A 57,671-nucleotide genomic window follows, 5' to 3' on the forward strand; every position below is an offset into this window, starting at 1 on the left:
GCGTTGTCGATCTGGTCGAATGCACGAGCCTGGCCACCGTAGGTTTTTGCCAGAACGGTAGTGATGGCAGCGGTCAGAGTAGTTTTACCATGGTCAACGTGGCCGATAGTACCGACGTTGACGTGCGGTTTTGTACGTTCAAATTTTTCTTTAGACACGGCTATATTCCTTACTCAAATGCTCTCCCCTTATGGAGAGAGCACGGGATCAATGTGTTGTTAAACCTGAATTACTTACCACGGGCTTCGATAACGGCCTGGGCAACGTTGTTCGGCGCATCATCGTACTTCAGGAACTCCATGGAGTAAGAAGCACGACCTTTGGTCAGAGAGCGCAGCTGAGTTGCATATCCGAACATTTCAGACAACGGAACTTCAGCGTGAATCACAACGCCAGTCACGTTGGATTCTTGACCACGCAGCATACCACGACGACGGCTCAGGTCACCGATGACATCACCAGTGTTCTCTTCCGGCGTTTCTACTTCAACCTTCATGATCGGCTCAAGCAGAACAGGTTTCGCTTTACTGAACGCAGCTTTAAAGGCGATAGAAGCGGCCAGTTTAAACGCCAGCTCGGAGGAGTCAACGTCATGGTAAGAACCGAAGTGCAAACGCACGCCGAGATCAACTACCGGGAAGCCTGCCAGCGGACCCGCTTTCAGCTGTTCCTGGATGCCTTTATCAACGGCCGGGATGTATTCGCCAGGAATCACACCACCTTTAATGTCGTTGATGAACTCGTAACCTTTCGGATTTGAGCCCGGCTCCAGCGGATACATGTCGATAACAACATGACCATACTGACCACGACCACCAGACTGCTTAGCGTGTTTACCTTCAACATCAGTAACTTTAGCGCGAATCGCTTCACGGTAAGCAACCTGCGGTTTACCCACGTTTGCTTCCACGTTGAATTCACGCTTCATACGGTCAACGATGATATCCAGGTGCAACTCACCCATACCTGCGATGATAGTCTGGTTAGATTCTTCGTCAGTCCATACACGGAAAGACGGGTCTTCTTTCGCCAGACGGCCCAGAGCCAGACCCATTTTTTCCTGGTCAGCTTTGGTTTTCGGTTCTACAGCGATGGAGATAACCGGCTCCGGGAATTCCATACGCTCCAGAATGATCGGGTTTTCCGGGTCACACAGAGTGTCACCAGTGATAACGTCTTTCAGACCGATCGCAGCGGCGATATCGCCTGCACGAACTTCTTTAATCTCTTCACGTTTGTTGGCGTGCATCTGAACGATACGGCCAAAACGTTCACGTTCGGACTTCACTGAGTTCAGTACGGTGTCACCGGAGTTAACCACACCGGAGTACACGCGGAAGAACGTCAGGTTACCCACGAACGGGTCGGTTGCGATTTTGAACGCCAGTGCAGAGAACGGCTCATCATCGCTAGCGTGACGCTCAGCCGGCGTATCTTTACCGTCATCCAGAATACCGTTGATCGCAGGAACGTCAGTCGGTGCCGGCAGATAGTCGACAACGGCGTCCAGCATTGCCTGCACACCCTTGTTCTTGAACGCAGAACCACAGGTAACCAGAATGATTTCGTTGTTCAGTACGCGCTGACGCAGTGCTGTTTTGATTTCTTCCTCGGTCAGCTCTTCGCCGCCCAGGTATTTTTCCATCAGCTCTTCAGAGGCTTCTGCCGCAGACTCGATCAGGTTCTGGTGCCATTCATCGGCCAGATCCTGCATGTCAGCCGGGATATCTTCATAAGTGAAGGTAACGCCCTGGTCTGCTTCATTCCAGTTGATGGCTTTCATTTTCACCAGGTCAACAACACCGGTGAAGTTTTCTTCTGCGCCGATGGCCAGCTGCAACGGAACCGGGTTCGCACCCAGACGCACTTTAATCTGGTCAACAACTTTCAGGAAGTTCGCGCCCATACGGTCCATTTTGTTAACGAACGCGATACGCGGAACTTTATATTTGTTCGCCTGGCGCCATACGGTTTCAGACTGCGGCTGAACACCACCTACCGCACAGTAAACCATGACTGCGCCATCCAGCACACGCATGGAGCGTTCTACTTCGATAGTGAAGTCAACGTGCCCCGGGGTGTCGATGATGTTGATACGGTGCGGTTCATACTGCTTAGCCATACCAGACCAGAAGGCAGTGGTCGCAGCGGAGGTAATGGTGATACCACGCTCTTGTTCCTGCTCCATCCAGTCCATAGTGGCGGCGCCATCATGAACTTCACCGATTTTGTGGTTCACACCGGTGTAGAACAGAATACGTTCAGTAGTGGTGGTCTTACCGGCGTCGATGTGTGCGCTGATACCGATATTACGATAGCGCGCAATGGGTGTTGTACGAGCCATTTGTTTCCTCTATTCCTAGGGCGTTCAAAGTAGTAAACCCGGGCGGGTCAGCCGTTGAGCGCCCGCCAGGGTATTAACGTCTACGCAGGGATTACCAGCGGTAGTGAGCGAACGCCTTGTTGGCTTCAGCCATACGGTGAACGTCTTCACGTTTCTTCACAGCAGTACCTTTGTTGTCTGCTGCATCAGAAAGTTCGTTCGCCAGGCGCAAAGCCATGGATTTATCACCGCGTTTACGAGCAGCTTCAACGATCCAACGCATAGCCAGAGCATTGCGACGAACCGGACGGACTTCAACCGGAACCTGATAAGTTGAACCACCTACACGGCGGGACTTAACTTCGACAGTCGGACGAACGTTGTCCAGAGCGACTTCGAAAGCTTCCAGTTCGCTTTTACCAGAACGCTGAGCCAGGGTCTCCAGCGCGGTATAGACGATTGCTTCTGCAGTAGATTTTTTACCATCTACCATCAGGATATTGACAAATTTAGCCAGCAGTTCTGATCCGAACTTCGGATCCGGCAGAATTTTACGCTGACCAATGACGCGACGACGTGGCATGGAAATACTCCGTTGTTAATTCAGGATTGTCCAAAACTCTACGAGTTTAGTTTGACATTAAAGTTAAAACGTTTGGCCTTACTTAACGGAGAACCATTAAGCCTTGGGCTTCTTCACGCCGTATTTGGAGCGGGATTGCTTACGGTCTTTAACACCAGAGCAGTCCAGCGCGCCACGAACGGTGTGGTAACGCACACCTGGCAGGTCTTTAACACGACCGCCACGGATCAGGATCACGGAGTGTTCCTGCAGGTTATGACCTTCACCACCGATATAGGAGGTAACTTCAAAACCGTTGGTTAAGCGAACACGGCAAACTTTACGCAGTGCTGAGTTCGGTTTTTTCGGGGTGGTGGTATATACACGGGTACATACGCCACGTTTCTGCGGGCAGGCTTCCAGCGCCGGAACGTTGCTCTTAGCAACCTTCAGGGAGCGCGGTTTGCGTACCAGCTGGTTAATTGTTGCCATTCAAAAAGCTCCTGGTTTTTGCTTCGTAAACACGTAATAAATCACCCCATACAGAGACAGAGGCAAAGTATGAGGACGCAGAATTTTAGGGCTGGCCGGGTAAGGAGTCAAGAAATATACAAAAAGGCGAAACTACCAAGCCAGTTGCCGGGAGTGCAGGACTGTTAATTGCACGAATTGAGTATAGTCAATCAGTACAATTGTGGTGGAAATTTGCTCAGAAAGCCCACGCGCTGCCACATCGTCTTGCAAGGCATACACCGTGGCGCCAGAAGACTGCAGACGTTCGCTAAAGGGCACGCCGCTTAACGCCGCAATCACACCATCTTGCAACAGCAAAATAGCGTCATCCGCGCCAACGTTACGCAGCAACGCATCCAGATCGGTATGGTAGGGAGAATGCGCCAAAGTATGCAGCATGGGTTCACCGCTCAAAAGGTCAGTACAGTATCGTAAGTATTGAGCATGTTACGTAGCGTATCTGCCGCCAGCGGCTCGACATCTAACACCCAGCGGGTGTCCACAGACAAGCCTCGCTGGCGAAGCGATGCCTCGCAGACGTAACAACGCTCTATGTCATACAACGGCAGCACACCGAAAGTCGCAATATAATTGCGCATCAGAATCCGCTCTGGTTGCTGGTTGGGGAGAAGCTGGAATACGCCGTCAGCGATAAAGAAAACCCCGATATCCTCGGTCAATGCCGACATTGCCAGCAATGCATCCAGCCCTTCCCGGCCAGAGGCCGAACCATGAGGCGGCTGGGTAAATACAAAGGCAACGCGCTTCATCTTCTTTTCCCACGGACTAAAACTGGACGACACGATCGCAACACAGAACCGACTGCGACAGATCGCCTAAACCGCTCAGGGTAAACCCTGGCTGAAGATTAGCGCCTGACAGTTGCAACTGCGCCGACTGCGTTGCATCGGTCACACCGCGCCGCAGCGCCGCCGCGACACAAACGTTCAGTTCCACCTCATAAGACGACGCCAGTTGCTGCCAGGCACGAACCAAATCAAACTCATCATTCGCGGGTGCCGTGAACTGGTTGGCGTTCAGTACCCCTTCGCGGTAGAAGAAAACGCTTTGTAACCGGTGCCCTTGCGCCAGTAAAGCCTGTGCGAACTGAAACGCGCTACTGGCTTGCTGCGTGCCATAAGCAGGCCCGGTCACCAGCAGGCAATAACTCAACATTACCGATCGTGCCCGCTGAAATCGCCGCTTTTGAACTGGCGGATGTACAGATAGACGGTGTGCTTGGAAATGTTCAGCCGATCAGCGACCTGATTGATAGCATCCTTGATATCAAAAATACCTTTCTCATAAAGGTTCAACACAATCTGGCGGTTCTTGGCATTGTTGGAAACGTTACGATCGGCATTCACTTCTTCAATCGTGAACTCCAACGTCTGCGCCACCAGTTCATCCACCGAAGAAGCGAAGTTGACGGAAGACGCCACTTCCTTGATCTCCGGTGGCAGGAAGGTTTGCATGATCTGCGAGAAAGGAACGTCGAGGTTCATATTGATGCACAACAGCCCGATGACACGCTGTTCGCGATTGCGGATGGCGATGGTGACCGACTTCATCAATACGCCACTTTTGGCGCGGGTAAAATACGCTCTGGAAACACTGCTGTCTTCGCCCGCCATGTCATGTAACATACGCAGCGCCAGATCAGTAATGGGCGAGCCGATTTTACGTCCGGTGTGCTCGCCATTCGCGATACGAACCGCCGAGCACTTCAGGTCGTCCAGCGAGTGCAAGACTATCTCGCAATGATCGCCGATCAGCATCGCCAGGCCGTCAACCACAGCCTCATACGATTTCAGGATTTCATAATCCGTCTGCGTGAACGGACGCTGGTCAAGCAAATCAAGGTCGCTGGATTCGCCAGTAACAAGCGAAGTAGACATGACAGGCACCACCCTCAACGTCATTTATCATCGTATTGACAGAATAGCGAGTTTACCAAATAACCCTTGCGTCGTCCTTTGTATTTCGAGAGCGGTCGGGCGTTTTCCTTCTTAAGGTTGAGTTAATTTATGCGCTTTAGAGTGCGACGTATCATATTTTCCCGCATGGATAGCCTATCTGCAATGCTCAGAATTTCACGCATTTCCCGCCCGGTATGGAGCAGCTTTACCTATAATTTTGTCTTCGCGGCTTTTATTGCCTTGATACAAAATATCGCCTACTACCGTCAGGTCTCACACCTGGTTGCAGTCGACTCCTGGCTGGATGGCGTGTTTATCGCCACCATGCCTATCGTTATCTTTGCGGGACTCAATATCCTGTTCATGCTACTGGTTATCCCCTGGCTGCGTCAGGGTATCGTCGCGTTGCTCTTAATCGGCGGCGCGGCGGTACAGTATTTCATGATTAATTACGGCATCATCATTGACCGGACCATGATGCAGAACGTGTTCGAAACCAACATGGCTGAATCGATGGCGCTGGTGACGCCCCAATATGTACTGTGGCTGACCTTATCCGGTATTGTTCCGGCGCTCGGCGCATTGTGGGTTAAGATTCGGCCCACACCATTAAGCTGGATAGCCATTGGTTCGCGTATTTTTAGCATCATGGTGTCGATTGTCGCCATTCTGTTGGTGGCCACGTTTTTCTATAAAGATTACGCCTCTCTGATGCGTAATAATAAAGAGCTGGTGAAATCATTAACCCCCAGCAATATTATTCTCGCGACTATTTCCTATTACCGTCATCACGCACAAGCCAATTTACCGTTGGTGCAAATCGGACTGGATGCACACAAAAACCCACTGCCTGCGGGGGATGTCAAAAAGAATCTGGTGATTCTGGTGGTGGGAGAAACCTCACGTGCCGAGAACTTTTCACTTGGCGGCTACGGAAAACTCACCAATCCCCGGCTGGCCAACGATAATGTGGTTTATTTTGGACAGACCGCATCCTGCGGAACCTCTACCGGGGTGTCCGTTCCCTGCATGTTTTCCGGCATGCCGCGTACTGGCTACGACGAGCAGTTAGCCTCCCATCAGGAAGGATTACTCGATATTCTGCAGCACGCGGGCGTCAGTGTTCTCTGGCAAGAAAACGACGGTGGCTGCAAAGGTGCCTGCGATCGCGTGCCGACGCGTGACATCACCGAGTTGAATCTTCCCGGACAGTGTATTGACGGCGAATGTCACGATGAAGCCCTGTTCCATGGCGTGGACGACTACATTAATCAGTTGAATAATGACGGTATTATCGTGCTGCATACCATGGGTAGCCACGGGCCAGCCTATTATCAGCGTTACCCTGAAGCATTTAGACAATTCACGCCAACCTGTGATACCAATCAAATTCAGACGTGCTCGCGAGAATCATTAATCAATACTTACGATAATACGATTCTCTACGTAGACTATATTGTTGATAAGGCAATTAATGTCTTGAAAGGGCATCAGGATAAATTTAATACCGCTTTGGTTTATCTTTCTGACCACGGCGAATCATTGGGTGAAGACGGAATGTACCTGCACAGCATACCGTATGCCGTTGCGCCCACACAGCAAACCCATATCCCGATGTTGATGTGGTTTTCCGGCGGCTACCAGCAGCAGTTTGCCATCAACGACAGTTGTATGCGTAAGCAAGCCGACCAACAGCGTTTTTCTCAGGACAATCTTTTCCACACCGTTCTGGGCATGTTTAACATTGCGACAAAAGAATATCAGGTACCGCTTGATATTCTTCAACCGTGTCGGGGCACTTCATGAAACTATTGATTGTTGAAGATGATACGTTGTTACAAGAAGGGCTAATGCTGGCGATGCGTAATGAAGGGTATGTCTGCGATTGTGCTTCCACAGCCAAAGAAGCGGATGCCCTCATCAACAGCGCCCAATACAGTCTGGTAGTACTGGATCTGGGTTTACCGGACGAAGACGGCCTCACCCTGCTAGGCCGCTGGCGCCGCAACCACTACCAGCAACCGGTGCTCATTCTCACAGCCCGGGATACCGTGGATGATCGCGTCACCGGGCTGGATGTTGGTGCCGACGACTACATGATAAAGCCCTTTGCATTGAGTGAGTTTCAGGCACGGGTTCGCGCGCTTATTCGCCGCCACCAGGGATCCAGCGACAGCTGGATTCGGGTAGACAACATCACGCTCGATCTCAACAATCAACAGGTTATGCTGGATGACAAGCCTATTGTGCTGACACCAAAAGAATTCGCCATTCTCTCCCGACTTATCCTCAAGGCAGGCACACAGGTACACCGCGAAGTGCTGCATCAGGACTTGTACAGTTGGGACGACGACCCCTCATCGAATTCACTGGAAGTCCACATCCATAATCTGCGGCAAAAGATCGGCAAAAATCGCATCAAGACGCTACGCGGTTTCGGCTATCTGCTGACCAAGGATGATCAGCCATGAAACTGCTCCCTCACCCCTCACCGCTGGAGAAAACTGCCAGCATCAGAACCCGGTTGATTCTGACGCTGGGGTGTATTTTGCTGGCATGCCAGTTGCTGAGCGTGGTCTGGCTCTGGCATGAAAGTGAAGAGCAAATCCAGTTACTGGTAGAACAAACGCTGACCGCGAAAAAGCTCAGTCAGGATATCGAATTAGAAGTTCATGAAGCGATTGCCTCACTCAGTATTCCCAGCCTGGTGATGATCATCGCCTCTCTCATTTTGTGTGCCCATGCGGTGACCTGGATCACCCGACCACTCTTAAAACTGCAGGAAGAACTACACAACCGCACAGCGGAAAATCTCGATCCACTACAACAGCACAGTGATGTCACCGAGATTGCGGCCGTCATCACTAGCATGAATCAATTGCTGGCACGTTTTAGTGAATCGCTATACCGCGACAGGCTTTTCGCCTCAAATGTCGCGCATGAGTTACGCACCCCACTGGCCGGTATCCGGTTAAGCCTGGAATTGCATGAACAACTCCACCATATCGATTGCCAGCCATTAATTAAGCGCATCGACCACCTGACAAAAACCATCGAACAGTTGCTGTTACTCGCACGCACCAGTAATGAGCTGGCAACCGGCCACTATGAATCGGTGTCGCTAGCAGATGATATCATCACGCCGAACCAGCAGGAGCTGGAAGAAATGGCGGCGGCACGGCATCAGCAGCTCGACTGGCAGTTAGAAACGCAAAACGCCATCGTGCCGGGCAACGCGACACTGTTGCAGTTGTTGCTGCGTAATCTGGTGGAAAACGCCTACCGGTATAGCCCTGAACACAGCACGATTCGCATCAGATTGGCCGATCATCCCGACGGTGGCTACGAGCTGAGCGTGTCTGACGAGGGGCCGGGGATTAATGAATCTCAGGTGGGAGAGCTCACCAAAGCGTTTGTGCGTATGGATACCCGCTATGGCGGCATCGGCCTTGGCCTGAGTATCGTCACCCGCATCGTGCAATTACATCACGGCGAATTCTTTCTGGAAAACCGGCGCGATCGCACGGGTACCCAGGCGCGAGTGGTGTTCAATCATCCCCATAGTGAAGACGCTATCAGTTACGAACACGATATTGGCTAATTGTGTGTTTATACTTATTGCCACAGCACACTGACCCGATGATGTCATAAGTCGTTCTTCTGCGACAAAAATGACCAAACCGCACCGAACTGGTGCGGTTTTTCGCTTTATTCTCCCCCATCTTTTCATTTACTCACGCCTGGCCTACGTTGCATCAGCCCTTCACACACTGGCCCACTTCTTGCTTTAACCAGTTTGTATCTTTGGATCCAAAGTGAAGGGTTTACGACATGCGACTTTTTACCAACGGTGAAAACGTGGTGTATGCCGCCAGCGGTGATGGCAGCGACCATAACGGTACTGCGGAAGATCAGGCTTACCAGTACCTGCTGGACGGTATTTGCCGTGGACGCCACCCACAGGGCACCCATCTGGTAGCAGAAGAGGTTGCAGCCGAACTGCAAATGAGCCGGATGCCGGTACGCGGCGCGTTCAAACGACTGGCAGCAGAAAGCCTGCTGACGTTGCGGCCGAACCGTGGTGCGGTAGTCAGCGGCCTGAATCGCGAGCAGATGTGCGAAGTGTTTGAAATGCGAAGCGTACTGGAAGGGCTTGCTATCCGCATCGCGGTACCGAAGTTGACAGAGAAACACCTCACCCATCTGACGCGGCTGCTGGATAGCATGGATGACACCCACAATGAGCCCTATGAATGGGTGCTCCATCACCGTGTCTTTCATGAGTACCTGTGCAGCCTGAGCGAACGGCCGCGCCTGCTGCGCCAGATAAGCCTGTTGAATTCGTCGATCTCCCCGTACATGCACCTGTGGCGTCAGCGGGTCAATCAACCGCAAAACGACCGGGAAGATCACCGGCAGATAATCGATGCGCTACGCACCGGTGATCCCACACTGGCGGAACAGATGATTCGCCACCATGTGGAAGGCACCATTCCGTTGCTGACCAACATGTTGCCGTAATACCCGATAAGGCCAATTAACCGATAGAACAGACAACAAATAGTGCCATCCCGGCACATCGCTCCACTGACAATCGCTCCCCCACTTAACGAGGTGAACAATGTTAAAACCTGGTGCTCTTCTCTGTGCTTCGGCGCTTGCTCTCTCCGTCGGCCTGGCTCATGCCGCTACGGAGATCCCCGCTCGCCTGAAGTCCGTGGATAAAATCACCCTGTGCGGCGGCATGGATTCCCCCCCCATCGGCTTTTATGACAGTAACCAAAAGCTACAAGGCGTAGTCGTGGATTTTGGTAATGAAATCGCCAAACGTTTGGGCGGCAAGAAAGTGGAGTGGAAAGTCATCCCGTTTTCCGGGCTGATTCCGGCACTGGTTGCCAGTCAGTGCGATATGCTGGCCGACCAGCTCTTTGATAAACCGGCTCGTCGGGAAGTGATCGACATGGTCGACTACATGTATTCCAGCCAGTCGGTGGTGGTAGCGAAGGGCAACCCGAAAGGGATTCATACACTGGACGATCTTTCAGGTAAGAAAGTCGCGGTGTTAAACGGCTCAACCATCCGCTCCCTGCTGGAAGACCAGAATAAAACCCTGGTGGCCGCCGGAAAAGCGCCGATGACTATCGTGGTATTCAACACCGATACCGATGCGTTTCAGTCGTTGCGCATCCAGCAAAGCGATGCCTACGGTACTACGGTGGAAACTGCCGGTTATTACCAATCTCTCGCCCCCAATCTGTTTGAAACCGGCGTACCTGCGTTTGCCCGCATCCTCACCGGGTTCGGTTTTCGTAAAGACGACAACGCCTTCAGCGGCACGGTGGAACAGATTATCAAGGATATGCAGGTGGATGGCAGTTACCTCAAGCTGCTGGAAAAATGGCACATCACGGGTGACCGGCTGGATGCCGGCCAATCATCATGAATTTCAGTTGGGAGGTGTTCTGGCAGTATCTGCTCAAGCCTAGCGATGTCTATCTCTATGGGCTATGGCTGACCTGCATTATTGCCGTTTCCGCCATGCTACTTGGCAGCGTGTTGGGGTTGATGGCCGCGTTACTGCGGCTGTCCGCCAGCCCACTATTGCGCTACCCGGTGGGGTTCTATATCTGGCTGATGCGCGGCACGCCATTACTGGTGCAGATCGTGTTTTTGTATACCGCACTGGCGGCAGGCGGCCTGTTCCACTTTCAGGATATCACCCTCGGTTCGCTGGTGATCCCGGGTAATATTCAGGCGGCGATTGTGGCGCTCGGGCTGAACGAAGGCGCATACATGGCCGAAATCATCCGCTCAGGGTTGGGGGCGGTGGATAAAGGCCAGTATGAGGCGGCCAAATCCCTCGGTATGACATTTCCCAGGCTGATGCGCCGCATTATTCTGCCGCAGGCGTTCCGGGTCATCATCCCGTCCATCGGCAATGAGTTTAATGTGATGCTGAAAAACACCACGCTGGTGAGCGTTATCGGTGTACAGGAATTGCTGTTAAGCACCCAGATGATTACCTCCGCTACGTTCCGGGTATTTGAACTGTACACCGTAGTAGCCATCTATTTTCTGGTGCTTACGTCACTGTGGGGACTGTTTCAGTACTGGCTGGAAAAACGCTTCAACCAGCCACACGTGCGTGTCAGCGCATCAAGCCGACTGTTTGGCCGTCAAACGATGAGCCTGTTTGGTCGCCAGGCGATGAAAACGTTAAGGGGGCGCTGATATGTCCTATCACGAAAAAGATATCGTTATTTCCGCCCGGGACATCCACAAGTCTTTTGGCGACCAACCTATCCTCAAAGGCGTGTCGCTGGATGTCCACCGGGGGGAAGTGGTGGTGCTGATTGGCTCTTCAGGCTCCGGCAAAACCACCTTCATTCGCTGCATCAACTGCCTTGAAGATATTCAGTCAGGCACCATTCGCATCAATGGTGAGCTGATAGGCTTTCGACAGCGCCCGGACGGTAGCCTGACGCGCGATACGGAAACCAATATTGCCCGCCGCCGTCGCGATGTCGGCATGGTGTTTCAGCGCTTCAACCTCTTCCCACACATGACCGTGTTGGAAAACATCATTGAAGCGCCGACGCAGGTACTGGGTGTGTCGCGCGAAACTGCGGTAGCCGACGCCTACAACCTGCTGGCTCGCGTCGGTTTGCAGGAAAAAGTGGACTTCTACCCCTCGCAGTTATCGGGCGGACAACAGCAACGTGTCGCTATCGCACGCTCGCTGGCGATGAAACCACAGGCGATGTTGTTTGACGAACCCACCAGCGCACTCGACCCGGAAATGGTGGGCGAAGTACTGGCCGTCATGAAAGAGCTGGCTCAGGACGGCATGACCATGGTTATCGTCACCCATGAAATGGGATTTGCCCGTGAAGTGGCGGACCAGGTGGTCGTGCTCCATCAGGGTGAGCTTATCGAACAGGGTTCACCGGAGCAGGTGTTCAGTCATCCCGTACATCCGCGTACCGGTGAATTTCTCAGCCGGGTACGCTGACGTTCTTGTTAAGAAAATCTCATTAAGGAAATCTCGTTAAGGAAATCCTATGCTGAACTTTTCCACCCACCACTACCCTTATGCGTCACAGCGCCAGTGCGTCTTTGCGAAACGGGGAATGGTCGCCACCTCGCAACCACTGGCTGCTGAGGCCGGTATCGAGATGATTCGTCGGGGCGGCAATGCTATCGATGCCGCCATCGCCACCGCCGCAGCGCTGACCGTGGTGGAACCCACCGGCTGCGCCATCGGCGGCGATGCTTTCGCGCTGGTGTGGGTGAAAGACACCCTACACGGGCTGGACGCCAGCGGCTACGCCCCTGCCGCACTCAGTATTGACGCTGTCACCTCACGTGGTCACACCGCCATGCCGTTGTACGGCTGGGAGCCGGTGACGGTTCCCGGTTGTCCGGCTGCCTGGGCGGAACTGTCACGCCGGTTTGGCACACTGCCGTTTGCCGATTTGCTGCAACCGGCCATTCAGCTCGCCCGGGATGGCTTTCCGGTGTCGCCGATGGTGGCCTATCAATGGCAGGAAGCACACCGGCTTTATCAACGCCACCGCCTGCCGATTTTTGATGCCTGGTTCGACACCTACCTTCATCACGGTCAGGCCCCGGTTGCCGGCGAACTGTTTCGTAATCCCGCACAGGCGAAGACGTTACAGGAACTGGCCGAAACCCAGTGCGAGAGTTTCTACCGGGGCGCTCTGGCGCAACGACTGGCAGACTTCGCCCAGTCCACCGGCGGTTACCTGACGCTGGCGGATTTGAACCGCTATCAACCTGGCTGGGTAGACCCGATTCGCCTCAACTACCGTGGCTATGACATTTGGGAAATTCCACCCAGCGGCCAGGGGCTGATTGCGCTGATGACGCTCAATATTCTACAAGGCTTCAGCTTCGATCAGCGCGACAGCCACCAGACCTGGCACCGCCAGTTAGAAGCATTAAAAATGGCGTATGCCGATGGCCTGCACTACATCACCGACCCGGAACAGATGCGAACCAGCACCGCCGCGTTATTGTCGCCACGTTACGCGGCACAGCGTCGGGTGGAAATCTCCGAGCAGGCGCAACCACCACGCCACGGTGACCCACACGCCAGCGGCACCGTCTACCTTGCGACCGCCGATGCCGACGGCAACATGGTGTCGTTCATCCAGAGCGCCTACCACGGTTTCGGCTCTGGCGTGGTGCTACCCGATAGCGGCATTGGACTGCAAAATCGCGGCTCCGAATTCAGCCTCGATCCTCATCATGTCAATTGCCTCCAGCCCGGTAAGAAGACCTTCCACACCATCATTCCCGGCTTTATCAGTAAGGATGGTCAGGCGGTGGGGCCATTCGGCGTGATGGGGGGGTACATGCAACCACAAGGGCATGTACAAATGGCGATGAACCTGATTGATTTCAATCTGAATCCACAGGCAGCGCTGGATGCGCCACGCTGGCAATGGCTGGGTGGCATGAAAGTCGGCATTGAGCAAAGCGCCCCGCACGCTCTGGCGTTGAGTCTGCTGCAAGCCGGTCATCAGGTACAAATCGACTGTGATTCTGTCGACTACGGCCGTGGGCAGATTATCGTGCGTCATCCCACCAGCGGCGTGCTGTGCGGCGGGACAGAGCCGCGTGCCGACTCCAGTATCGCGGTGTACTGATTACAGCTGTGCAAGGGGCCGCAGATACTCGATAACGGATACTCGATAACGCAGAGGCGGTGATACCACAGGTGTGGTCTGGCGCAAAAAAATACCGCCTGTGCAAACGCACGGGCGGTATCGAGACCGGTTTACACGCCCCGAACTGGCGGCGTACAAGGCATTACTGAGCGGCTTTCTTCGCTTTGTCGTCAGCCGGTTTTTCTGCTTTCGGTGCAGCAGCGCCTTTCGCGTCGGCATCCGACTTGATATCCAGCAGTTCGACGTCGAACACCAGCGTAGAGTTAGCCGGGATCCCCGGAACACCCGCTTCGCCGTAAGCCAATGCCGGTGGGATAACCAGCTTGATCTTACCGCCTTTCTTCACGTGCTTGAGGCCTTCAGTCCAGCCCGGGATAACGCCATCCAGACGGAAAGACAGCGGCTCACCGCGTTTGTAGGAGTTATCGAACTCGGTGCCATCAACCAGCGTACCCTTGTAGTTCACCACGACGGTATCGCTGTCTTTAGGTGCCGCGCCGGTCCCTTCCTTCTCTACCTGATAAAGCAGGCCGGATTCCGTTTTCTTCACGCCTTTTTCTTTGGCGAAGGCATCACGGAATTTGGTGCCTTTATCCGCATTGTCTTTAGCGTCCTGCTGCATTTTTGCCTGAGCCGCTTCTTTCACGCGGCCTTCAAACGACTGCAGGGTTTTCTCGATTTCTTCGTCAGACAATTTGCTCTTGTCAGCAAACGCATCCTGAACCCCCTGGATCAACTGTTGTTTATCCAGTTTGATACCCAGTTTTTCCTGCTCTTTCAGGGAGTTGTCCATGTAGCGACCCAAAGAGGCGCCCAGCGCATACGCGGCGGCTTCTTCATCGCTCTTAAATTGACCTGCCGCTGCTTTCGCGGCGTCCGCTGCCGCAGGAGCGGTAGCTGCTGCATCAGTGGTCTTGGCCGCATCCGCTGCCATAACACCCGTACTCAGCGCCAGTCCCATGGCCGCCGTCAGCAGTGTGACTTTAAACAGTGATTTCATCCATCTCTCCAACATTCGGAGCACCATGCCCCGGCAACATTAACATTTCGCCAGCTACTATAACGTTGCGTGCAAAGACAATACAACGACACGCCGCACCAGATAGCGAAAAATTCTGAATACCAGGATTTACGCCCGATGGCGTAGGGTTTTACTACCAGAACTTTCCGCTTTCTGACACACTTTGCACTCACTGCACGGGAGGAAAAATGATGTCACTGTCACCACTGGAACAACGGCTCGAATTGCTGGAAAGCCGACTGGCTTTTCAGGAGATAACGATTGAGGAATTGAACCAGACCGTCGTGCACCATGAACTGGAAATGGCCCGGTTGCGCGAACAATTACGGCTGCTCACCGACAAACTGCGGGCGACGTCCCCTTCCATGATTGCCTCGCAGTCGGAAGAAACACCGCCGCCGCATTATTAAATACCGGCAAGCCCGATAACCACCAGCGTGTTATGCCTTGCGCCACTGCCGTGGGCTGATGCCAAACCAGCGGCGGAAGGCGCGGGAAAACGCGCTCACCTCGGAGTACCCCAGCAGGAATGCCATCTCGGAAATCGACAGCTGGCGTTGCTGTAAATAGTGGGTGGCCATCTCGCAGCGCACCTTTTCCACCAGTTGGGTGAAGGTGATACCTTCGTCTTTCAGCCGACGTTGTAGTGACCAGCTCGATAACCCGATGCTCTCCGCCACCTCGTCCAGCGACGGTTCCCCCTGCGACAACACCTGACGTAGCCGGGCGCGCGCCAGCTCCACTACGCTCTGCTGGGGGGCATCGTTGTTAAGCCGACGCAACGCGTCCTGTACCACCAGCAGCAACAGCGGGTCATTGTCCGGCATAGACCGCGTTACATCACGTTTGGGGATCAACAACGAGTTGAACGGCTGATCGAAATACACTGGCGCGTCAAACACTTTACAATGCTCATGCCACTGCTCGGGACGAGGATGTTCAAAATGGACCTCCCGCGGTGCCCAGTTTTTGCCTGCCGCATGACGAATCAGGTTTAATATCATCCCCAATGTCAGCTCGGCATCCTGCCGACAATGCAGGATAGCGCCGTGACGCACCTGATAGTCAAAGCGCCAGCAGTCGCCTTTATCGACCAGACGAATCAAGGTGTCGTGTTGATGGAACGGGAAGGCATTGACTACGTTATGCAATGCCTGCTCCAGAGTGGCACTGCATAACCCAACATAGCCTATCAACCCCAACGCCTGCGGCTTGAACTGTCGGCCGTAATGCAGCCCGAAATTATCACAGTCCGAATAGCGGGCCGCCTCCTCCAGTACCCGGCAATAATTGACCAGTCCGACGCTAAGCGTCGGGCAGGCCAGCATTTCCGGGTTGATACCACTGATACCGAGAATGCGATCCGCATCGCCGCCTTTTTCACCGATAAAATCGGTCAGACCTGATGCCGCCGCCGCCAGAACCCCCCGATGCCCGGATAGCTCGGCCACCGGCGGTAACCGAAAAGACGTGGTTTCCATGATTCCTGCCTCACACAACCGATTCAATATCATAAACCTGCAAATTCCATACCATTCACAAGTCACTGATTTCTATCGCGTCGAAAGGCAAAGTGGCACCACGACGATCCCGTGGTGCGCTATCATGGTGCACAGTTCGCTACGGCAGAGTCAGGCACCCACCGGCAGTGCGGCGTTCTCCAGATAACGTCGACATAACCGCACGGTGTGATCGCTCCAGTCGGTTCCCAGGCTGATGGCCTGCTCAGTCTGGCTATGGGATCCCGCCCAGGCCATTAACTGAATGCGCCGCTGGATCAGCAATGAGGGGATCACCGCCCGGTCTGCCTCGCCCAGTGGGCAAATTTTCTGGTAACCATTGATCCAGCCCTCCACCCATGACGGTGCGCTGGGGTGATGCTCCACAAAGCTGATGGCTGCCGCCAGATCGTGCAGATACCAGCTAAAGCCGCAATCATCAAAGTCGATCACCCGGGTTTCGCCGTTTTGCAGCAACAGGTTGGTCAGCCGTAAATCCGCGTGGATCAACCCATAACGCTGGCGATCCTTGCCGTAATGGGTCAGCGCCTGATGCACCTGTGTCAGCGTTTCTTCGATGACGCCGTGATCCGTTGCCTTCAGGTTGGGTGCATCCTGCCAACGCCCCCAATGCCCTTGCGGCCCGACCATGGTGTCATGATCCCAGACCAGCCGACGAAAACCGTTGGGGCGCTCCCAACGACGGCTGTGTTGATGCAAACGGGCAGTAATCATCCCCAGTTGTTCAAAAGCAGCGGCGTCGACCTCGGTGGTCGGCATTTCACCGTCAATCCAGTGGAACAGCACCACATTGCGCACCGTGCCATCACGCATCGTCACGGTTTGCACGGCTTCGCCATCCAACCCGTTCAGGGCCTGCGGCACGGTAATACCTTCTTCGCGCAACGCGTCCAGCCAGGCCAGTTCACCGGCGATGTCCTCACGCTGATGATAGCCGGGACGGTGAATACGCATCGCGTAGCGTTTACCACCGGCGATCAGCCGATAGGTGGCATTTTCCGAACGACACAACAGGCTGAGCTGCCCCTGCTGCGCCGATGGGTAACGTTGCATAGCCAGTGCGGCCAACTGGTCCAGCGTGGTGTTATCAAGGGTATCGTACTGTTCTGCCATATCCTGCTCTGCCATAGGTGTTATCTCATCCAAAGAGGGCCAAACCGGGTGGTGTCCAGCGGACAGGGCACCGCCTGACTATCAGAATGAGATCACTCCGGCGATGATGCTTGACGTCACAGTGCCGCAAATTGACCTTGCACGACACCGCCCCAGCGAATCCTCCCGGTTTGACCGTAGAGCGCAAAAATCTACGGGCAGAGGTCAAGTCGCCGACGAACCCCAGGCGGCATTATCGAAAGCGTACCACCCTGTCGGACAGACCTGGCACAGCACGCAACCGTACCGTTTTCTGACGCGGTCATTTTTATAAACACATGATTTTTATACACAGAGGTGATGAAAAGCCGCTATTTTCATCCCACGACTTGTAGGGGAGACCGTCATGACAATGCAGCTAAAACCCACGCAGTTAAAACCCACCCTGGGTACGCTTCATCTGTGGGGGATTGCCGTCGGCCTGGTGATTTCCGGCGAGTACTTTGGCTGGAGTTACGGCTGGGGTGTGGCGGGAACGCTAGGCTTTCTCGTCACCACCCTGATTATCGCCGCCATGTACACCTGCTTTATTTTTAGCTTCACCGAACTGACCACCGCCATTCCTCATGCTGGTGGCCCCTTCGCCTATAGCCGCCGCGCCTTTGGCGAAACCGGCGGCCTGATTGCCGGTATGGCGACCCTGATCGAATTTGTGTTCGCGCCACCGTCGATCGCGATGGCTATCGGCGCTTATCTCAATGTGCAGTACCCGTCGTTGGATCCGCGCTACGCCGCCACCGGCGCTTACCTTATCTTTATGACACTGAATATTTTGGGCGTGAAACTGGCGGCGATGTTTGAACTGTTCGTCACCGTGTTGGCGGTCATCGAATTGCTGGTGTTCATGGGGGTAGTCGCGCCCGGTTTCAGCATCAGCCACTTCGTCGCCAACGGCTGGGCCGGTAGTAGTGATTTCGGTAGCCCGGCCATTTCCGGCATCTTCGCCGCCATTCCTTTTGCTATCTGGTTCTTTCTGGCAATTGAAGGTGCCGCAATGGCTGCCGAAGAAGCCAAAGACCCACAACGCACCATTCCTAAAGCCTACATCAGCGGCATTATCACGCTGGTGGTGCTGGCGCTCGGCGTCATGGTGATGGCAGGCGGTGTGGGTGACTGGCGTACGCTGTCTAACATCAACGACCCGCTGCCGCAGGCGATGAAAGCCGTGGTGGGATCAAACTCGGGCTGGATGCACATGCTGGTGTGGATCGGTCTGTTCGGGTTAATCGCCAGCTTCCACGGCATTATCCTCGGCTATTCACGTCAATTCTTCGCGCTGGCCCGGGCCGGTTATTTACCTGCCGGACTGGCGAAGCTATCCCGGTTCCAGACACCGCATCGCGCTATTCTGACTGGCGGCGTGATTGGCATCGCCACCATCTTTAGCGATAGCTGGATCAACCTGCAGGGAATGACGTTGACCGCCGCAATGATCACGATGGCGGTGTTCGGGGCCAACGTGATGTACATGATGAGTATGCTGAGCCTGTTTCGTTTACGCCGCAGCGAACCGGAGCTGCATCGTACGTTCCTGGCACCGGGTTATCCGATAATCCCGGCTATCGCACTGGTACTGTCGGTGGTGTGCCTGATTGCGATGCTGTGGTTCAACCCGGTTATTGGCGGCCTGTTTATTGTGCTGATGCTGATGGGTTACAGCTATTTCCTGATGACCCGCGCCCAGCGAGACAATGCCCCTCAAGACGCCATGCTGGTAGGGAAGGAGTAATCTGTCTTTCTCACCGGAATGATTCAACACCATATTATTCAACGCTATATTATTCAACGCCTCCCTCGGGAGGCGTTGAACGGTGAGGTGACAATAACTCAACCTGTAAACAAGCATTACAGCACATCCGCCGTCCGGCACAGCCATACCGCTTCCCTGCCCTCGCTATTTTTTTGCCAAAACACGCATTGAGAGAAACAAAAACGAAACATTGGCGAAACAAATAGCAAACACGGCCATTTCCTCACCCTTTCTCACTGGTAATACATAAATATTATTTATATTTATTACCAATAACTCCTTACAAGTCACCCGCAGAGAAAGTGAGCTGCTGTTATAAAAATACAGGATGTCTGACTGCGACGAGATAGCACAGCATCAGCCTACATCACGAGCAGGCCCGATGCGAATGGTATCCGCCGTCATGATGACATCACATTTAACTTAGCAAGGAGTCGCTCATGAATGCATTAACACGTCGAAACTTTATGGCGTTTACTGTTGGCGGAACCGTGGCGCTGGCAGCCGGGAAACTGCACGCACAAGATAACGCCATTCCATGGACTGGGAACGGCCTGGGAGGGAACGACCCCGGCCCGCAAAACCGACAGCGGCAAATGCAGAACCCCGATCTGGTCAACCCACCATTAACCGATAACGGGACCTTACCCAATCTGCGTTTTTCTTTTAGCGACGCCCATATACGCAAAGGCAGTGGCGGCTGGACACGTCAGGTGACGCAACGCGAGCTGGGAATATCCACCACCATCGCTGGCGTGGATATGCGCCTCAACGCAGGTAGTATCCGTGAGCTACACTGGCATAAAGAAGGTGAATGGGCCTACATGCTGTACGGTAACGCCCGAATTACCGCCATCGATGCTGAAGGCCGTTGGTTTGTTGATGATCTGGGTGTCGGTGACCTGTGGTATTTTCCACCCGGTGTGCCGCACTCGATTCAGGGCCTGGGGCCTGATGGCTGTGAGTTCCTGTTAGCTTTTGACAGCGGTAACTTCGATGAAGACAGTACCTTTTTGCTGAGTGACTGGTTTAAACATATACCGCCGGAGGTACTGGCGAAGAATTTCGGCGTACCGGTGGAGACCTTCAGCCACCTACCCAGCCCATCCGACGAGTACATTTTTGCCGCGCCGGTACCGGGAAACATCGACAAGGGCGCGTTTGGCGGCGCAGGTCAGGTAGTCAACCCATTCAGCCACCGTATGCTGGCGCAGACCCCCATCAAGACCAAGGGCGGTACCGTGCGTATTACCGACTCGTCGGTGTTCAAGGTATCCAAAACTATCGCGGCAGCACTGGTAGAACTGGAGCCCGGTGCCATGCGAGAACTGCACTGGCATCCGAATAATGACGAGTGGCAATACTATCTTGAAGGAGAGGGGCGGATGGGGGTGTTTGCCTCATCCGGGCAGGCGCGCACCTTCGATTTTCGTGCGGGTGATGTCGGTTACGTCCCCTTCGCGATGGGGCATTACGTGGAAAATACCGGCACGACGCCACTGCGTTTTCTGGAGTTGTTTAAGAGCGACCACTATGCGGATATCTCGCTCAATCAATGGCTGGCACTGACACCACCAGCCCTGGTGGAGCAGCATCTGCACCTGAACAACGCCTTCATGCAGTCATTACAAAAAAGCAAAACACCGATTGTTCCGGACTACCCGGCAACAAAGACGGGTACCAAACGCTAACGCATTCGACAGCGCCACCACAACCGCCAGACGGGGGCAGGGAAAAATCACCCTCCTCCCACAAGGGGAAATAGCAAAAAAAAAGCCGCGTTCACACGCGGCTTTCTCTGAAACAGGGAAATATCAGTGTTGGCAACCGCAACCGCCGTGGCCGCCGCAACCGCCTTTACCCTTTTCATGGTCATGATCGTGATCATGGCCGTGGCCACCGCAGCAACCGTCGTGATCATGGTCGTGACCACCGCAGCAGCCTTCATGATCATGGTCGTGCGCGCCATGCACATGGCCGTGGGCCAGCTCTTCTTCCGTAGCTTCACGGATAGCAACCACTTCCACGTTGAATTTCAGGTTCTGGCCTGCCAGCATGTGGTTACCGTCAACCACAACGTGGTCATCCTGCACCTCGGTGATTTCTACCGGTACCGGACCCTGATCGGTATCAGCCAGGAAACGCATACCAACCTGCAGCTCATCCACACCGACAAATACGTCTTTCGGTACGCGCTGAACCAGATTGTCGTCGTATTCGCCGTAGGCATCGTTAGCACCGACGCTAACGTCAAAACGCTCGCCCACATCGCGGCCTTCCAGCGCTTTTTCCAAACCGGAAATCAGCGAACCGTGACCATGCAGATAGTCCAGCGGTGCGCTCACCGGAGACTCATCAACTAATACACCATCTTCTGTACGAACCTGATAAGCCAGGCTGACCACCAGGTCTTTTGCTACTTTCATGATATCTCCTAGCGTTGGAAATCAATTTGCGCAAATTGTAGCGGAAAAACATCCCCATGTATTGCCCGGGATAAAAAACTGTCTGGAAGACCTGTTCCACCGGCGTACCGTGCATCATCCACCGCCATTACAGCGGCTTTCAGCCTGGCTATTCCGGTCGAAACAGGCCGATGATTTCACCGGCAGGCGGCGTGGCCGCCTTGGGTGGCGCTTCCGACTGGCTTTGCTGATACCCGCAGTGCACACACACCACGACCTCGTCATCGCCTTCGCGTCCTACCGCCAGCGTATCCTGTGAATGACACTTTGGACACACCGCTCCGGCAATAAAGCGTTTACGCATAGTTGTTCTCCGGCTCCTGGTTAATCAGGTCTGCATTCACTTACGACAGACAACTTGTACACCTTGTCCCTGCTTAATGGTCGTCGTGCTCATCCCAGTCATCCGGGCGACGCCGTTCACGCTGCATTTCTCGCTCAAAGATCTCCTCAAGCTCGCGGCGGGCCTCTTTGACGCGGGAAATCTGCGCCACATCGCTTTTATGCTGCGGCATCAGTTCACGCAGCATACGCATATCCAGCCGACGAAAATGCTGCTGAGCCCGGTACGCCTGATGGGGATGCATGCCGAGTGTAATCAGCGTCTTGCGTCCCAATTCCAGCGCACTCGAAAACGTTTCACGTGTAAACAGGGTGACACCTGCCTGCAGCAGTTCATGCGCTTCCACACGCCCGCGGGCACGCGCCAGAATCTCCAGATGGGGGAAATGCTGCTGACACAAGTGCACAATCGTCATAGAGTGCTCTGGGTTCACACAGGTAATCACGATAGATTGCGCCTGATCTGCCCCGGCAGCACGCAGTAATTCGAGCTGAGTCGCGTCACCGTAATACACTTTATAGCCATAGGAGCGCATCAGTCGCACCGCGCTGATATCACGATCCAATACCGTGATGCGCATTTTGTTGGCCATTAATAAACGCGCGACAACCTGCCCAAAACGCCCGAACCCCACTACGATCACCTGAGGCCGGTCATTCTCCACATAATGCTTTTCATCCACCTCTTCCTGATGGTTAAAGCGGCGCGATAACAGTTTGTCGATCAGCGTCATCAGCAGCGGCGTCAGCATCATCGACAGAGTGACCGTCACCAGTAACAACGGCAGTTGTGACCCTTTCAGTACCCGATACGTCGCCGCAGAAGAAAACAGCACGAAAGCAAATTCACCGCCCTGACTGAGCACACAGGCAAACTGCAATCGTTCAGAGGAACGCAGCCCGTACATCCATGCCAGCAGGTACAAAATAATCCCTTTCACCACCACCAGAATCGCCACACCCGTCAACACCATCAGGATATTGGCGTACAGTATCCCGAGGTTGAGCGACATGCCGACCGAAATGAAAAACAGCCCCAACAGCAACCCTTTAAATGGCTCGATGGCGATTTCCAGTTCATGGCGGTATTCGCTCTCCGCCAGCAGCACACCGGCGATAAACGTGCCGAGCGCCATCGACAGGCCGAGCGCATCCATAAACAGCGCCGAACCTAACACCAGCAACAGCGCAGCGGCGGTGAACACTTCACGCACACCGGAGGCGGCGATAAACCGGAACAGCGGGCGCACCAGATAGCGACCGCCAATCAGCATGCCGCCAAATGCCACCACCTTCAGCACCACCTGCCGCCAGTCATCCAGTTCGCCTTGTACCCCCGCCAGTACCGGGATCAGCGCTAACGCTGGGATAACCGCCAGATCCTGAAACAGCAGCACAGAAAAGCCGAGCTGACCGGCCTCGTTACGGTGCATGCCTTTTTCCCGCATCAGCTGTAACGCGATAGCCGTAGAAGACATCGCCAGCCCAATGCCGCCGATCATCGCCGACTGCCAGGAAAAATGACTCAGATACAACGCGCCACCCAATAGCGTCGCGCTCAGCAAAACCTGCGCCGCACCGGTACCGAAGATAGACCGCCGCAGCCGCCACAATTTGGCCGGGTCCAGTTCCAGGCCAATGATAAACATCAGGAAGACCACACCCAGCTCGGAAAAATGCAGGATGGCTTCCACATCACGGATGAATCCCAGCCCCCACGGGCCAATGGCGATACCGGCCAGCAAGTAGCCCAGCACCGCACCAATCCCCAGCCGTGCGGCAATCGGCACCATCAACACGGCGACAAACAGGAACAACACCCCGGCGTTCAATAACGAAGACGTTTCCATGTTTAGTAATCCCCATGGGGAAACGGTGACGCCAGCCAATCGCTGTAGGCTTTAGCGTGTTCCCGTAATACATCAGGCGGCAAACGCCGGGCCCAGTAAATCACCAGCGGCGATAGCCAATTCATGTGGCACATGGCCGCCGTCATCTCAAACGGTCGCAGGACGTCATCCATCGAGTAGCGGTTCACGCCCGACGCACGGTAGGCGTCTTGCGGCTCACCGGTCGTGACCACCGAGCGCCAATATTTTCCGGCCAGCGCATTACCGCCGACCCCGTTGGCAAAGCCACGCGTCAGTACCCTGTCCAGCCACTCTTTCAGCAATGCCGGACAACTGTAGGTATAAAGCGGGTGCTGGAACACAATCAGTTGGTGATCACGCAGCAACTGCTGCTCATGATGAATGTCGATAAAAAAATCAGGATAGTGTGCATACAGGTCGTGCACCGTGACATGCCCAAGTTGCCGGGCATAGTGCAGTAGCAGCTTATTCGCGACCGAATCCTGAGATTCCGGATGGGCAAACAGCAGCAAAATCTTTGGTGGCTGCGACATCATTCCCCTCCAGGGCGTCGTCATTGCAGGTATTTTCGGCTACCATGCGTAGTGCAATACAACAGGACACGGCAGTCCTGATACCCGATCGGTAATTTAACATATTTGAACATTTGGCGCGTTATGATTGTTTTCTCCTCTTTGCAAATTCGACGCGGTACACGGGTACTGCTGGACAACGCCACTGCCACCATCAACCCAGGTCAGAAAGTCGGTCTGGTAGGTAAAAACGGCTGTGGCAAATCAACCCTGTTGTCATTACTGAAAGGGGAAATCAGCGCCGACGGCGGCAGCGTCACCTTTCCGCAAAACTGGGCACTGGCATGGGTGAATCAGGAAACCCCGGCGCTGGCGCGCTCGGCGCTTGATTATGTGATAGACGGCGACCGTGAGTATCGCCAGTTGGAAGCCGACCTCGACGCCGCCAACGCCCGCAACGACGGCAACGCTATCGCCACTCTGCACGGCAAACTGGACGCGATTCAGGCCTGGTCGATCCAAGCCCGCGCCGCCAGCCTGCTCAACGGGCTGGGTTTTCAGCAAGACCAGTTACAACGATCCGTCAGTGATTTCTCCGGTGGCTGGCGTATGCGTCTGAATCTGGCGCAAGCGCTGATTTGCCGCTCCGACTTACTGCTGCTTGATGAACCGACTAACCACCTGGATCTGGATGCGGTGATCTGGCTGGAGAAATGGCTGAAAAATTATCCGGGTACGCTGGTGCTGATATCCCATGACCGGGACTTTCTTGACCCGATCGCCAACCGCATCCTGCACATCGAGCAGGAAACCCTGTTCGAGTACACCGGCAACTACACCTCGTTCGAGCAACAGCGCGCCACCCGTCTGGCCCAGCAACAGGCGATGTACCAGCACCAGCAGGAGCGGGTCGCGCATCTGCAGCACTATATCGACCGTTTTCGCGCCAAAGCCAGTAAAGCCAAACAGGCCCAAAGCCGTATCAAGATGCTCGAACGCATGGAGCTTATCGCCCCGGCGCATGTCGACAACCCGTTCCGCTTCAGCTTTCGTGAACCGCAAGCGCTGCCCAACCCACTGTTGCGGATGGAAAAGGTCAGCGCGGGCTACGGCGACCGGTTGATTCTTGATTCTATCAAACTCAATCTGGTGCCCGGCTCACGCATCGGGTTACTGGGCCACAATGGCGCTGGTAAATCGACGCTCATCAAACTGCTGGCGGGCGAACTGCAGCCGTTTAGCGGCGACATCGGCCTGGCCAAAGGCATACGGCTGGGGTATTTCGCTCAGCACCAGTTGGAGTTTCTGCGCCCCGACGAGTCACCGTTACAGCACCTGACCCGACTGGCAGAGCGCGAGACCGAGCAGCAACTGCGTGATTATCTCGGCGGTTTCGGCTTTCGGGGCGACAAGGTCACCGAGTGCACCGAGCGTTTTTCCGGCGGCGAAAAAGCACGGCTGGTGCTGGCGCTGATTGTCTGGCAGCGCCCTAACCTGTTGCTGCTCGATGAACCGACCAACCATTTGGATCTCGACATGCGTCAGGCGCTAACCGAAGCGTTGATCGACTTCGACGGCGCGCTGGTGGTGGTATCGCACGATCGTCACCTGATCCGATCTACCACCGACGATCTCTATCTGGTGCACGACGGTAAAGTCGAGCCGTTTGACGGCGATCTGGAAGATTACCAGCAGTGGCTATTGGATGCCCAGAAGCAGGATAACGCGGCAGAATCCGCCCCCAAAGACAACGCCGCCAACAGTGCGCAGTCGAGGAAGGATCAAAAACGGCGTGACGCCGAACTGCGCGCTCTGACCCAACCGCTGCGTAAGCAGATAACCCAACTGGAACAACAGATGGAGAAGTTGCAGGCAACGCTGAGTGCGGTAGAAGAGCGCCTTGCCGACAGCGGGTTATATGACGTCAGCCGCAAAAGCGAATTGACCGACTGCTTGCAAAAACAAAGCGCGACGAAGGCCGAACTGGAGAACACCGAAATGGCCTGGCTGGATGCGCAGGAACAACTCGAACAGTTGCTGCGCGACGCAGAGACGCAGGGTTAAGCTAATACCGTTAAGCACCATCCTGAGTGAACGGCGGGCGCCATACGGTGGCCCGCCGTTCAGGTTCTCTTGACGATGATTAATGCCAAATCATCAGCACGCAGGTCGCCGTCAGTAACCCCATCGCAAGATTAAACACCTTCCAGGCACGCGGACTTTGCAGCAGGCGGCCGATCATCGCACCAAATCCCAGCCAGATAACCCCGGCCACGAAATTAACGCACACCATCGCCACGCTGATAGCCACCACCGACCCAACATAGCCATCACCAGACAGGCTAAACCCAGCCACCGCACCCAACGACATCAGCCAGGCTTTGGGGTTGAGGAACTGCAACAATCCACCCTGATACAACGGAATCGGCCGCGGTGGTGCCGTTTCGGTATCCAGCTTTTCGTAAGCCGCGGTGGCAATCTTCCACGATAACCACAGCAGATAGGCACTACCCAGCACCTTCAGCGCCAGATGCAGCGAGGGATAAAGCAGGATAAGACTACCCAACCCCAGTGCCACCAACAGCAGTATGCTTTGCATACCGATCATAATGCCCAGCATCAACGACATGGAACGTAATACGCCAAAGTTGGCTGCGGAGGCAGTAAGTAGCATATTATTGGGCCCTGGTGTAATGGCAGCGACCCACAAGAAACCGAGCATTGAAAGAAACAGGCTGACGTGCTCCATGAAACGACGATCCTTTAACATAAGGGACGTTAAACCTAGCAGCGCAGCAGGATGCAGACAAGTGCTTCGCCATGCCGCGACGGGCTCCCATGCCTCTTTTCATCATGGCTCTCTTTTTATGAATAATTCTTCTTACCGTAGTGCGTGCTTTCAGCCCCTGCCGGGTGGGCGCAACCCGCATATTCAGACACTATTGCCACGTCTGCTTCGTCGTCGTGCGGCCCTGAAACCCGTCTGGCAGCGTCTGCCCCTGCCAGACGGCGATTTTATCGACCTGGCCTGGAGCGAAGCGCCACAACAGGCGGCACATAAACCCCGTGTGGTACTGTTTCACGGGCTGGAAGGTAGTTTTCACAGCCCTTACGCTCACGGACTGATGGCAGCCTGCCAACAGCGCGGCTGGCTGGCGGTGGTGATGCACTTTCGTGGTTGCAGCGGACAACCGAACCGCCTGCCACGGGCGTATCACGCCAGCGAAACCGAAGATGCGCGCTACTTCCTGCACTGGCTGCGTCAGACGCTGGGTGAAGTCCCTACCGTCGCGGCGGGGTTTTCTCTGGGCGGGAATATGCTGGCTTGCCTGCTGGCACAACAAGGTGCCGCCTGCCCGTTGGATGCCGCGGCGGTGGTCTCCGCGCCGTTGATGCTAGAACCGTGTAGCACCCGTCTGGAGCAGGGTTTTTCACGCATTTACCAGTTCTATCTGCTGAATTCACTGCGTCGCAACGCCTTGCACAAGCTGACGATGTACCCCGATTGCCTGCCGGTGTCCGCCAGTCGGTTACGTCGGGTGCATCACCTGCGGGAGTTTGACGAGCTGGTCACATCGCCTCTGCACGGTTTTACCGACGCAACCGATTATTACCGGCGCAGCAGCGCCCTGCCGTTGCTGCCGCGTATCCGCCAGCCATTGCTGGTCATCCACGCCAAAGACGACCCGTTTATGACGCCGGAGGTCATCGCTGATGTCTCGCAACTCCCTGCCAATATCGACTATCAGTTGACGGAGCATGGTGGTCATGTCGGGTTTGTTGGCGGATCCTGGCGGCGGCCTGAATTGTGGCTGGAGCACCGTATTCCCGAGTGGTTTACCCCTTATCTGGAGCAGAACGCATGATCATTCCCTGGCAAGAATTGGCACCGGAAACACTGCAAAATCTGATTGAATCATTCGTCCTGCGTGAAGGCACCGACTACGGCGAGCAGGAGCGCACACTGGAAGAAAAAGTGGCGGAGATAGGTCAGCAACTGGCAAACGGCGAGGTCGTCCTGGTGTGGTCGGAATTACACGAAACCGTCAACATCATGCCCCGCCGCCAGCTCAGCAATAATGAACGGAATGAACGGTATCAGCCCTGAATCAATCGCTTAAAAACGTAAATTGCCGTGTCAGTGTGCGATAAACATGCTAACAATGATCAGATATTACATGGATCAGATACAACATGGCTCAGATATAACATGGCCTGATGGCTCTGCACGGCATTGCTCTTACGCATCGAATGATGACTTCACCGAAGATTGCCCTACACATCGGAGGTTACACACCATGTCGCACCAGCACCCGATTATCGCGGTCACCGGCTCCAGCGGCGCGGGAACCACGACCACCAGCCTGGCGTTTCGCAAGATCTTCCAGCAACTGAATCTGCGCGCCGCACTGGTGGATGGCGACAGCTATCACCGCTATACCCGACCGGAAATGGATATGGCGATCCGCAAGGCTCGGGACCTGGGGCGTCACATCAGTTATTTCGGGCCAGAAGCCAATGACTTCAGCCAACTGGAAAACACCTTTATCGAATACGGTCGTAGCGGCACCGGGCAGACCCGCAAATACCTGCACACCTATGATGAAGCCATCCCCTACAATCAGGTGCCGGGGACGTTCACGCCCTGGGAGCCAATGCCAGAGCCGACCGACCTGCTGTTCTATGAGGGATTACACGGCGGCGTGGTCACCGCGCAGCATGATGTTGCCCGGCATGTCGACCTGCTGGTCGGCGTGGTGCCAATAGTCAACCTGGAATGGATTCAGAAGCTGGTACGTGATGTCAACGAACGCGGCCACTCCCGCGAGGCGGTGATGGATTCTGTCGTGCGCTCGATGGAAGACTACATCACCCATATCACGCCGCAGTTTTCCCGCACCCATATCAACTTCCAGCGCGTACCGACGGTCGATACCTCTAACCCGTTCGCCGCCAAAGCCATTCCCTCAATGGACGAAAGTTTCGTGGTGATCCACTTTCAGGGGCTGGACCGCATCGATTACCCCTATCTGCTGGCCATGTTGCAGGGCTCGTTCATTTCCCACATCAATACGCTGGTAGTGCCGGGTGGCAAAATGGGGCTGGCGATGGAGTTGATCATGATGCCGCTGGTACAGCGGTTGATGGAGGGCAATAAAATCGACTGACATCGGCGATAAAACCGATGATAAGCACCAATAATAAGCGCCGATGAACCGGCGCTTAACGACGCGGCGGCCACGACAGCACGCCGCCGCGAGCAGGCGCTTAATCCAGCGCGATCACTTCATGGCTATGGGTGATGTTCACCGCTTTTCCCAGCATCAACGCCACAGAGCAGTATTTTTCGGCTGACAGCGACACCGCACGTTCCACGGCTTTATCGCCCAAGCCCTTGCCAGTGACGATAAAATGCAGGTTGATGGCAGTGAACAGACGCGGTGCTTCCTCGCGGCGTTCAGACGTCAGGCGGACTTCACAATCCACCACGTCATGGCGGCCTTTTTGCAGGATAGACACCACATCGATGGCGCTGCATCCGCCTGCGGCCATCAGTACCATTTCCATCGGGCTGGGCGCTTTATCGCCTGCGTTGCCGTCCATCAACAGTTGATGCCCGGAAGCGGATTCACCAAGAAACGTTAACCCTTCAACCCATTTCACCCGCGCCTGCATAATTTTGTCCTCAATCAATTATTTTTGAAATTTTACATCGCTTATGTACAAAAAAGCCTGATAATCAGAGCCTAATCATGCTGAAGCGAGACAACACAAGACACTACACTCAACCTGTGTTACAAACGAAAGCGTAAACCGGCATGTGTTGTTGCGTCGATACCTGACCCACCACCGGCTTACTGGCGTCATCTGATAGACAGCCTCAGTATATTCCCTGACGTCATTCCGCCAGGACGGAATTGAATTATAACTATGTTATCACGCCGTACAGGGAACTCTGAGCCCTGTGATTTGCGCAGTGAATTAACAACAGAGGATAACAGCGAATGGTTCTCGGCAAACCGCAAACAGACCCGACTCTCGAATGGTTCCTTTCTCATTGCCACATTCACAAGTACCCATCGAAGAGCACCCTAATCCACCAGGGTGAAAAAGCAGAGACGCTTTACTACATCGTGAAAGGCTCGGTTGCCGTGCTGATCAAGGATGAAGAAGGCAAGGAAATGATTCTGTCTTATCTGAATCAGGGCGATTTTATTGGCGAACTTGGCTTGTTTGAAGACGGGCAGGAACGCAGTGCGTGGGTGCGGGCAAAAACAGCCTGTGAAGTTGCTGAAATCTCCTATAAAAAATTCCGCCAGCTCATCCAGGTCAACCCGGACATTCTGATGCGCTTGTCCTCACAGATGGCACGTCGTCTACAGGTTACTTCGCAAAAAGTCGGCAACCTGGCGTTCCTCGACGTGACGGGCCGCATCGCGCAAACCCTGCTTAATCTGGCTAAACAGCCGGATGCCATGACCCACCCGGATGGGATGCAGATTAAGATCACCCGTCAGGAAATCGGCCAGATCGTCGGCTGTTCCCGCGAAACTGTCGGCCGTATTTTGAAAATGCTGGAAGACCAGAACCTGATCTCCGCCCACGGTAAAACCATCGTGGTATACGGTACTCGCTGATCCCATCAGCAACCCCGTTATCGGACAGGGCGGCCAGATGGCCGCCCTTTTTGTCTCACATAATCTCACATGGTCCACACCGTTCCCCGGCTCAAACACCGTCGCCTGACGGCATCCGGTATTACCAGTACTTGTCGATCTCGGTGCGCAGGGCTTCTGCGGTAGCGCGGCCGCTCTCTGACGCCAGGGCGCGACCGGCGATAAACACTTTCGCGCGAATGCCATCGAACAGGTGGATATCCTCCGGCACGATACCGCCAGTGATAGACAGCTCAAGCCCCAGTTCAGACAGCGCCCGCATTTTACCGAGATCAGCCGCAGTCCAGTTAACCCCAGCCAGTTCCGCATCGCGGGAACGGTGATAGATAGCCTGGGTAATCCCCCTATCACGCCACGCTCTGGCATCATCCAGGTTCCAGTTACCGTACAGCTCAATCTGGATTTCGCCGCCAAACTCATCAGCCACTTTCTTACAAGCCTCGATCGTCGCCACATGCGCGGCGGCAGACACCGTAATCCAGTTAGCACCAGCGGAAAACGCCATTCGCGCCAGAATCGCACCGCCATCCGTGGTTTTCATATCACAAACGATAATATGGTTCGGGTGGCGTTCACGTAGTGTGCGCACCGCCGCCATCCCTTCGGCAAAGGCCAGAATGGTTCCCACCTCAATCACCTCAACAAAGCCGCTGACCCGGTCAGCCACCTCCACAGCCGTGGCCAGATCGGTCGAATCAAGGGCAATTTGCAGCATAGGTTTAGTCATCATGCGATTTCCTTTCCAATCGTTAAAATATCGGGATCTCTGACTTGAGGGCGAGCGCCGCCCGTGGCCCATTGCCACTGTTTATTTCAAGCCATTATTACCTTGTCATCGTGTTACGTGTGCGGCCGCTCAACGCTGGCCGTAATAGGCATTCGCACCGTGTTTTCTGAAATAGTGTTTATCAGACAGCGCCTGCGCGATATGAATGTCTGGATTAAGTAATCGGGTCGAGAACGCCATGGCGGCCACCTCTTCAAGCACCAGCGCATTATGCACCGCATCCAGTGCATTTTTTCCCCAGCAGAAGGGAGCATGACCGGTAATCACCGCCCCCGGCACCGCGAGTGGGTCGAGATGGCGGCGATGAAACTCCTCCACAATCACCAGACCGGTATTTTTTTCATAATCCTGAGCGATTTCGTCTTCACGCAACGAGCGGGTACAGGGAATGTCACCATAGAAATAGTCGGCATGGGTGGTGCCGAGCGCGGGAATATCCTGACCGGCCTGCGCCCAGACCGTGCCGTGGCGTGAATGGGTATGCACAATACCGCCGATGTGCTCGAAGGCACGGTACAGCACCACGTGGGTCTCGGTATCACTGGAAGGATTAAGTCGCCCTTCGACCACCCGCCCTTCCATATCGACGACGACGATATCGTCGATGGTCATCTGCTCATAAGAGACCCCGGAGGGTTTAATCGCGATAACACCCTGCTCGCGATCAATCTGGGAGACATTGCCCCAGGTCAGCGTCACTAAACCATGACGGGGGAGCAGCAGGTTGGCTTCCAGTACGATAGCCTTCAATTGCTGATACATCGTTGTTTCTCCTGCGCCCCTGCCGGAGCGCCTTGTTGCCGCTCAGGCGGTTTGCGCCAGTACCTTATCAATCACACGGAACACATCTTCACAGCTGGTGCAAACCCGCAGTTTGTCGAGGTTGATTCCGGTATCGCTGTGCTCGTCTTCCAGTATCTGGGTCACCTCCATCAACCCTTCCATATGCTCATCGGAGGTACTCCCTGCCAGGGTGATAAGCACATCCACCGGTTCGTCTTCTCCCTCAAATTTGACCGGTGTGGTGAGCGTCACCAACGCAAACGCAGTGCGATTCACACCGTTCTCCGGGCGGGCATGGGGCATGGCGAACTGCGGCGCAATCACGATGTAAGGCCCCATCTTTTCAATACTGCTGATGATCGCCTCATGGTAACGGGGCTCGACGGCGCCGGAGGCAATCAGCATATCGGTACCGAGCTTGATAGCCTCGCGCCAGTCCGCCGCACTGGCGTGAAGCAGTACAGAGTCATTGTCGATTAACGATTGTTTGAATTTCATCTGCGTCTCCTTGCCTGTCCCCTCGCAGAGGGGAAGGCGTGATTGATTAACCGGCAAAGTTTTTCCTGATAAGCCCCAGCAACTCGTCACCGAAAGAGTGTGGGTTAAGCATGTTTTGCACCCCCAACACAAATTTGCCGTCACCGGGACTCATTTCCCCAGCCAGATGCCTGGACGAGACAATAATGTCGGTTGTCGGGAGTTTGGACTTGTAATCTGCCACGGCGCAGGAGTCCATGATGTGCGGCACTCCCTGTTGTTCAAGAAACTTGCCGATCTTCATCTTCATCATCATGGAAGAGCCCTGCCCGTTGCCGCACACCGCCAGAATACGCACAGCACGTCCCTCAGTCGGCATCGCTGATTGCGGCTCGATGGGGTCGATGTCGGTCTGCTCGGTGACCGGCTGCGCATTGTCTTCTTCCTGACGCAGGGTACGTGACGCGAAGTACATGTAGACACCAGCCCCCGCCAGCAACACAAAGAAGAACAGGGATGAGAACGACAGCGCTTGCATAATGGGCGGGAACACCAGCGCCCAGTCCGCCATCCCCATCCAGCCGTTGAAGCTGGTACCGTTATGGGCAAACAGGTGAATCGCCCAGGCCGCCCCCAGCACCTCGATAATCCCCATGACGAAGCAGATCTTCATCACCGCACGCCAACCGCCAAAGTGGTTGGCAAACACCCCAATAGTGGCGTTAGAGAAGAACATCGGGATAAAACCGGGGATGATCATGATAGAGGAGTTGAGCAACAGCAGACCGAGCACCGCCAGGAACTGCCCCAGCGTCCCCCAGATAAAACCAAACACCATCGCATTAGGGGAATAGGCATAGATAGCGGCGCAATCAATCGCCAGCACGGCATTGGGGATAACGCGCTCGGAAATCCCTTTAAACGCTTCAGACAGTTCGGCCACGAACATACGCACACCGGCCACAATCACCTGAATCGCCACCGCGAAGCGAAGGCCGGTTTCCAGAATATAAATGGTCCAGTGAGTCGACCCGGCCATTTTTTGCAGGTTATCCAGGCCGAACGACAGCAGGATAATGCCGAAAAAGACCGTCATCACGATGGCGGTAGCGGTAATACTGTCGTGGAAAATATGCAGCCATTTCGGCAGCTTGAGCTGATCAACACTGTCTTCCTTGTCGCCCAGTTTAGGCGCCAGCCGGGTGGCTATCCAGGAAGCGACCTGCTGCTGATGGCCGATAGAAAACCCCGCCCCACCGGTTACGGCCTGGGTCGGCTTAAACATAATGTTGGAGGAAATCCCCCAATAGAGCGCCATAATAACCGCGGTATACAGGATGGTTTCCCACATGGAAGCCCCCATCACCACATAGAACACCGCCACCAGCCCAACCTGCTGAAACATGATGTGACCGGTGAGCATGATGGTGCGGATGCCGGTCACACGGCGGAACACCACCAGCAGGATATTCAGACCGAGCGCCAGCAACACCGCATACCCTACCCAGGAATAACGGCTCCCCATGGTTTCCATGGTCGCCATCATGGTGGTGTAAGGGTCGATGACCGAACCGGTCAGGTGGTGGTACTCAGAGATTTTGTCTATCACCGGCTTAAAGCCAGACACCAGGGTCGTTGACCCGACCTGCACCAGCATGAAACCAACGATGGTTTTCACCGTGCCTTTCACCACGGTGGTGCCGTCACGTCTAAGCAGCAGATAACCGATACAGGTTACCAGCCCCAACAACAACGGGGCCTTGGTCATCACCTGGCTATAAAAAATATAAAAAATGCTGTAGAGGGTTTCCATAACGTTGCTCCGTCCGACATAAGGACACTGACACTGCTATTGGATTGCTATTGGAGTAGTGGACTCGATCACCACCCGTCCAGGTATGGGTTGCTTACATTCTGTGGGCGGAGGACAGCATAGGCCGTCGCCCTGGCAAACTCACAAACAATCATATTTCATCATAAAATGATTTTTTGTGATGAATGTCTTGCCAATAAAATCTCACTAAATCCGAAATGTCAGCGATATCAGGTAGCATTTGCGAATGATTTTTCCTGTCACTCAGCGACTCCTTCATGGATTACGCAGTGGGAAAACATAAAAATAAAATAAAAAACAGATAAATAGGCTCATGCATGCATGGAGCCGGTCATAAAAGATTCGTCCATATCACAAAATAATCATTGCAATCATTGATAATCAAAAAAACCATTGTTATAGTCACGAAAAATCACAACCAATCATAGACGCGCAGCCATGTGCGTCATGTCATTGTCCGATGACCCGCTGCCGGGTTCGCTATCGCAGTGCGGCATCCAAACCAGAAAGGTACGTCCGATGAGCAAGATTGATGAGATCACCCGTGAATCCTGGATACTGAGCACCTTCCCTGAATGGGGCACGTGGTTAAACGAAGAGATTGAGCAGGAAAACGTGAAACCGGATACCTTTGCCATGTGGTGGTTGGGGTGCACCGGCATCTGGTTGAAATCAGCGGGCAATACCAATATTTCTATCGATTTCTGGTGCGGTACCGGCAAGAAAACCCACGCCAACCCTTATATGAACAAGCAGCACCAGATGATGCGTATGGGCGGGGTTCGCAAGCTACAACCCAACCTGAGAACCTCACCGTTCGTGCTTGATCCCTTCGGCATCAAGCAGATCGACGCAGTACTGGCGACCCACGACCATGCCGATCACATCGATGTGAATGTGGCGGCGGCAGTACTGAAAAACGTCGGTGACCACGTGAAATTCATCGGCCCCAAAGCCTGTGTGGATCTTTGGCTGCGCTGGGGTGTGCCGGAAGATCGTTGCATCGTCGCCCGCGTCGGCGATGAAATTCCGGTCGGCGACATCGTTATCCAGGTGCTGGATGCGTTTGACCGCACCGCACTGGTGACGCTGCCTGCCGGGGTGTCGTCAAAAGACAAGAGCATTCTGGATGGCATGGACGACCGGGCCGTCAACTATCTGGTCAAGACATCGGGCGGCAACCTCTACCATTCGGGTGACTCGCACTACTCCAACTACTACGCCAAACACGGCAACGACTACCAGATTGACGTCGCCCTGCTCTCCTATGGCGAGAACCCGCGCGGTGTCACCGACAAAATGACCTCGTCAGACATTCTGCGCGCTGGCGAGTCGCTTAATGCTCAGGTGGTTATCCCGTTCCATCACGATATCTGGGCCAACTTCCAGAGCGACCCACGTGAAATTGAAGTGCTGTGGAACATGAAGAAAGACCGGCTTGGTTATCGCTTCCGCCCGTTCTTCTGGCAGGTGGGCGGGAAATACACCTTCCCAACCGATAAAAACACGCTGCATTACCAGCATCCACGCGGCTTTGACGACATCTTCGTCGACGAACCGGAGTTGCCTTACAAATCCTTCCTGTAACGCACAGGCACGGGCCATGAACCGTCCTGCGGGCATTCATGGCCTTGACCACACAGCAAGGCAGAACCGCAACAGAGGGAGCAACATGCACAACTTTGACAAGCCCTTTCGCCTCGGGCTTTACGAAAAGGCGCTACCCGCCGCGTTCACGTGGGAAGAGAAGATTCTGGTCGCCAAAGAACTGGGGTTTGATTTCATTGAGATATCCGTCGATGAATCGGACGAAAAATTGCAACGACTTGAGTGGAGCGATAACGAAACCTACCAGTTGCGACATTTGTGCGAGAAAAACAACTTCCCGTTACAGTCCATGTGCCTGAGTGCCCACCGCCGCTTTCCCTTCGGCTCACACGACCCGGCTATCCGTGAAAAAGCCCATGAGATCATGGAAAAAGCGATAAACCTGGCTTACAAGCTGGGCATTCGTTGTATTCAGTTGGCGGGCTACGACGTCTACTACGAGTCACCCTCGGCTGAAACCCACCAGCGGTTTATTGAGGGCATGAAAGCCTCTACCCGGATGGCAGAACGGGCCGGTGTCATGCTGGGGGTCGAAATCATGGATACGCCGTACCTCAATTCGCTGAGCAAATTTGAGGTGCTGAAAAAAGCCATCCCTTCCCCTTACTTTATGGCGTACCCGGATGTGGGCAACATTACCGGCTGGAACTACGATACCTGCACCGAGCTAAAGCTCAGTTGCGATCACATCGTACAAATCCACCTCAAAGACACCCGCAAGGTTTCCGCGCACAGTCAGGGGCAATTCCGCGACCTGGTGATTGGTGAAGGTGAGGTGGATTTTGCCGCCATCTTCCGCACCCTGGCCGAAATGGGTTACAACGGCCCGCTGGTACTGGAGATGTGGGCCAAAGACGAACAATGGGCGGCTAACCTGAAACTGGCCCGCGCACGTCTGGCCGAAATAGGCCGTCAGGCCGGTTTGGCACTGGCCTAAACCGATGTCGTCAAAAGAATCCGAGGAACGGCTGTCATTCACGCGCATGCGGGATATAATCATAAAAAAATCAGATTCAATCACTATCAGGCACGATATGACGGAAGCCCAGCGCCACAGCGCCATCCTGGAATTGCTCAATCAAAAACGCCATCTGTCGGTTACGGGTATCATGCAGGCCTTTGATATTTCCCCCGCCACCGCCCGCCGCGACATCAACAAACTCAACGATTCCGGCAAGCTGCGTAAGGTGCGCAACGGTGCAGAAGCACTCACGCAAACCAAAACCCACTGGTCGCCGCTCAACAGCCATGAACCTGTCAGTCGCGGCGAATTCTCTCATCACAGTGAGAAAATGCGTATCGCGCAAGCAGCGGCAGCCTTGATAAAACCGGGTGAAAGCGCCGTGATCAACTGCGGCTCAACCGCCTTTGTGCTGGGGCAGGAAATCTGTGGGCAGGATGTTCAGGTCATCACCAATTATTTCCCGCTGGCGAATTACCTGATTGAACATGACCATGACGGCGTGGTGATCATTGGCGGGCAGTACAATAAATCGCAATCCATTACGTTGGCCCCACAGGATGAAATCTCCTCGCTTTATGCCGGACATTGGATGTTCACCAGTGGTAAGGGGATTACTGCGGACGGCCTCTACAAAATGGATATGCTAACGGCCATGGCCGAGCAAAAAATGCTTAACCACATCGGCAAACTGGTGGTGCTGGCCGACAGCAGCAAAGTGGGACAGCGTGCCGGTATGCTGTTCTGCGCAGCGGATCGGATCGATATTCTGATCACGGGCAAAGACGCCGATCAACAGGTGATCGCCCAACTGCAAGACAAAGGGGTCAGCGTCATGTTGGTGTGACAGGCCCTTCACACCATGCAAGGGTTTACTGATACATCACTCCCGTATGGGTAGTCTGGGATATGGGATAGCACGAAAACAAAGAGGGTGACCGTTGGTCACCCTCTTGCTGTTCATGCGCCTCACGCTCTTCGCAGAAACGTGTTGCCGTGATGCGTAAAAGCGCGGCTTACGCGCCCTTCACCACCTGTGCCACGGCCTTTTCAAACAGCGCCATCCCCTGGTCTATCTCTTCCGGGGTGATCACCAGCGACGGCACAAAACGGATCACATCCGGCCCTGCCACCAAAATCATCAACCCCAGATCTGCTGATGCCGCCAGAAAATCACGGGCGCGACCATGCCAGGCCGGTTTCAGTTGTGCGCCCAGCAGTAAGCCCATGCCACGAATTTCATCAAAAATGCCGTACTGGGCGTTGATGCGCTCGAGCGCAGACACAAAACGCGCATGGCGATCGACCACGCCGGACAGCACTTCCGGTGTATTGATCACATCCAGCGCCGCTTCCGCCACCGCGCACGCCAGCGGGTTGCCGCCATAGGTGGTGCCGTGCGTCCCGACCGCCATCACCGACGCAATCTCTTCCGTAGTCAGCATGGCGCTGATCGGGAAACCGCCGCCCAGCGCTTTCGCGGTGGTCAGAATATCCGGCGTGATACCGTAGTGCATATAAGAGAACAGCTTACCGCTGCGGCCCATACCACACTGCACTTCATCAAACACCAGCAGCGCCTGATACTGATCGCACAGCTCACGTACCCCCTTGAGGAACGCCGGTGTCGCAGGCGTAATGCCGCCTTCGCCCTGAATCGGCTCCAGCACCACGGCACAGGTGTGGTCATCCATCACGGCTTTGACCGCGTCCAAGTCGTTGAACGGCACATGCACGATATCCGCCGGTTTCGGGCCAAAGCCATCGGCATATTTCGGCTGACCACCGACCGACACGGTAAACAAGGTACGGCCATGAAACGACTGGTAAAACGAGATTATCTTGGTTTTGTACGGGCTATGACGGGTAATGGCGTAATGCCGTGCCAGTTTGAACGCCGCTTCATTGGCTTCTGCACCAGAGTTGGCGAAAAACACACGATCGGCAAACGTGGCGTTGATCAGTTTGGTCGCCAGACGCAGTGCTGGTTCGTTGGTGAATACGTTGCTGGTGTGCCACAGGGTTTCACCCTGCTCTTTCAACGCCGCCACCAACGCCGGATGGCAATGTCCCAGTGCGGTTACCGCGATGCCACCAGAAAAATCGATATATTCTTTGCCCTGCTGATCCCAGACACGGCTCCCTTTGCCTTTTACCGGCACAAACTGCGCGGGTGCATAAACCGGAAGAATTACCTTATCGTAAGTATCCCGTGTTACTGCTGCTTTCTCTGTCGCCATTTGCTGCCCCGTTGTCATATCCCGTAGTGTGGAGTGAAGATCTTAAGTGAAAATATAATCAATAAATATGCATAAAAAATCAAAAATAGGCAATCGATAATCCGATGCACCTGGCCTGACCTGCGCTATCCGACTATAAATCAAGGAAATTTTTCAATAACTGGTGCCCTTGCTGGCTGAGGATGCTTTCTGGATGAAACTGCACACCTTCCAGCGGCAACGAACGATGACGTATTCCCATGATCTCGTCGGTATCACCATCAAGCTCAGTCCAGGCTGTGACCTCAAAACAGTCAGGCAGCGTATTTTTTTCCAACACCAGCGAATGGTAACGCGTGACAGTGAGCGGATCTGCCAGCCCGGCGAACACACCACGCCCGGTATGCCGCACTGGCGAGGTTTTGCCGTGCATCACCTGACGGGCGCGTACCACCTGTGCGCCGAAGACCTGTCCCAACGCCTGATGCCCCAGACAGACCCCCAGAATCGGCAGTTGACCAGCAAAATGGCGAATCGCCGCCAGCGAGATCCCGGCGTCATCCGGTGTACAGGGGCCGGGAGAAATCACCAGTCGTTGCGGCGATAACCGCTCGATGTCCGCCAGCGTCAGCGCATCATTACGCCTGACCAGCACCTCTGAACCCAGTTCGCAAAAATACTGGTACAGGTTGTAGGTAAAGGAGTCGTAGTTATCGATAAGTAGCAGCATATCTTTATTGATCAGCAGATAAATGACGCCAGATGCGTCGTCGATATCATGCTGACCGCGCATGATGTCGAATGAATGTGCCGAGTCTGAAGAGTTGGGAGGCGGATGTCCAGATACGAGGTGGAAACAATCGGTACAGAACGTAAATGTGGTGCAGAAAGCGGGGGTAAAAACCTGACGACTTCACGGGAAAACCCCGGCCAGTCACGACCGGGGCGTTTCGTGACAACCTGGCTCTCACCCGGTTTCATTACGCAGCAGCATCGGATTGAACTGTTTGCGAAACTCGATAGGGGTGGCACCGGTGTAGCGCTTAAACATCTTTTCAAAATGGCTCAGGTCGCCATAGCCGCAATCCAGATAGAGGTTGGTAATGCGGCTCATGGGGTGGCACTCCAGCCGCTGGCAGGCATAGAAAATGCGGGTCTGGTTCAGAATCTGTTTAAACGATAAGCCAAGACTGTGCTTGAGCAGATAAGAAAGATGCGACGGACTGATATGCGAATTCTCCGCCAGTTCAATCAGCGTCACTTCACGTTGAAAATGCTCGCCCAGATACAACAGCGCTTTGATCACCGAGGGGTGAAACTGCTGCAACGCGTCCTGATCACGGCTGAGTACCGCGTCACACAATGAGCGGTTAATCCGCCGTCCTTCCTCCCTCTGTGCCAGCTCCGTTGGGGGGATAATATGCGGCAGAATACGGCTGGCCTGAGCCAGGCTAATCTCAGCATCCTCACTGAGCATTAATAGCCGGGCGACGCTGTGCCACAACTGCCTGACATTGCCGGGCCATTCGTAATGGTGCAGATAAAACAGCACGTCAGGATGCAGCGTCTGCCGGACAGATTGACGATACGCCTGCCAGGCCGCGTGCACCAATTCGACTATCTCCGGCGTTTTGCCTTTCAGGGCCGAAACAGGTAATAGCTGGCACCCAAAGGTCGACATCAGTTGTGCGCCGGGTTGTGTCGGCAACGCACCGCGCTCTGTCGGCGTGGCTATCAATCCGAATACCAGCCGCAGCGCATTGCGACCGGTATGCTCATCCTGCAATTGTGTCAGCAACGTCTGTTGTTGTTGCTCAGTCAGGGCGTCAAAGCCCGGTATGCACAGCGTCAACCGATGGCCGTCAGGCAGTGAGGCCAACATCTCCCTCACCTGTTTCGTTGGGTCATCCTCACCGCTGAGCTCGACATAACGTCCTTGTGATGCCAGCAGCCTGGCACGAATATAGCTGGTGATATCAGACAGATCGGCACCCGGTTCGCCATACAGCAGAATCGGCCTGCCGGACAGCAATAACCGATCGATTTGCCCACGCAGCACAGAGGGTAAAAAGATGAACTCAGGAATATGCCTTCCTACCGAATAACCCGCCAGAGGGATCTTTTCAGCAGGAATATTTCTTAACTTACCAGGTAGTATATTTTCTGTTTTCACGGGAAAATCCTTTATTCAACTCCTGCCAGCGTACATTTCACAACAATGTACTCCTTCATAAGAACGGGGTTGGCTTATGCACGCTACCGTCTTATTTCAACCGCTACTCCAACCATAAAAACACCTATCCCTATCCCAATAATTCGGGTTGCCAAAAACAGCAATACAGCAATTACCCAGGTGTTGACGCAAGTGAATGGCTGGGGGAACCCCATCAATACACACCGGCAACCTGAAATGTGATAGCGATATACCCTGTAAAAAAACGTCCTGACGACACCCTGGCAAAATAAAGTAAATCCCTTTACTGTTTTTATTCATTATCACCGCAAACATGGGATAAAAATAAAATGCTTTCCCTGCAGGCACTCAAACTCAATTCACAACGCCAACATTGGTGATGTGACCGCTACAGTGCATGCCTGTGCTTATCTATAATCACCCACCCTCACAACAATCATTCGAGGGTTAATATGGCCTTCATTAAAATATTATTTTCTATGTCTACAATCAGGTCTTATTCGCCTCATTCATAACCAACATGTTATATATTCCGGCAAAAATAAACGCGATACATTTACACTCATCGTGAGTCACGTCACGAGAAACCCGCTCATGCGAGGGTAAGATGAGGTTGTCTACCGTGACATCAAAGAATTTCGCGAATTTACACAACGTTTGCCGGGAAATAGGCTTGCCCAACTCAGCTCTTTTTATTGTAGAGATAGAGATATAACACTTCGACTCAAGACTTTGCTCCGACAATTCCTCCTGACTTAATTTTTTTTTAGCCTCAGGTCTTTGATCACTGCGGTGTTCAAGAAAAATCCATTGTTAGACATACATTCCCCTCTGCAATAAAAATTAATACGTTCTTTTTATGGCACTATTTTCATCACACACTTTAAACATCAACCCTCATTTACTGTGGGTTGATATTCATGCACATGAATCATGCAGAGCCACAATCGAACCTATTAATTCGTTATGATGTACATTCACCGAACGTCATATCCCCTGATTTTGACAATATAATTATTACCGTATTACATCACTGTATTTTTTCTTATTATGAAGAAATGGTGCATGGCCATATGGCCATGCACCATTGTCGATTAGCTCAGTACGCCGCTCAGCGCGCCCTGGCCTGCTTTTTTCAGCAGATTCAGTGCTTCACCCCAGAAAGCCGGGTTAACGCCAGAGGCTTTGGCTTCAGCAACACGGTTAGCGCGGTTCACATTCTGTGCTTGGGTTGGAAGTTTCATGGTATTTCTCCTTGAGTGTATTTACATCGTATTTTGGGGATATCCCCAGGTTAATGCCCCCGACTGGCGGCAAATCTTAAAACCGAGAACAAACGGCAAGCCGGTATTAATAGGCATGCCAGCTACGCAGCGTGCCGATGGTGACCGGCATGACATCGCTGACGTCAATGGTGTAGCGATACAGTTTGCGGGCAGCGGTAAGGCGTTCTTTCGGGTTGAAGAACTCCAGTACCACGTCCCAGCAATCGGATTCCGGGCGGCTGACCGGGCTGCGCTCTGCGCTGATTTTGTTCAGGAATAACCCTTCAGCGAAGGCATCATCGAAGATTTCTTTCATCTGATACGCGTTGGTGGCCGCATAGTTAATCGCACGCTCATTCGACTCGTAACCACGGTTACGCAGCTCGTAGTAAATACGGTTGATGAAGTTGATCAGCTCTTTGGATTTCGGCGTACCGACGGCGCTTTCGCCCATCAGCATTTTCGAAATATCCTGGGATTCCCAGTTGAACATGCCGCGTAATACCGGGCTGATGGTCGGAATCACCTGGCCGTTGAACAGCCGCGTTTCACCGCTGATAATCCCGGCGATGGAAACACGTTCCACGCCTTTGGTTTCCTGCTCATACAGGAACTCCACCAGACGGGCGTATTCCAGCACCGCGAACTGTGCATCCGGTTTAATGGCGTACACCGGAATACCGTCGATTTTTAATGTCCAGATCAACGCGTTGGATTGCTCCGCGTTATCGCCGGTATTCAAATGTTCGGCCATTTGCACCGGATCAAACGGATAGCCGCTTTTATTACCCATGACCTGGGTGAAGTAATCCAACCGTGCTTCTGTACCGAAGTCATAGCCAACCTGGCCGATAACAAAAATCTTTTCCTGATCACGCACTGTGCGCGCATCCAGCGCAGAAGACTGCGGCATAATCCGCCGGGCAGGCGCATGCACATAATGGTTGGCCGCCGGGTCGCTGATTTTGGGGAACGCCAGGCCAGCGTCACGCGATGGCGCACTCACTTCGGTACTCAGGCTGGAAGGCGCCAGTACAGCATCATCGCCCAACGCCACATCCTGACTCTCCTGATGGGTGTCGATAATCGAGGGAACCAGCAGCTCCACAGCGGCAGGCTCAATATTTTTTTCTTCAGTTGACATGGTCATGATCCTTTTGGGTGGTTGGTGAGAGAATTCCTGTGCTATTTGCCGGAATACTTTCTGAATATTTAATCGGTATATCACTGACTCCCGATTAGCTGCCGTTGACAACACCAGTGGGGTCGCTGTAGTAAACAGCAGCTCCCGAATAATTTGTGGCGCACGACAATGCCCCGCCACATTTACTGCCCTCATGATTAACGCCGATATTGCCGACACCACCGGGGCAGAAAAACTGCTGCCAGATACAACAGACAGATCATAATTCGGCGTAGCAACAGGAATGGATACACCGGATGCCAGCAACATTTTCTTTCTCAGTTTCAACCCATAGTTATTAAATGGAGCGGGCAACCCTTCTTTATCACAGGCACCAACAGCCAGAACAAAATCCATTGATGCCGGCAAGGATTCACTATTACGGCCTTCATTACCGACAGCGGCAACAATCAACACGCCTTCTTTTTCACAATCGTCAATGGCTTTACGTAATTCATCCGTTCCCTGGCCATTTATCGATAATGATGCACCACTCACGTTAATAATATGACAGCCATGTAAACGGGCATCACGAATCGCTTTTGCCAGGGTGCGTTCAGAGCAGCCATGAATATTCCCCCTTTCATCCTCATGAAATACCGGGATACTCAAAACAGTGACGGCCGGAGCAATACCCACACCTTTTCCGCCAATAATACTACTGACAGCCGTTCCGTGTGAGGTCGTTTTATTTTGCTGTGCAGTCAGGTGTTCAATGGTTAAATGGTTTAATATCGGGTGATGACTATCAATCGCACCATCAATAATACCGATTTTCACTCCCTCTCCATTTACCCCTAATTGCTGCAATCCCGACAGTGGATTATCAACGAATACATCACGAGTGTTCGACGAGTGCATCATCATTCTCTTTCCTGAATGTGGAATGTAAAATCCCCGGTGTTTTCAGACCATTTCTAGTCGCAAGAGAATAACAACCGCTACTATTGCATGAATGATAACCATGCTGTCCGGTTATATTTTCTTTCACTCTGAAACTGGCGTAGTACTTTCACACAGCAAACACGACTATCGCACCAGACTATCGCAATAAATATTATCGCCACTGATGATTTAAACGACCTGCGATGTGTCATTTATTTATCCTGAACGAATAAATTCATACTAACCTTACTTAAAAAATATTTTGGTATCACTTTAGTATCAGTTTTATCAGCTTAAGGTAACTCAATAGGTTACCCATAATCGCCCAATAAAATACTGAAATCTTATTGAACAAAAAAACCATTTTAAAAACGGTCGTTAACACTGTTACGGCAAATATCGGTTCCAGATGAACCGGCACCACATTTCATAGCCGACCTGGCCTCTGGCACCGGTATTGTCCGCATGTCATCATATTTATCAGTTAAAAACACATTTAATCAGTTAAAAACGCGTTTAGCCTTCGCCAGATAGTTTTTACGATCAACCAGGCCATTCAAGCCGCCATTAATCCTACGTGTGATCCCGTTGATATCATCCTGATCGGCCAACTCGTTGAGACCGTTCTTTTTCCAAAACCAAATTGCCGCCGCCACCGAAACGTCCGGATTTTGGCTAATCAAGTCAGGATTGGTCACCAAATCCTGTCCAATAGCGCTGCCACAGGCACGATAGTTATCCCGTCCCGTCAGTTGAATCAGCCCACGGCCGCGATACTTCCAGCCATCGCCGGTTTGCGTCGCGCCATTACCCAGTCGGTTGGCATAAACAATATTGGCGATGGCTTCGGGGTTGCGTTCACACTGTGCGGCCATCTCATCCGTGGTGAAATAGCGCCCGAACACCGAGCGCAGCCCTTTAGCGCTGTAATTCAGGTTCTCCACCCGGGCGCGCAATTCATTGCTCTCATGCGCAATCTGGGCAATAAAATGCGCAAAACGCAAAGGTGTGTCGATCTGCGCCGCGTTGCATTCCTGCTGTAACGCCGGCTGGAATTGCGCGAGATCGTCAGCACCTGCGGCCGTCATTACCTTTTTTAACTTTTCCTGACTAATTTCAAGAGTCATTCGGTTTCCTCCTCAATGGCTTGACGCAGTCAGTTTGCAGAGGAAGACGCTTCCCTCTCTTGGGGAAACCTCGGTAAAAAGCAGGAGAACATGCAGCAAAATTGGAGGAAATCAGGACATCATGAGCCTGAGCCACGGTCATCAACCGGGGCAACGAAGCAAAACGGCGGTATTCTTGTGCCTGCAACGAGACCAGGCATCAAGAAGCAGTATTTATTGAAACGGCGTTTGGTGATCAACTAATTCCCACACCAGATAACAGAGGAACGCGCAGCCGACCACCAGCGCGGCTGTTCAACGTGGAAATACGGCGAAATGCGGGAGAGAAACCACCGGGTGGCACAACCGGGTCAGCGAACGGATCGGCCACCGTGCCTGTGAACGACTTCACAATTCATTCCAAACCAAAACTATGAAGATTTACTGAATAGTTATTACCAAAACTGTAACCGAAACCCGTTAGCGTGAGCCTGCTCAAAACTATTAAAAAATCTATTCGATCCAGATAGTGAAATGGCATTTCGCTTGTTGAAGTGTTCGATTTTCACACTAAAACTGAGTCTGGTGACCGGCATGCATGGCCAGCGTTCATCTACCGGCATACCGGCCAACGTCCACTACGGGCGCAGGGAAAAACTCATGCCCACAAACTTATTGATGGTTTAGAGAAAAGGAATACAGGCTATGAAATCACTCATTACCCCGATTACCGCTGGACTATTACTGGCACTCAGCCAACCCGTGCTGGCTGCCACCAATACCGGCGGTTACGCCGCAACTGCCGGGGGCAACGTGACAGGTGCCGTCAGCAAGACGGCTACATCGATGCAAGATATCGTCGATATCATCGCGGCGGCCCGTCTGGATGCTAACGGCAAAAAGGTGAAGGGTGGCGCGTACCCACTGGTCATCACCTATACCGGTAATGAAGACTCGCTGATCAACGCCGCTGCCGCCAATATCTGCGGTCAGTGGAGCAAAGACCCCCGCGGTGTGGAAATCAAGGAGTTCACCAAAGGGATCACCATCATCGGCGCTAACGGCTCTTCCGCTAACTTCGGTATCTGGATTAAGAAATCCTCTGACGTGGTGGTACAAAACATGCGTATCGGCTACGTCCCGGGCGGGGCTAAAGATGGCGACATGATCCGCGTGGATGATTCGCCGAACGTCTGGGTTGACCATAACGAATTGTTCGCCGCCAACCATGAGTGCGACGGTACGCCAGACGGCGACACCACCTTTGAAGCCGCGGTAGATATCAAAGGGGCGTCAGATTACGTCACCGTTTCCTACAACTACATCCACGGTGTGAAAAAAGTGGGGCTGGACGGTTCCAGCAGCAGCGACACCGGTCGCAACATCACCTATCACCACAACCGCTATAACGACGTGAACGCCCGCCTGCCGTTACAACGCGGTGGCCTGGTGCATGCTTACAACAACCTGTACACCAATGTCACCAGTTCCGGTCTCAACGTGCGTCAGAACGGCCAGGCCTTGATCGAAAACAACTGGTTCGAAAACGCGGTGAATCCGGTGACATCCCGTTATGACGGCAAGAATTTCGGCACCTGGGTGCTGAAAAACAACAATATCGCCAAACCGGCTGACTTCTCGACCTACGGCATCACCTGGACGGCAGACACCAAACCTTACGTGAATGCGGATAGCTGGACCTCTACCGGTACCTTCCCGGCGGTGAGCTATAGCTACAGCCCGGTTAGCGCGCAGTGTGTGAAGGACAAACTGGCTAATTACGCTGGTGTAGGTAAAAACCTGGCCACGCTGACCAGCGCAGCCTGTCAGTAACCCAGCAATCAATAACCCGGTAATCGAGCAGGCAACCGCCTGCTCGATTACCGGTATGGATCAGCCTGTCACTCATCTGGCGAATGAATTTAATAATCAGCAGGTTTTTAATTATTAAAGGTTATAACCAGCAGGTCAGAACTCCGTCCACAAAGAGTGATGCCTGTCAAAATTTGAAAAAACATAACCGTTACTAATAATGAACTGCTGTTTCATCTATTGAAATGTCGTCTTTTTGAGCTAAAACTGAGCGCAGGTTGATTCATGCGATTCGGTTTTACTTATGTGTACCCTGCATGAGTTGTGTGACTGAACGGCAGTTAATGCCCCTGCAACATGAAGCATGACGGGAATATCGCGGCTGCATCAACCACCAATAAGGGCATGTGGAACGATAAATGCCCATTTCACATTTTTTTTAAAAACAGGAACACGACTCATGAAATCATTCATTACTCCCATTGCTGCCGGTCTGCTGCTGGCATTCAGTCAATCCAGCCTGGCCGCGGATACCGGCGGTTATACCAAAACGGACGGTGGTAACGTCACGGGTGCGGTCAGCAAAACGGCGACGTCCATGCAGGACATTGTGGATATCATCAATGCCGCCAAAGTGGATGCCAACGGTAAGAAAGTGAAAGGCGGTGCCTATCCGCTGATCATCACCTATACCGGTAACGAAGACAGCCTGATCAACGCGGCAGCCGCCAACATTTGCGGTCAGTGGAGCAAAGATGCCCGTGGCGTGGAAATCAAAGACTTCACCAAAGGTATCACTATCATCGGCGCTAACGGTTCTTCCGCGAACTTCGGTATCTGGATAGTCAATTCCTCCGACGTCGTGGTACGCAACATGCGTATCGGCTACCTGCCGGGCGGCGCTCAGGATGGCGACATGTTCCGTATCGACAACTCGCCAAACGTCTGGCTGGACCATAACGAGCTGTTCGCTGCGAACCACGAATGTGACGGTACCAAAGACGGCGATACCACCTTTGAATCCGCCTTCGATATCAAAAAAGGCGCGACTTACGTCACCATCTCCTACAACTACATCCACGGTGTGAAGAAGGTCGGTCTGGCAGGCTTCAGTTCTTCTGACACCGCTGAACGCAACATCACTTACCACCACAACATATACAACGACGTCAACGCCCGTCTGCCGTTGCAGCGTGGGGGTAATGTCCATGCGTACAACAACTTGTACACCAACGTCACCAGCTCCGGCCTGAACGTCCGCCAGAACGGCAAAGCGCTGATCGAAAACAATTGGTTCGAAAATGCGGTAAGCCCGGTAACGTCACGCTATGACGGCAGCAATTTCGGTACCTGGGTACTGAAAAACAACAACATCACCAAACCGGCCGATTTTGCGACGTACAACATTACCTGGACAGCCGACACCAAGGCTTACGTTAACGCCGACAGCTGGACGTCCACCGGTACTTTCCCGACCGTGCCTTACAGCTACAGCCCGGTTAGCGCCCAGTGTGTGAAAGACAAACTGGCTAACTACGCCGGGGTAGGCAAAAACCTGGCAACACTGACCAGTTCAGCCTGTAAGTAATACGTTCCCGTCGGCCTGACTGTGTCAGGAGCGTCCTTCGCCCGGTTTTGCCGGGTGGAGGACACCGGATTAGTTCTGGGTGGGAGGGCCATCATTACTCACCCGCCTTTCGTTTGAAACGCCTCGCTATCAGGCAGAACACGCCCCGGCATAGGGATCAAGCCATCATGAGACACACCCTGCTATTTACATTGCTATTCAGTACCTGCATGCTGACCGCTCAGGCCGCCAGCACGGCCGCCCCGGACCTGAAAGGCTTCGGCACCGAGACGGTAGCCGGCAGCGGCGGCAAAGTTATCCGCGTCACCACGCTGGCTTCCAGCGGTGCCGGTTCGCTGCGCGAAGCGCTGGCCACCAAAGGCCCGCGAGTTATCGTGTTCGAAGTGGGCGGTATTATTGATCTCAACGAGCAGGACATTCGGCTCGCTGAGCCTTACGTGACCATTGCCGGGCAAACCGCGCCATCACCAGGTATTACCCTCGTCAAGGGCGGCATGATGATCACCACTCATGATGTCCTGATGCAGCATATCCGCTTTCGCATTGGCGATAACGGTCACGCCAAAAAGAGTGGTTTTGAGAAAGACGTATCGCTGTATGGACCGAATGCCTACAACGTCGTCGTGGATCACTGTAGCTTTGCCTGGGGCACCGATGAAAATCTGTCGGTTTCAGGCCCACGTTACGACGGCCAGTCCGGCACCGCCCATAACGTGACCTTCTCAAATAACATTATTGCGGAAGGGCTGTACGACTCCAGCCACGCCAAAGGCATTCACTCGATGGGGACGCTGGTACACGATAACGTGACCAATGCGGCGATCATCGGCAACCTGTATGCCCACAACAATGAACGCAACCCATGGTTTAAAGGTGCAACCACCGGCGTTGTGGTCAATAACCTGATCTACAACCCGGGGATTTGGGGTATCCGTATCGGGGCGATACAAAGTGAGTGGGAAGGCCGCACGTTGCCGGTTAACGCCAAAGTCGCGATCGCCGGTAACGTGATGTATTACGGCGCCAACACCAAATCCGATCTCGCACTGGTCGGCAGCAATACCACTGGCGGCGATGTCTGGATGAGCGACAACCTGGCCTTCGATAAAGCCGGCAAAGCCGTCGCGCAGACCTCCGGTACCGGCATTAACGTGCTGAAATCCGCCCCCGTCTGGCCCACCGGGTTGACAGCGCTCAGTTCCTCATCGGTAGCCAGCCAGGTGACGCAGCACGCCGGTGCCCGTCCGAAAGACCGCGACGCGGTGGATAAACGCATCGTTAGTGATTTCCAGAAACGCAGCGGCACCTTCGTCAACAGCCAGAGCGAAGTGGGTGGTTATCCCACCGCGACCACGACTACGCGTACATTGACGGTGCCATCCAGCGGTGTTGACAGCTGGCTGCAACAGATGGCGAAAGACCTGGAATAATCCCCCCAAGATTCATCACCAACGCGTTAAAAAATAGAAGGGAACCGATTATAGGTTCCCTTTTTTCTGGCAGCATGACGCGCGTATACCCTAAATAATTCGAGTTGCAGGACAACACGCTGGCGTGTTGAACAACGCAATGCGTTGGCCCTTTAGGGCAAGGCTCATTAGAGCCTTGTCACGCGGTAAGCGAGTGACAAATTCGTTGGGAACGAATTTGACCAGCCAACGGCTGGCCTCTGGTGAGAGACAGGATGTCTCTCATTGAATCCCGATGAGCTTACTCAAGTAAGTGATTCGGGTGAACGACAACTCTGCCGGGAGCAGAGTTGAACGCAGCGTGCTGCGGCCCTGAAAGGGCGAGGCCCAGGGATGGGCCGAGTAATGCAACCAACACACCTGCAACTTGAAGTATGACGGGTATATTGACAACAACCATCGCTAAACCGTATATCAATACTATCAAAACAGCGAAAAAGACCGACATCGCGAAAACAGACACACAGCAAAATAGGCCGGACAGGTCATCATCAGGATGACAATGCCATTGCGTTGCCGAACGACACCTATTCGGCCCTCCTGATTCTCACCCTGGTCAGGCATTATTCCGCCACGCTACGCGGTATCCTGCCATCGGACGGCAATAAACAAGCCTGCAACGAGTACAGACTTTCAGACACGCTTTTTATATCGTGTGCCTGCCTTGTCATGCTCTTGTACTGCAAATTCAATATATTTGTATTGGCTACTGTGTCAGCATCAATAAAATCGATGGCAGTGACGCAAGGAAAGAGAATAAAACCCAACTGCTATTCCGCTGAGCACGCACGAATAACAACGAATGCCAGTGACAGTCACACTTTTTGCTTTTTTTTATTTTGAGGTGATACATGCGAGTCGATGTCCCCACAATGTTTATGATGATCATCGTCTCAAGTTTTGCCCTGGCCCTGTGTGTGCGCTGGGCAGCGCATAGCCACCGGGATCGAGAACTGATTATTTGTACCTGGGCATTACTCTTTCACGGAATCGCCTACATATTGTATGCATTACGCGGCCAAATTCCTGACACACTCTCCATCGTCCCTTCGAACATCCTGATTGCTCTGGCTTACTCATTACTGCTTCTTTCCGTCACCACGTTCCAACAACGGCGTGTCCCGCACTGGTTGCTGTGGATGCCAGCGGTATTTGCCGCCGTGTTCTTTAGCATCATGCTGGATAACCAGAAAGCCCGTACGCTGGTCAGCGGCATTCTGTGTATGCTGCAAGCCAGTGTGGTGATTGGGTATTTGTTGACACAGGCAACCGATCAGCCCGTTCGTGGGCGTAACCTGATGGTGTTAGGGTTGGGCGTGAATATCCTCAGCCTTATCCATCGACTCTTCTTGTTACTATCCAGCGGCAATTATCCTACCTCATTACTCTCCAGCGCCCCGGCACTGACGATTATCAATGTGGCAAGTCTCGCCACACTGCTTTTCATTGCTAACGGACTGATCATGATGGCGAAAGATCGTTCAGACCATCTCAACAACCTGACGTTGCGTCAGGACAGCCTGACAGGTTGCTGGAACCGCATCCGGGTACAAGAGATAGCGCGTCAGGAAATGGACCGGCTGGAGCGATATGGCTATCCCGTGTCGTTGCTGATGTTCGACCTGGACCATTTTAAGAAAGTAAACGACGATTACGGCCACGCAACGGGAGATGAAGTGCTCAAAGCATTCGCCCACATTGCCCGCACCACGTTGCGCTCCACCGACGTACTCGGGCGGTGGGGAGGCGAAGAGTTTGTCGCGATCCTGCCGTCCACCGGCATCGGCGGTGCGATACTGACCGCTGAACGCATCAGGCAGGCACTCGAATCACAACGTTTTTCCAACGGCCTGCAGGTTACAACCAGCATTGGCATCGCTGTTTGTCAGTCCAGCGATCATTGGGAAAGCTGGCTAAGCCGGGCCGACTCCGCGCTCTATCGCGCTAAAGCGGCAGGCCGTAACCGTATCGAGACAGAAGCACTGATTGTCGATAATTCGCTGATGGTGTTACCGGATACCAATCTGGTTCATCTGACCTGGCACTACAGCTACGCCACCGGTCATCCGGATGTCGACCGGGAACACCAGCACCTGTTTCGTCAGGCTAATGCGCTGTTACAGATAATACTGCGTAGCGGAACACGGGAAGAATTCTCACAGCAGGTCAGCCAGCTTATCGATTTACTGCACGAACACATGCAGCATGAAGAGCAAATGCTGCGCGAAAAGCAGCACCCGGACGTCGGCTATCATGCCCGCTTACACAGCCACCTGCTCTATCGGGCAAGCGAACTACTACAGCGGTTTGAGCAGCAACAGATTGGCATGTCAGAACTGTTTCACTATGTGGTGTACGAAGTGATTACCCAGCACATGCTGATTGATGACAAACAGCTGGCGCTGTCTAAAAATAAATGAGGCTGTTTCCCCACTCCACAGCATCCTGCTGCGGGAATGGGGAAATAATGCACAAGACATGTCAAACCAACAGGCGATTACTTCTTAATCACTTTTGCTGACTGAATGATAATAGGCTTCGTCGGTACATTCTGGTACGGCCCGACATTGTCTGTCTGGACTTGAGAAATCTTGTCCGCGACCTCCATGCCTTTGACCACTTTACCAAATACCGCATAACCAAAATCACGCTGGCCGTGATCCAGAAAAGCGTTGTCCGCCACATTGATAAAGAACTGACTGGTGGCGCTATCTTTTTCACTGGTGCGCGCCATAGCGATAGTGCCGCGCAGATTACGCAGACCATTATCCGCTTCATTCTTGATAGGCGAATTGGTGGCTTTCTGTTTCATATCACTGCTAAAACCGCCAGCCTGAACCATGAACCCTGGGATAACCCGGTGAAAAATAGTGCCATTGTAAAAACCGCTGTTGACATAATCGACAAAGTTTTTCACGGAAATCGGCGCTTTTTGATCATCCAGCGCCAGTTCAATGTTACCTGCGGTGGTTGTCAGCAACACGTGAGTGGACGTGGTAGCGGCAAAAGCCGGTGAAAAGGCGGTCAGGGCAAATACAGTCACTACCGCTGCCAGTATACGTTTTGACATGAAGCATTCCTTTTGAGGATCAACGACAGAAAGCGTACCGATTTTAAATAGCCGTACCTTTCTACGCCACCCATTTACCTTTTTTTACGCGATCACGGCCACCCATTGGCGAAAAAAAGAGCACTATTTGCTCTCCCACCCGCCGACTCAACATCATGACAGCCGCCATCGCTCCCCCGGAGTCGGAACATCATAACCGGGGGAGAGAAAGGGTCAAAAGAATGATGTGCTACCTGGCGATTAATGTTGGCTTAGCGTGTGCGCCTCGATCCAGTCAAAGTTGATATCTTCGCCCAGGCCAGGACGTTGCGGCAGGTGAACGAAACCGTCTTCGTCCATCGGGTCCACCAGTGAATTGAGGTAAGCGGCGGGTTCATCGTAGTTCATGAATGGATGCAGCAGACCACGTTCATACCAGCGACAGTTTTTAATCGCTCCCACAACGGCCAGATTGGGTGCGCCGTTGCCATGGATTTCACAATCCATGCCGAAGGCTTCCGCCAGATGTGCCACTTTAAGGCACGGTGAAATACCGCCTACACCCTGCACCCCGGCACGCAGGATGTCACAGGCCCCCTCCTTCACCCAGTCGGCACGGCTGAAATATTTCCCGCCCAGACTTTCCGGCCCGATGACATCGATATCCAGATTTTTGTTCAACCAACTGTAGGATGCCATGCTCTGCTCCTCCATCGGCTCTTCGAACCAGGTGAAGTTCAGTTTTTGCAGCTCACGACCGATATACAGTGCCTCGCTACGGCTGTACCAATGGTAGCCATCCAGCATCAGGTTGATATCCGGCCCGACCGCTTCACGCACCGCCGCACAGGCTTTCACATCCATTTGCGGACTGGGTGCGAATGAGACCGGCGGCATCCAGGTATGCAGTTTAATGGCCTTGTAACCGCGCGCGACCAGCTTTTCGGCGAACTGACCGTACTCATCCGGCGTCGACAGGCCACCTTTGAGTTCATCACCACACATGGTGCTACCGTATGCCAGTACTTTGTCACGGTAACCTCCCAGCAGTTTATAGACCGGCGTGTTCAGCGCCCGCCCGGCCAAGTCCCACAAGGCTTGCTCGACGATAGCCAGCGCCCGATCAGTTAACTGGTTAGCACTGCCGCGCTGCCAGTGCACCAGATCCTGCCATAAACGCTCACGATCAAACGGATCCTGCCCAATCAGTACCTTGCGGAAAAAACTGTTCACCACATAGGGCCGAATGACTTCCGGCGGTGCAAACGCATACCCTTTGTGCCCATCCTCTGTACTGATGGTCAGCAGCGCCATGCCAGCCTGATGCTCATCGCCTGGGTGGGAATGTCCTGCGCTGTCAGAAACGCGGCGAGTGGGATAAGTGAAGACGGTGACGTCAATGGATTCAATTTTCACGTTGATTACCTGCCTGAAGGTGAAGCGCCCGCCAGCATCGGTTTTATGAATTGATAAAAATAAAAAAACAGTGCTGATTTAATAAAACTTCGTTTTATTTATATCGATTATTGAGGAAGTTTACCGCGAGGTCATTAGGCAATTTATAACATTTGTGAAAATTATCCGCCCGATGATTATGCAATTGCCCTATTTACAATCTCTATTTTTATTATCTTTATTTTCCTTATCCATCGCTCAGACTAACATCAATAAAAAAACGCCGCTTCCGATAAGAAGCGGCGCTGTCTGAATAAAAATAACTACGACCAGATAACGAACGATCAGATTACGGGCGAGCGACAAACCCCACCACGTCATAGGCTTTGCGCAGTGTTTCCTGCGCACGGGCGCTGGCTTTTTGTGCCCCATCACGCATCACCTGCTGCAAGAAGGCTTCGTCATCACGGAAACGGTGATAACGCGCCTGCAGTTCGCTCAGCATGCCGGAAACAGCATCGGCCACTGCGCCTTTCAGGTGGCCATACATCTGCCCTTCAAACTCTTTCTCCAGATCAGGGATGGCTTTCCCCGTCACCCCGGAGAGGATATCCAGCAAATTGGACACCCCGGCCTTGTTTTGCAGATCGTAACGCACCACTGGTGGCTCGTCGGAGTCAGTAACTGCGCGTTTGATCTTCTTCACCACCGATTTCGGGTCTTCCAACAGGCCAATGACGTTATTGCGGTTGTCATCCGACTTAGACATCTTCTTGTTCGGCTCCAGCAAAGACATCACCCGTGCGCCGGATTTCGGAATAAACGGTTCAGGAACACGGAACACCTCACCGTAAATCGCGTTGAAGCGCTGGGCGATATCCCGGCTCAGTTCCAAATGCTGTTTCTGGTCTTCGCCTACCGGTACCTGGTTGGTCTGGTAGAGCAGAATGTCAGCCGCCATTAATACCGGGTAGTCAAACAATCCGGCATTGATGTTTTCTTCATAACGGGCCGATTTGTCTTTGAACTGGGTCATGCGGCTCAGTTCGCCGAAATAGGTATAGCAGTTGAGCAACCAACCCAGTTGTGCGTGTTCCGGCACGTGCGACTGGACAAAAATCGTGCTCTTTTGCGGGTCGATACCGCAGGCCAGATAGAGCGCCAGCGTATCCAGCGTCGCCTTGCGCAGTTGCTGCGGATCCTGACGCACGGTGATCGCATGTTGATCCACGATGCAATAAATGCAGTCAAAATCATCCTGCATGTTGACCCACTGACGTAACGCACCCATGTAGTTACCAATGGTCAACTCGCCTGACGGCTGTGCGCCGCTAAATACAATGGGCTTACTCATGTCATGCTTCCTGATCGTGTAAAAGGGGTAACCCGACAAGGGTCAATAAATCCGCAAAGCGATCCAGCACCACGTCAGGGTGACTTAACGCGATCGCCTCACCATAGTTATAACCATACGTCATGCCGACGCACGGGCATCCGGCGGCTCGGGCTGCCTGAATATCATTACGAGAATCGCCGATAAACAGCAATTCGTTTACCCGTAAACCCAGTTTACCCAACACCATGTACAACGGTGCCGGATGTGGCTTTTTCTCGGTAACGTCATCGCCGCCTAAAATCAGCGAGAAATAGTGCCCAATCCCCAGCACATCCAGCAGCGGCGCGACGAAAGGTGTCGGTTTATTGGTGACAACAGCCATACGAAAGCCACGTACGGC

General features: G+C 53.5%; 56 protein-coding genes (1 of these 56 running past the window's edge). 23 read left to right on the forward strand and 33 right to left on the reverse strand.

What is annotated here, in order from left to right:
- The 8 genes from FAZ14_RS16070 to FAZ14_RS16105 form a co-directional block, all read right to left on the reverse strand.
- Window positions 1-158 (reverse strand): GTP-binding protein (locus FAZ14_RS16070; RefSeq protein WP_235914610.1); only part of this gene is annotated, 158 nt, incomplete at its 3' end.
- Between the two features lie 71 nt (window positions 159-229).
- Complete coding sequence (fusA, locus tag FAZ14_RS16075; RefSeq protein ID WP_016943006.1) at window positions 230-2,344, reverse strand: elongation factor G; 2,115 nt, start codon at window positions 2,342-2,344, stop codon at window positions 230-232.
- Between the two features lie 91 nt (window positions 2,345-2,435).
- Complete coding sequence (gene rpsG, locus FAZ14_RS16080) at window positions 2,436-2,906, reverse strand: 30S ribosomal protein S7 (RefSeq protein ID WP_012768096.1); 471 nt, start codon at window positions 2,904-2,906, stop codon at window positions 2,436-2,438.
- 96 nt (window positions 2,907-3,002) lie between these two features.
- Entirely contained in the window at window positions 3,003-3,377 is a 375-nt protein-coding gene (gene rpsL, locus FAZ14_RS16085) for a 30S ribosomal protein S12 (RefSeq protein ID WP_012768095.1), read from the reverse strand.
- 132 nt (window positions 3,378-3,509) lie between these two features.
- A complete protein-coding gene (gene tusB / locus FAZ14_RS16090) occupies window positions 3,510-3,797 on the reverse strand; it encodes a sulfurtransferase complex subunit TusB (RefSeq protein WP_016943005.1) in 288 nt (95 codons plus the stop codon).
- Between the two features lie 11 nt (window positions 3,798-3,808).
- Window positions 3,809-4,168 carry a sulfurtransferase complex subunit TusC gene (gene tusC, locus FAZ14_RS16095; protein ID WP_016943004.1) on the reverse strand — a complete coding sequence of 120 codons (360 nt, stop codon included), beginning with the start codon at window positions 4,166-4,168 and terminating at the stop codon, window positions 3,809-3,811.
- A gap of 16 nt (window positions 4,169-4,184) precedes the next feature.
- Window positions 4,185-4,574, reverse strand: coding sequence for a sulfurtransferase complex subunit TusD (gene tusD / locus FAZ14_RS16100; protein WP_016943003.1), 390 nt, complete (start codon window positions 4,572-4,574; stop codon window positions 4,185-4,187).
- Window positions 4,574-5,296 (reverse strand): helix-turn-helix transcriptional regulator, encoded by a 723-nt coding sequence (locus FAZ14_RS16105; protein WP_012886351.1) that lies wholly within the window; start codon window positions 5,294-5,296, stop codon window positions 4,574-4,576. Before FAZ14_RS16105 ends, tusD begins: the two co-directional genes overlap by 1 nt.
- A 183-nt stretch (window positions 5,297-5,479) precedes the next feature.
- On the opposite strand from FAZ14_RS16105, the gene eptA reads away from it, so the two are divergent.
- The 8 genes from eptA to FAZ14_RS16145 all read left to right on the forward strand — a co-directional run bounded on the left by eptA (window position 5,480) and on the right by FAZ14_RS16145 (window position 13,989).
- On the forward strand, window positions 5,480-7,123 hold the full coding sequence (gene eptA / locus FAZ14_RS16110) for a phosphoethanolamine transferase EptA (protein WP_016943002.1): 1,644 nt from the start codon (window positions 5,480-5,482) through the stop codon (window positions 7,121-7,123).
- The gene (gene pmrA / locus FAZ14_RS16115) at window positions 7,120-7,788 is read left to right on the forward strand and encodes a two-component system response regulator PmrA (RefSeq protein WP_016943001.1); all 669 of its coding nucleotides are present in this window, start codon (window positions 7,120-7,122) and stop codon (window positions 7,786-7,788) included. The genes eptA and pmrA overlap by 4 nt, the downstream gene beginning before the upstream one ends.
- Window positions 7,785-8,918, forward strand: coding sequence for a two-component system sensor histidine kinase PmrB (gene pmrB / locus FAZ14_RS16120; protein WP_016943000.1), 1,134 nt, complete (start codon window positions 7,785-7,787; stop codon window positions 8,916-8,918). Before pmrA ends, pmrB begins: the two co-directional genes overlap by 4 nt.
- A gap of 230 nt (window positions 8,919-9,148) precedes the next feature.
- Entirely contained in the window at window positions 9,149-9,838 is a 690-nt protein-coding gene (locus FAZ14_RS16125) for a GntR family transcriptional regulator (RefSeq protein WP_016942999.1), read from the forward strand.
- 100 nt (window positions 9,839-9,938) lie between these two features.
- On the forward strand, window positions 9,939-10,760 hold the full coding sequence (locus FAZ14_RS16130; RefSeq protein WP_029456533.1) for an ABC transporter substrate-binding protein: 822 nt from the start codon (window positions 9,939-9,941) through the stop codon (window positions 10,758-10,760).
- On the forward strand, window positions 10,757-11,548 hold the full coding sequence (locus tag FAZ14_RS16135; protein ID WP_016942997.1) for an amino acid ABC transporter permease: 792 nt from the start codon (window positions 10,757-10,759) through the stop codon (window positions 11,546-11,548). The genes FAZ14_RS16130 and FAZ14_RS16135 overlap by 4 nt, the downstream gene beginning before the upstream one ends.
- A gap of 1 nt (window position 11,549) precedes the next feature.
- Window positions 11,550-12,329 carry an amino acid ABC transporter ATP-binding protein gene (locus FAZ14_RS16140; RefSeq protein ID WP_016942996.1) on the forward strand — a complete coding sequence of 260 codons (780 nt, stop codon included), beginning with the start codon at window positions 11,550-11,552 and terminating at the stop codon, window positions 12,327-12,329.
- Window positions 12,330-12,378: 49 nt separating this feature from the next.
- On the forward strand, window positions 12,379-13,989 hold the full coding sequence (locus FAZ14_RS16145) for a gamma-glutamyltransferase family protein (RefSeq protein WP_016942995.1): 1,611 nt from the start codon (window positions 12,379-12,381) through the stop codon (window positions 13,987-13,989).
- Between the two features lie 163 nt (window positions 13,990-14,152).
- On the opposite strand, the gene fkpA is transcribed toward FAZ14_RS16145, so the two are convergent.
- Complete coding sequence (gene fkpA / locus FAZ14_RS16150) at window positions 14,153-15,010, reverse strand: FKBP-type peptidyl-prolyl cis-trans isomerase (protein WP_016942994.1); 858 nt, start codon at window positions 15,008-15,010, stop codon at window positions 14,153-14,155.
- Between the two features lie 212 nt (window positions 15,011-15,222).
- On the opposite strand from fkpA, the gene FAZ14_RS16155 reads away from it, so the two are divergent.
- Window positions 15,223-15,441: a protein SlyX gene (locus FAZ14_RS16155; RefSeq protein ID WP_016942993.1), complete on the forward strand. Its 219-nt coding sequence runs from the start codon at window positions 15,223-15,225 to the stop codon at window positions 15,439-15,441.
- 30 nt (window positions 15,442-15,471) lie between these two features.
- On the opposite strand, the gene qhpR is transcribed toward FAZ14_RS16155, so the two are convergent.
- Window positions 15,472-16,512, reverse strand: a complete 1,041-nt coding sequence (gene qhpR / locus FAZ14_RS16160) for an AraC-like transcriptional regulator QhpR (RefSeq protein ID WP_016942992.1) — start codon at window positions 16,510-16,512, stop codon at window positions 15,472-15,474.
- 150 nt (window positions 16,513-16,662) lie between these two features.
- Window positions 16,663-17,679 carry a phosphotransferase enzyme family protein gene (locus tag FAZ14_RS16165; protein ID WP_153508866.1) on the reverse strand — a complete coding sequence of 339 codons (1,017 nt, stop codon included), beginning with the start codon at window positions 17,677-17,679 and terminating at the stop codon, window positions 16,663-16,665.
- A gap of 370 nt (window positions 17,680-18,049) precedes the next feature.
- On the opposite strand from FAZ14_RS16165, the gene eat reads away from it, so the two are divergent.
- Together eat and FAZ14_RS16175 are read left to right on the forward strand one after the other, a co-directional pair.
- The gene (gene eat / locus FAZ14_RS16170; RefSeq protein WP_038925444.1) at window positions 18,050-19,432 is read left to right on the forward strand and encodes an ethanolamine permease; all 1,383 of its coding nucleotides are present in this window, start codon (window positions 18,050-18,052) and stop codon (window positions 19,430-19,432) included.
- 461 nt (window positions 19,433-19,893) lie between these two features.
- A complete protein-coding gene (locus FAZ14_RS16175; protein WP_016942989.1) occupies window positions 19,894-21,144 on the forward strand; it encodes an oxalate decarboxylase family bicupin in 1,251 nt (416 codons plus the stop codon).
- 123 nt (window positions 21,145-21,267) lie between these two features.
- On the opposite strand, the gene slyD is transcribed toward FAZ14_RS16175, so the two are convergent.
- From slyD to kefG, 4 genes are all read right to left on the reverse strand, one after another.
- Window positions 21,268-21,879, reverse strand: a complete 612-nt coding sequence (gene slyD, locus FAZ14_RS16180) for a peptidylprolyl isomerase (RefSeq protein WP_019845185.1) — start codon at window positions 21,877-21,879, stop codon at window positions 21,268-21,270.
- A 148-nt stretch (window positions 21,880-22,027) separates the two neighbouring features.
- The gene (locus FAZ14_RS16185) at window positions 22,028-22,222 is read right to left on the reverse strand and encodes a YheV family putative zinc ribbon protein (RefSeq protein ID WP_016942987.1); all 195 of its coding nucleotides are present in this window, start codon (window positions 22,220-22,222) and stop codon (window positions 22,028-22,030) included.
- A 73-nt stretch (window positions 22,223-22,295) separates the two neighbouring features.
- On the reverse strand, window positions 22,296-24,110 hold the full coding sequence (gene kefB / locus FAZ14_RS16190) for a glutathione-regulated potassium-efflux system protein KefB (protein ID WP_153508867.1): 1,815 nt from the start codon (window positions 24,108-24,110) through the stop codon (window positions 22,296-22,298).
- A 2-nt stretch (window positions 24,111-24,112) separates the two neighbouring features.
- On the reverse strand, window positions 24,113-24,664 hold the full coding sequence (kefG, locus tag FAZ14_RS16195) for a glutathione-regulated potassium-efflux system ancillary protein KefG (protein ID WP_038925443.1): 552 nt from the start codon (window positions 24,662-24,664) through the stop codon (window positions 24,113-24,115).
- Between the two features lie 123 nt (window positions 24,665-24,787).
- Here kefG and FAZ14_RS16200 point away from each other — a divergent pair, with 123 nt between their 5' ends.
- A complete protein-coding gene (locus FAZ14_RS16200; protein WP_038925442.1) occupies window positions 24,788-26,707 on the forward strand; it encodes an ABC transporter ATP-binding protein in 1,920 nt (639 codons plus the stop codon).
- Between the two features lie 79 nt (window positions 26,708-26,786).
- Here the strand turns inward: FAZ14_RS16200 and FAZ14_RS16205 are convergent, their stop codons facing one another.
- Window positions 26,787-27,392 carry a LysE family translocator gene (locus FAZ14_RS16205; protein WP_029456532.1) on the reverse strand — a complete coding sequence of 202 codons (606 nt, stop codon included), beginning with the start codon at window positions 27,390-27,392 and terminating at the stop codon, window positions 26,787-26,789.
- A 118-nt stretch (window positions 27,393-27,510) separates the two neighbouring features.
- On the opposite strand from FAZ14_RS16205, the gene FAZ14_RS16210 reads away from it, so the two are divergent.
- The 3 genes from FAZ14_RS16210 to FAZ14_RS16220 all read left to right on the forward strand — a co-directional run bounded on the left by FAZ14_RS16210 (window position 27,511) and on the right by FAZ14_RS16220 (window position 29,811).
- A complete protein-coding gene (locus FAZ14_RS16210; RefSeq protein WP_038925441.1) occupies window positions 27,511-28,509 on the forward strand; it encodes a hydrolase in 999 nt (332 codons plus the stop codon).
- On the forward strand, window positions 28,506-28,751 hold the full coding sequence (locus tag FAZ14_RS16215; protein ID WP_050567031.1) for a YheU family protein: 246 nt from the start codon (window positions 28,506-28,508) through the stop codon (window positions 28,749-28,751). The genes FAZ14_RS16210 and FAZ14_RS16215 overlap by 4 nt, the downstream gene beginning before the upstream one ends.
- A gap of 190 nt (window positions 28,752-28,941) precedes the next feature.
- Window positions 28,942-29,811, forward strand: coding sequence for a phosphoribulokinase (locus FAZ14_RS16220; protein ID WP_153508868.1), 870 nt, complete (start codon window positions 28,942-28,944; stop codon window positions 29,809-29,811).
- 100 nt (window positions 29,812-29,911) lie between these two features.
- On the opposite strand, the gene FAZ14_RS16225 is transcribed toward FAZ14_RS16220, so the two are convergent.
- Entirely contained in the window at window positions 29,912-30,319 is a 408-nt protein-coding gene (locus tag FAZ14_RS16225; protein ID WP_012886369.1) for an OsmC family protein, read from the reverse strand.
- Between the two features lie 329 nt (window positions 30,320-30,648).
- On the opposite strand from FAZ14_RS16225, the gene crp reads away from it, so the two are divergent.
- Window positions 30,649-31,281, forward strand: a complete 633-nt coding sequence (gene crp / locus FAZ14_RS16230; RefSeq protein ID WP_012768072.1) for a cAMP-activated global transcriptional regulator CRP — start codon at window positions 30,649-30,651, stop codon at window positions 31,279-31,281.
- A gap of 121 nt (window positions 31,282-31,402) precedes the next feature.
- Here crp and FAZ14_RS16235 read toward each other — a convergent pair whose 3' ends face one another.
- The 4 genes from FAZ14_RS16235 to FAZ14_RS16250 form a co-directional block, all read right to left on the reverse strand.
- Window positions 31,403-32,047 carry a 3-keto-L-gulonate-6-phosphate decarboxylase UlaD gene (locus tag FAZ14_RS16235; protein ID WP_153508916.1) on the reverse strand — a complete coding sequence of 215 codons (645 nt, stop codon included), beginning with the start codon at window positions 32,045-32,047 and terminating at the stop codon, window positions 31,403-31,405.
- A gap of 129 nt (window positions 32,048-32,176) precedes the next feature.
- Complete coding sequence (locus tag FAZ14_RS16240) at window positions 32,177-32,869, reverse strand: L-ribulose-5-phosphate 4-epimerase (protein WP_016942978.1); 693 nt, start codon at window positions 32,867-32,869, stop codon at window positions 32,177-32,179.
- 42 nt (window positions 32,870-32,911) lie between these two features.
- A complete protein-coding gene (locus FAZ14_RS16245; RefSeq protein WP_016942977.1) occupies window positions 32,912-33,388 on the reverse strand; it encodes a PTS sugar transporter subunit IIA in 477 nt (158 codons plus the stop codon).
- A gap of 46 nt (window positions 33,389-33,434) precedes the next feature.
- Window positions 33,435-35,180 carry a PTS ascorbate-specific subunit IIBC gene (locus tag FAZ14_RS16250; protein WP_153508869.1) on the reverse strand — a complete coding sequence of 582 codons (1,746 nt, stop codon included), beginning with the start codon at window positions 35,178-35,180 and terminating at the stop codon, window positions 33,435-33,437.
- A 540-nt stretch (window positions 35,181-35,720) separates the two neighbouring features.
- Here FAZ14_RS16250 and ulaG point away from each other — a divergent pair.
- The 3 genes from ulaG to ulaR all read left to right on the forward strand — a co-directional run bounded on the left by ulaG (window position 35,721) and on the right by ulaR (window position 38,617).
- Window positions 35,721-36,788: an L-ascorbate 6-phosphate lactonase gene (ulaG, locus tag FAZ14_RS16255; protein WP_016942975.1), complete on the forward strand. Its 1,068-nt coding sequence runs from the start codon at window positions 35,721-35,723 to the stop codon at window positions 36,786-36,788.
- A gap of 85 nt (window positions 36,789-36,873) precedes the next feature.
- Window positions 36,874-37,746, forward strand: coding sequence for an L-ribulose-5-phosphate 3-epimerase (locus FAZ14_RS16260; RefSeq protein WP_153508870.1), 873 nt, complete (start codon window positions 36,874-36,876; stop codon window positions 37,744-37,746).
- A gap of 97 nt (window positions 37,747-37,843) precedes the next feature.
- Entirely contained in the window at window positions 37,844-38,617 is a 774-nt protein-coding gene (gene ulaR / locus FAZ14_RS16265) for an HTH-type transcriptional regulator UlaR (protein ID WP_038909159.1), read from the forward strand.
- Window positions 38,618-38,786: 169 nt separating this feature from the next.
- On the opposite strand, the gene argD is transcribed toward ulaR, so the two are convergent.
- The 8 genes from argD to FAZ14_RS16300 all read right to left on the reverse strand — a co-directional run bounded on the left by argD (window position 38,787) and on the right by FAZ14_RS16300 (window position 47,034).
- Complete coding sequence (argD, locus tag FAZ14_RS16270) at window positions 38,787-40,010, reverse strand: bifunctional acetylornithine/succinyldiaminopimelate transaminase (protein ID WP_016942972.1); 1,224 nt, start codon at window positions 40,008-40,010, stop codon at window positions 38,787-38,789.
- Window positions 40,011-40,143: 133 nt separating this feature from the next.
- A complete protein-coding gene (locus tag FAZ14_RS16275; RefSeq protein WP_153508917.1) occupies window positions 40,144-40,719 on the reverse strand; it encodes an aminodeoxychorismate synthase component II in 576 nt (191 codons plus the stop codon).
- 237 nt (window positions 40,720-40,956) lie between these two features.
- Complete coding sequence (locus tag FAZ14_RS16280; RefSeq protein ID WP_153508871.1) at window positions 40,957-42,162, reverse strand: helix-turn-helix domain-containing protein; 1,206 nt, start codon at window positions 42,160-42,162, stop codon at window positions 40,957-40,959.
- A gap of 510 nt (window positions 42,163-42,672) precedes the next feature.
- Window positions 42,673-42,990, reverse strand: coding sequence for a helix-turn-helix domain-containing protein (locus tag FAZ14_RS16285; RefSeq protein ID WP_268906973.1), 318 nt, complete (start codon window positions 42,988-42,990; stop codon window positions 42,673-42,675).
- 287 nt (window positions 42,991-43,277) lie between these two features.
- Window positions 43,278-43,427: a hypothetical protein gene (locus FAZ14_RS20220; protein WP_012886384.1), complete on the reverse strand. Its 150-nt coding sequence runs from the start codon at window positions 43,425-43,427 to the stop codon at window positions 43,278-43,280.
- 106 nt (window positions 43,428-43,533) lie between these two features.
- Window positions 43,534-45,498 (reverse strand): PatA/PatG family cyanobactin maturation protease, encoded by a 1,965-nt coding sequence (locus tag FAZ14_RS16290; protein ID WP_153508873.1) that lies wholly within the window; start codon window positions 45,496-45,498, stop codon window positions 43,534-43,536.
- Window positions 45,499-46,016: 518 nt separating this feature from the next.
- On the reverse strand, window positions 46,017-46,643 hold the full coding sequence (locus FAZ14_RS16295; protein ID WP_016942967.1) for a glycoside hydrolase family 19 protein: 627 nt from the start codon (window positions 46,641-46,643) through the stop codon (window positions 46,017-46,019).
- Window positions 46,644-46,878: 235 nt separating this feature from the next.
- Window positions 46,879-47,034, reverse strand: coding sequence for a hypothetical protein (locus tag FAZ14_RS16300; RefSeq protein WP_153508874.1), 156 nt, complete (start codon window positions 47,032-47,034; stop codon window positions 46,879-46,881).
- 293 nt (window positions 47,035-47,327) lie between these two features.
- Between FAZ14_RS16300 and pelC the strand changes: the two genes are divergently transcribed.
- From pelC to FAZ14_RS16320, 4 genes are all read left to right on the forward strand, one after another.
- The gene (gene pelC / locus FAZ14_RS16305) at window positions 47,328-48,455 is read left to right on the forward strand and encodes a pectate lyase PelC (protein WP_016942966.1); all 1,128 of its coding nucleotides are present in this window, start codon (window positions 47,328-47,330) and stop codon (window positions 48,453-48,455) included.
- 439 nt (window positions 48,456-48,894) lie between these two features.
- Complete coding sequence (pelB, locus tag FAZ14_RS16310) at window positions 48,895-50,022, forward strand: pectate lyase PelB (protein ID WP_153508875.1); 1,128 nt, start codon at window positions 48,895-48,897, stop codon at window positions 50,020-50,022.
- Window positions 50,023-50,189: 167 nt separating this feature from the next.
- On the forward strand, window positions 50,190-51,452 hold the full coding sequence (gene pelZ / locus FAZ14_RS16315; RefSeq protein WP_038925433.1) for a pectate lyase PelZ: 1,263 nt from the start codon (window positions 50,190-50,192) through the stop codon (window positions 51,450-51,452).
- Between the two features lie 1,040 nt (window positions 51,453-52,492).
- The gene (locus FAZ14_RS16320) at window positions 52,493-53,911 is read left to right on the forward strand and encodes a diguanylate cyclase (protein WP_235914599.1); all 1,419 of its coding nucleotides are present in this window, start codon (window positions 52,493-52,495) and stop codon (window positions 53,909-53,911) included.
- Between the two features lie 77 nt (window positions 53,912-53,988).
- On the opposite strand, the gene ppiA is transcribed toward FAZ14_RS16320, so the two are convergent.
- The 4 genes from ppiA to FAZ14_RS16340 form a co-directional block, all read right to left on the reverse strand.
- Entirely contained in the window at window positions 53,989-54,561 is a 573-nt protein-coding gene (ppiA, locus tag FAZ14_RS16325; protein WP_016942962.1) for a peptidylprolyl isomerase A, read from the reverse strand.
- Window positions 54,562-54,801: 240 nt separating this feature from the next.
- On the reverse strand, window positions 54,802-55,956 hold the full coding sequence (locus FAZ14_RS16330; RefSeq protein ID WP_153508876.1) for a mandelate racemase family protein: 1,155 nt from the start codon (window positions 55,954-55,956) through the stop codon (window positions 54,802-54,804).
- A 328-nt stretch (window positions 55,957-56,284) separates the two neighbouring features.
- Window positions 56,285-57,289 (reverse strand): tryptophan--tRNA ligase, encoded by a 1,005-nt coding sequence (gene trpS, locus FAZ14_RS16335; protein ID WP_153508877.1) that lies wholly within the window; start codon window positions 57,287-57,289, stop codon window positions 56,285-56,287.
- A gap of 1 nt (window position 57,290) precedes the next feature.
- A protein-coding gene (locus FAZ14_RS16340; RefSeq protein WP_016942960.1) for a phosphoglycolate phosphatase crosses the window boundary here: on the reverse strand, window positions 57,291-57,671 show its 3' portion. 318 nt of this gene lie beyond the right edge of the window; the window shows 381 of its 699 coding nt (coding positions 319-699); its start codon lies beyond the right edge, outside the window — the gene reads right to left on this strand; its stop codon occupies window positions 57,291-57,293.

It is taken from the genome of Dickeya oryzae, from assembly GCF_009372235.1.
Classification (GTDB): Bacteria; Pseudomonadota; Gammaproteobacteria; order Enterobacterales; family Enterobacteriaceae; genus Dickeya; species Dickeya oryzae.

What these genes read in the sequence shown, in the direction of transcription:
- fusA (WP_016943006.1), bottom strand. Translation starts at nt 2,344, where the DNA reads ATGGCTCGTACAACACCCATTGCGCGCTATCGTAATATCGGTATCAGC.
- rpsG (WP_012768096.1), bottom strand. Translation starts at nt 2,906, where the DNA reads ATGCCACGTCGTCGCGTCATTGGTCAGCGTAAAATTCTGCCGGATCCG.
- rpsL (WP_012768095.1), bottom strand. Translation starts at nt 3,377, where the DNA reads ATGGCAACAATTAACCAGCTGGTACGCAAACCGCGCTCCCTGAAGGTT.
- tusB (WP_016943005.1), bottom strand. Translation starts at nt 3,797, where the DNA reads ATGCTGCATACTTTGGCGCATTCTCCCTACCATACCGATCTGGATGCG.
- tusC (WP_016943004.1), bottom strand. Translation starts at nt 4,168, where the DNA reads ATGAAGCGCGTTGCCTTTGTATTTACCCAGCCGCCTCATGGTTCGGCC.
- tusD (WP_016943003.1), bottom strand. Translation starts at nt 4,574, where the DNA reads ATGTTGAGTTATTGCCTGCTGGTGACCGGGCCTGCTTATGGCACGCAG.
- FAZ14_RS16105 (WP_012886351.1), bottom strand. Translation starts at nt 5,296, where the DNA reads ATGTCTACTTCGCTTGTTACTGGCGAATCCAGCGACCTTGATTTGCTT.
- eptA (WP_016943002.1), top strand. Translation starts at nt 5,480, where the DNA reads ATGCTCAGAATTTCACGCATTTCCCGCCCGGTATGGAGCAGCTTTACC.
- pmrA (WP_016943001.1), top strand. Translation starts at nt 7,120, where the DNA reads ATGAAACTATTGATTGTTGAAGATGATACGTTGTTACAAGAAGGGCTA.
- pmrB (WP_016943000.1), top strand. Translation starts at nt 7,785, where the DNA reads ATGAAACTGCTCCCTCACCCCTCACCGCTGGAGAAAACTGCCAGCATC.
- FAZ14_RS16125 (WP_016942999.1), top strand. Translation starts at nt 9,149, where the DNA reads ATGCGACTTTTTACCAACGGTGAAAACGTGGTGTATGCCGCCAGCGGT.
- FAZ14_RS16130 (WP_029456533.1), top strand. Translation starts at nt 9,939, where the DNA reads ATGTTAAAACCTGGTGCTCTTCTCTGTGCTTCGGCGCTTGCTCTCTCC.
- FAZ14_RS16135 (WP_016942997.1), top strand. Translation starts at nt 10,757, where the DNA reads ATGAATTTCAGTTGGGAGGTGTTCTGGCAGTATCTGCTCAAGCCTAGC.
- FAZ14_RS16140 (WP_016942996.1), top strand. Translation starts at nt 11,550, where the DNA reads ATGTCCTATCACGAAAAAGATATCGTTATTTCCGCCCGGGACATCCAC.
- FAZ14_RS16145 (WP_016942995.1), top strand. Translation starts at nt 12,379, where the DNA reads ATGCTGAACTTTTCCACCCACCACTACCCTTATGCGTCACAGCGCCAG.
- fkpA (WP_016942994.1), bottom strand. Translation starts at nt 15,010, where the DNA reads ATGAAATCACTGTTTAAAGTCACACTGCTGACGGCGGCCATGGGACTG.
- FAZ14_RS16155 (WP_016942993.1), top strand. Translation starts at nt 15,223, where the DNA reads ATGTCACTGTCACCACTGGAACAACGGCTCGAATTGCTGGAAAGCCGA.
- qhpR (WP_016942992.1), bottom strand. Translation starts at nt 16,512, where the DNA reads ATGGAAACCACGTCTTTTCGGTTACCGCCGGTGGCCGAGCTATCCGGG.
- FAZ14_RS16165 (WP_153508866.1), bottom strand. Translation starts at nt 17,679, where the DNA reads ATGGCAGAGCAGGATATGGCAGAACAGTACGATACCCTTGATAACACC.
- eat (WP_038925444.1), top strand. Translation starts at nt 18,050, where the DNA reads ATGACAATGCAGCTAAAACCCACGCAGTTAAAACCCACCCTGGGTACG.
- FAZ14_RS16175 (WP_016942989.1), top strand. Translation starts at nt 19,894, where the DNA reads ATGAATGCATTAACACGTCGAAACTTTATGGCGTTTACTGTTGGCGGA.
- slyD (WP_019845185.1), bottom strand. Translation starts at nt 21,879, where the DNA reads ATGAAAGTAGCAAAAGACCTGGTGGTCAGCCTGGCTTATCAGGTTCGT.
- FAZ14_RS16185 (WP_016942987.1), bottom strand. Translation starts at nt 22,222, where the DNA reads ATGCGTAAACGCTTTATTGCCGGAGCGGTGTGTCCAAAGTGTCATTCA.
- kefB (WP_153508867.1), bottom strand. Translation starts at nt 24,110, where the DNA reads ATGGAAACGTCTTCGTTATTGAACGCCGGGGTGTTGTTCCTGTTTGTC.
- kefG (WP_038925443.1), bottom strand. Translation starts at nt 24,664, where the DNA reads ATGTCGCAGCCACCAAAGATTTTGCTGCTGTTTGCCCATCCGGAATCT.
- FAZ14_RS16200 (WP_038925442.1), top strand. Translation starts at nt 24,788, where the DNA reads ATGATTGTTTTCTCCTCTTTGCAAATTCGACGCGGTACACGGGTACTG.
- FAZ14_RS16205 (WP_029456532.1), bottom strand. Translation starts at nt 27,392, where the DNA reads ATGGAGCACGTCAGCCTGTTTCTTTCAATGCTCGGTTTCTTGTGGGTC.
- FAZ14_RS16210 (WP_038925441.1), top strand. Translation starts at nt 27,511, where the DNA reads ATGAATAATTCTTCTTACCGTAGTGCGTGCTTTCAGCCCCTGCCGGGT.
- FAZ14_RS16215 (WP_050567031.1), top strand. Translation starts at nt 28,506, where the DNA reads ATGATCATTCCCTGGCAAGAATTGGCACCGGAAACACTGCAAAATCTG.
- FAZ14_RS16220 (WP_153508868.1), top strand. Translation starts at nt 28,942, where the DNA reads ATGTCGCACCAGCACCCGATTATCGCGGTCACCGGCTCCAGCGGCGCG.
- FAZ14_RS16225 (WP_012886369.1), bottom strand. Translation starts at nt 30,319, where the DNA reads ATGCAGGCGCGGGTGAAATGGGTTGAAGGGTTAACGTTTCTTGGTGAA.
- crp (WP_012768072.1), top strand. Translation starts at nt 30,649, where the DNA reads ATGGTTCTCGGCAAACCGCAAACAGACCCGACTCTCGAATGGTTCCTT.
- FAZ14_RS16235 (WP_153508916.1), bottom strand. Translation starts at nt 32,047, where the DNA reads ATGACTAAACCTATGCTGCAAATTGCCCTTGATTCGACCGATCTGGCC.
- FAZ14_RS16240 (WP_016942978.1), bottom strand. Translation starts at nt 32,869, where the DNA reads ATGTATCAGCAATTGAAGGCTATCGTACTGGAAGCCAACCTGCTGCTC.
- FAZ14_RS16245 (WP_016942977.1), bottom strand. Translation starts at nt 33,388, where the DNA reads ATGAAATTCAAACAATCGTTAATCGACAATGACTCTGTACTGCTTCAC.
- FAZ14_RS16250 (WP_153508869.1), bottom strand. Translation starts at nt 35,180, where the DNA reads ATGGAAACCCTCTACAGCATTTTTTATATTTTTTATAGCCAGGTGATG.
- ulaG (WP_016942975.1), top strand. Translation starts at nt 35,721, where the DNA reads ATGAGCAAGATTGATGAGATCACCCGTGAATCCTGGATACTGAGCACC.
- FAZ14_RS16260 (WP_153508870.1), top strand. Translation starts at nt 36,874, where the DNA reads ATGCACAACTTTGACAAGCCCTTTCGCCTCGGGCTTTACGAAAAGGCG.
- ulaR (WP_038909159.1), top strand. Translation starts at nt 37,844, where the DNA reads ATGACGGAAGCCCAGCGCCACAGCGCCATCCTGGAATTGCTCAATCAA.
- argD (WP_016942972.1), bottom strand. Translation starts at nt 40,010, where the DNA reads ATGGCGACAGAGAAAGCAGCAGTAACACGGGATACTTACGATAAGGTA.
- FAZ14_RS16275 (WP_153508917.1), bottom strand. Translation starts at nt 40,719, where the DNA reads ATGCTGCTACTTATCGATAACTACGACTCCTTTACCTACAACCTGTAC.
- FAZ14_RS20220 (WP_012886384.1), bottom strand. Translation starts at nt 43,427, where the DNA reads ATGAAACTTCCAACCCAAGCACAGAATGTGAACCGCGCTAACCGTGTT.
- FAZ14_RS16290 (WP_153508873.1), bottom strand. Translation starts at nt 45,498, where the DNA reads ATGATGATGCACTCGTCGAACACTCGTGATGTATTCGTTGATAATCCA.
- FAZ14_RS16295 (WP_016942967.1), bottom strand. Translation starts at nt 46,643, where the DNA reads ATGACTCTTGAAATTAGTCAGGAAAAGTTAAAAAAGGTAATGACGGCC.
- pelC (WP_016942966.1), top strand. Translation starts at nt 47,328, where the DNA reads ATGAAATCACTCATTACCCCGATTACCGCTGGACTATTACTGGCACTC.
- pelB (WP_153508875.1), top strand. Translation starts at nt 48,895, where the DNA reads ATGAAATCATTCATTACTCCCATTGCTGCCGGTCTGCTGCTGGCATTC.
- pelZ (WP_038925433.1), top strand. Translation starts at nt 50,190, where the DNA reads ATGAGACACACCCTGCTATTTACATTGCTATTCAGTACCTGCATGCTG.
- ppiA (WP_016942962.1), bottom strand. Translation starts at nt 54,561, where the DNA reads ATGTCAAAACGTATACTGGCAGCGGTAGTGACTGTATTTGCCCTGACC.
- trpS (WP_153508877.1), bottom strand. Translation starts at nt 57,289, where the DNA reads ATGAGTAAGCCCATTGTATTTAGCGGCGCACAGCCGTCAGGCGAGTTG.